We start from the raw sequence: 57671 nt of genomic DNA, 5'->3' as shown, positions 1-57671 counted from the left end.
GGTCTTTTAGATCAGATAAAATCATGTAACAGTGTTTACCGTTTCCGTTTCCCAATACGCAGGGGCAATGGTTTTGAAGTGATAGATGCATGGCGGGTTGAACACTCACAGCACCAATCGCCAACAAAAGGCGGTATACGTTACAGTGAAATGGTTAATGAAGATGAAGTAATGGCATTGGCCGCCCTCATGACCTATAAATGTGCTATTGTTAACGTTCCTTTTGGAGGTGCTAAGGGTGGCATTAAAATTAACCCTAAAAACTATACAGTTCAGGAACTTGAAAATATTACACGCCGTTATACCGTAGAGCTGATAAAGAAAAACTTTATAGGCCCCAGCATTGACGTTCCTGCTCCTGATTATGGATCGGGCGAACGCGAAATGAGTTGGATAGCCGATACTTATGCTACCATGAACCCGGGCCAATTGGATGCAATGGGGGCGGTAACCGGTAAACCTATTGCTTTACACGGTATTGCCGGTCGGCGGGAAGCCACAGGCAGGGGAGTAGCTATTGCCACCCGCGAATGTGTGAGCATTGGCGAGGATATGCAGAAAATTGGATTAACACCCGGCATATCAGGCAAAAAAGTTATTGTGCAGGGTTTAGGTAACGTTGGTTATTATTCGGCTAAGTTCCTTTCAGAATTTGGCGCTTTAATAGTTGGCTTATGCGAATTTGAAGGCGCAATTTATAATGCCGATGGTTTGGATATTGAAGCAGTATTTCAACACCGTAAAGCAACCGGATCAATTTTAGGTTACGCAGGTGCAAAACAAGAATTTAAAAACACGCTGGAAGGTTTAGAACAACCTTGCGATATTTTAGTTCCGGCAGCGTTAGAGAACCAGATAACTGTTGCCAACATAAAAAATATAAAAGCTAAAATTATAGTAGAGGGTGCAAATGGTCCAACCAGTCCCGAGGCAGAAGCCATATTTCATCAAATGGGTGGTATTGTTGTTCCGGATATGTATGCAAATGCAGGTGGTGTAACCGTATCATACTTTGAGTGGCTTAAAAATTTATCACACGTAGCTTTTGGCCGCATTAACAGGCGCTTTGAAGAAAATTCAAATCTTAACCTGGTAAATATGGTTGAAGGTATTACAGGTTTAGCCTTAACACCGTTACAACGCGCCACTATAGTTAAAGGAGCATCTGAACTTGAATTGGTAAATTCAGGATTAGAGGATACCATGATCCGTTCTTATCATGAGATAAGAGAGATATATAAAAGCATTAATAAAATAGATGGCATGCGTACAGCCGCATTAGTAGGCGTTATTAATAAGATTGCTGTCTCTTATCAAAATTTAGGAATCTGGCCTTAATCAGGCTGAATCACAGGTTAAACTTATTAGTTTTATTGTTTAAGGCCGGCGTTAGTCGGCCTTAATTGTTTATATGCTTTTTAGCATTATGTGATTTATTAATTTAAAGCAAGCAAATGCATTTAAATAGCGTATTTTTAACATTACCTAAATTATTTTTTAATGCTGATTAAAACCAATTATTAGCCATTGTACTAAGATAATATCTGTTTTATACAAGGATATTAATTTTAGGATAAGTATAATAATGAGCGCGGTCATTAATAAAAAACACATACGATATAATTTATTTAAATAGCCATTTTTTTACCTTTAATCACTAAATGTGAGCGGATTGTATAAAATATTATTGGTTTTATTTTTGCTGGAAAGCGTAGGAGCCTTTGCGCAGGCCCCGCCCAATATTGGCTTTGAAAAGGGCACGTTTGAAGGGTGGGTATGTTCTACAGGGACAATTAATATTAATGGGGAAGTTTTAGTTGGAGGAAACCAGCAAGTTTATAACAGACATACCATAGTTAGTGGCGGAACGTATGATAAATACGGTAATTTTCCTACACTTTGCCCAAACGGCAGCAAATTTTCTGTTAGGTTAGGTAATGATAGAACCGGAGCAGAGGCCGAGCGTATAAGTTACCAATTTGTTGTACCACCAGGGCCAACATATAGCCTTGTTCTTAACTATGCAGTTGTTTTGCAAAACCCGGGCCATGAAAGCTATCAGCAACCTAAGTTTGCCGCCAGGATTTATGATTATACAGATTCAAAATACATTGTATGCCCATATTTTGACTTTGTGGCATCAAACGAATTGCCCGGATTTAAAATATCTAATGTAGTACCGGATGTAGATTCAACAAGGAATTCCGGACCATCCACTATTTCTTATAAAGAATGGTCTGCAACAACAATTAATTTAGCCGGTTATGGAGGAAAAACAGTAGTTCTTGAATTTACAACTAATGATTGTACAAGAGGGGGACATTTTGGCTACGCTTATATTGATATAAATGAAGAAGGGGCACCGGCCATAACCGGCAGCACCTATTGCGCCGGGCAGCCTGCTATTACTTTGCATGCACCTAACGGGTTTTATGGTTATAAATGGTTTAAAGACAACGACTTTACACAATCTGTTGGTGATGGTGAAACGCTGACACTTAATCCGGCACCGCCAAATCTAACTAAATACGCGGTTGCTATTGCTCCTTATCCCGGTTTGGGTTGCCCCGATACTTTGTATACTGTAGTTAATAAAATAGAAGAAAACTTTACTTTAAAATTAGTGGATACCGTATATGGCTGCCTGGGCCCGGGGGCTGATCTTACCGCGGCATATGTAACCGCCGGGACAAGCAGTAATACCACTTTTAAATACTATACTAACCCGGTTACCTTAGATTATGTATATAACCCTAAATCTGTTGAGACAGGCACTTATTATATACATGGAATAAATGCCGAAGGTTGTGAAAATATCCTCCCCGTGCATGTTGTGCTTAAAGATGCTCCCGTCGTCAGGATTTCAGATCCGTTACCTGTTCAATACCCGCAAACGGTTGATCTATCAAGGGTTTATAAACCTATAAGCGGCCAAACGTATAGCTATTATGCTGATGCTGCAGCAACTATTCCTGTAACTAATTATAAAAATATAGCGGCAAGCGGCAAGTATTATATTAAAGCAGCAAATAATTTAGGTTGTACAACTATTACTTCTACCGCTGTATTAATAAATCCACCGGCAGCTTATAAAATATCGGCGCCAAATATTTTTACACCCAATAACGACGGAGTAAATGATTATTTTTCTGTTCAGATAGATGGCTTTGTATCATTTGGAAATGTTAAAATATTTAACCGTTACGGGCAGGTGGTATTTACAGCCAATTCAACTTATGACTTATGGGATGGAAATTATAAGGGACAGGCTCTGCCACCCGGAGCATACTACTGGGTATTTGAAGGTACAGACCAATACTATCATATTAAAGTTACCAAAGCAGCTTCAATTGCTATTGCGCGATAATTGTTAAGAAGGATTCTAAATAATATATATCTGTTGTAATAAACATTATTACCTGTACGTTTTGTACTTTTGTAACCTTGAATTACAGGAAATAAACCACAATGAAAAAATCTTCCATATTTGGTCTTATTGTTATAGCTATAGCTATTGCAGTTATTATAAGTGTATATTCTACTTCGAGCACCTACGGTTCATTTAAAGATGCTAAAAGTGCAGATACCGAATTGCACATTGTGGGTCATTTAAATAAGCAAAAACAACTATTTTACGATGCGACAAAGGATGCCAATTATTTTTCTTTCTATATGAAAGATAATAAAGGCGAAGAATGCAAAGTTGTATTTACCGGCAGTAAACCACAAGATTTTGAACGCTCAGAGCAAATAGTTTTAACCGGGCAAATGCGCGGTGATGAATTTCATGCATCAAAAATATTAATGAAGTGTCCGTCTAAATACACTCAAGATAAGGTAGAAATTACAGAGGCCAAAGCAAAACAGGCCAGCATATAATATAAATTATTTTAATGGATACATTTAAAGGCGAACACCTTTTACCGGGTCACCTGGGTCAGTTCTTCACTATTCTATCATTTGGCTCGGCCTTATTTGCAGCAATAAGCTATTATTTCGCAACAACTAACCCATTAGACACTTCCTGGAAACGGTTGGGGCGTATAGGTTTTTTCATTAATACGGCTTCTGTCATTGGGATTGTAGTTTCATTATTTTACATAATTTTTAGCCACCTTTTTGAATATTATTATGCCTGGGAGCATTCATCAAGGGCATTACCTGTACATTTTATCATCTCAAGTTTTTGGGATGGACAAGAGGGTAGTTTCTTGCTTTGGAACTTTTGGCAGGCTGTTATTGGCAATATATTAATATGGAAAGCCAAATCATGGGAAAAGCCGGTGATGGCAGTAGTGGCATTATCGCAAGCCATATTAGCTACCATGTTAATAGGAGTGGATATATTGGGCCAACGTATAGGTAGTTCTCCATTTATTTTGCTGCGCGAGGCTATTAATCTTAAAGAATCGGCACCAATATTTGCTAGTAACCCGGCGCTTTATCATAACTATTTAAGCTATATTAAAGACGGTAACGGCATGAATCCGTTATTGCAGAACTATTGGATGGTTATACACCCCCCAACTTTGTTTTTGGGTTTTGCATCAATGGTTGTTCCGTTTGCTTATGCAATTGCCGGCCTTTGGCAAAAACGCTATACCGAATGGGTAAAACCTGCTATATCTTATTCGCTCTTCGCGATGATGGTTTTGGGAACAGGTATTATCATGGGCGCGTTTTGGGCCTATGAATCTTTATCGTTCGGTGGTTTCTGGGCATGGGACCCGGTAGAAAATGCCTCTATAATTCCATGGTTAATATTGGTTGGTGCTGTACACGTAATGATTGTATACAAAAATACGGGTCATTCCTATTTTACCGCTACAATTTTAGTGTTAACCAGCTTTGTGCTGGTACTGTATGCATCCTTCCTTACCCGGAGCGGTGTTTTAGGCGACACGTCTGTACACGCATTTACAGATGCCGGTATGTTTTGGCACCTGGTTGCCGATGTGGTTATATTTTTAGTATTAGCTATTGTTATGTTAGCTATCCGCTGGAAAGAACTGCCGCGCACTAAAAAAGACGAAGAAACTTATTCGCGCGAGTTTTGGATGTTTGTGGGTGCTATATTTTTATGCTTATCATGTTTTCACCTGGTGGTAGTATCATCTATACCTGTTTGGAACCTGATGTTTGGCACCAAAGTAGCACCGCCGTCTGACCCGGTAAAGCATTACAATATTGTACAAGCCTCATTTGCTGTAGTAGTTACCTTATTAACAGGTGTAACCCAGTTCATGAAATATAAGAAAACAGATATTACCAAATTCTTTATTACCTCTGCAGTTTATTTGATACTCGCGGGGGTAATTACCGGGGTTATAATATATGTAACCGGAGTTTATAAACTGCAGTTTGTTTTTATACTGATAATGGTAGGCGCCATTTACTCTATATTGGCTAACGCGAAAGTATTTATAGAGGCATTAAAAGGCAAAGTAAAACTGGCCGGTTCGGCAGTGGCGCATATTGGTTTTGGATTGATAATGGTAGGCGCGCTAATATCAGCAGGAACCAGTATAGTAATATCAGAAAATACAACCGGCGAACAATTTTCTGAAGATTTTGTCAAAACCAAAAACAATCCTAAAGAAAATATCATCCTATATAAAAACACGCCCGTGCAAATGGGTAAATACATGGTAAGTTATGTTGGCGACTCCATAGCCCCGCCAAACCATTACTTTAAGGTAAATTACAAGGCTGTAGACGCTAATGGTAAGGTTACAGAGGAGTTTATGCTAAAACCCAATGCCCAGGCTAATATGAAGATGGGATTGATCTCATCGCCGGATACAAAGCATTATTTATTTAGTGATCTGTATACGCATGTTAATATGTCTAACGCGATTACTATTGGCGAAGGCACCGGGGAAGCAGGGCATGATGAAGCTGATGATGATAAGAAGTACGAAGCTCCTTTAGTTTATGAAGTATCTCCCGGTGACACCATACGCTTTAGGGAAGGGTATATGATACTGGAAAGTATTGCTAAAAAGGATCATATATCAGATATTACTTTAACAGATAAAGATATTGCTATAGGTGCTAAACTGCATGTGGTATCGCACGATAAAGCATACGAGGCCGAACCTGTTTATATGATAAGAAGCAATAATGCCTTTGATTTTGCCCGTAAGGTTGAGGATGCCGGTTTAAAGCTTCGTTTCACCAAAGTTATTCCTCAAAAAAATAAAATAGAAGTTACCGTTTACCAGCAGCCCGAAAGTGCTAAAAAATGGATAGTAATGCGCGCCATTAAATTCCCGGATATTAACTTCCTGTGGTCTGGTACCATTATTATGGTGATAGGTATATTGCTGTCTATATTTAGAAGGAACAAGGAGCTGAAGTCGGAGTAATATTAACTAACCTCGCGTCATTGCGAGGAACGAAGCAATCTCTACATAGGACATTCAATAAAGAAAGTCTTTGATTTTCGTTCCAGACAGACATTTTAGTGTTTGATTTGCAAGTGAAGAGATTGCTTCGTTCCTCGCAATGACGCGCGTATTTGAATGAACTATGCGCATCACAATCATCGGTTCGGGCAATATAGCCACTCATTTGGCAGCCGCGTTTAAAAATGCCGGGCATCGCATTGTGCAGGTTTATAGCCGTAATATGCAAAACGCAGCATTGCTTGCTTATCATATAAAGGCTGAACCGATTGATGATATCACCAATGTAGATCCGGAAACCGATCTGTTTGTTATTGCCATTAAAGATGATACCATTGGCTTGATAGCAGAACAATTGGCACCTTATCGAAAATTAATGGTGCATACATCAGGCGCTACAGATCTATATACTTTGCTGGCTTTTTCTGATAACGTTGGCGTTTTTTACCCACTGCAAACTTTTAGTAAAACCAAAGAGGTTGATTTTAGGAACGTCCCTTTATGTATTGAAGCTGCCGATGAAAATATCGCCGCAGAACTAACGGCGCTGGCACAAACCATAAGTAATAAAGTTTACCTGATTGATTCCGCTAAGCGCAAAATTTTGCACCTGGCAGCAGTATTCGCCTGCAATTTCCCTAATTACCTGTATACCATCGCGCAGCAAATTTTAGCGCAACACCAACTGGATTTTGAATTACTGAGACCGTTAATATTGGAAACTGCCGAAAAAGTACAAGTTGGCCTGCCCGCAGCCATGCAAACCGGCCCTGCTATTCGTAATGACGAAGTTACCATGAATAATCACCTGCAATTGCTAAAAGATACACCTCATTTACAGGAACTTTACACTTTATTAAGTCAGGATATTATCAAATTGGATAAAGGCCCGCACGGGGATAAGTAATTTTGTTACTTTTGCCGAAATGAATATTTTTAAAGTAAAGATAAACTTTGAAGAAGCGGGGCATGATACCGTTGAACTGCCTATTGCCGAAGGAGAGTCTGTGTTGGATGTATGCCTGGAAAATGGCATTGAGCTTCAACATAATTGTGGCGGCGTGTGCGGTTGCAGTACCTGCCATATATATGTAAATAAAGGAATGGATAATGTCCAGGAAATTTCTGATAAAGAAGAAGATTTTATAGATAGGGCAGTCAATCCGCGTATTAATTCAAGATTAGGCTGCCAATGTGTTATAATTGAAGGCGATATTGAAGTTACTTTGCCAAATCAGTCGCAGTTTTTGGGGCATTAATAAGTTATAAGTATTAACATAATAAAATGACAGACGATAAATTTGCCTTGCCGATACATTGGAACGACCATGAAGATATTGCCATGTCGCTTTATGAAAAGTTTGGCGATGATTTTAATGAATCAAAAATATACCGCATCCGATTTACCGATCTTTTAGAATGGGTACTTTCACTGCCAAATTTTGAAGGCACACGCGAACAATCAACTGAGGGCCACCTGGAACAAATTCAATCTGCCTGGGTTTATGAATGGCGGGATAATCAGTAATCGGTGTAATCATTTATAAAATCAGTGTAATCAAATAATGGAATCATTTTTAACCAAGCTAAAAGATATTACCACCTTTATTTTTGATGTTGATGGAGTATTAACAGATGGTTCTGTATTTGTTACGGAGACCGGCGAACAAACACGTGCTTTTAATATTAAGGATGGTTATGCTTTGCAGCTGGCTGTAAAATGCGGTTATAATGTTTGTGCAATTTCAGGCAGTCGCTCAAAAACTGCTATATATCGTTTAAACAGCCTGGGTATTACTGATGTGTTTATAGGCGCTCATATAAAAGTCAATAAGTTTAAAGATTACCTGGAGGCAAAGCATATCTTGCCTAATAATGTGCTGTACATGGGCGATGATATACCTGATCTGGGCGTAATGAAATTAGCCGGATTACCGGTTTGCCCCGCCGACGCTGCCGAAGAAGTGAAAGCGCTTAGTTTATATGTTTCGCCTTACGGCGGAGGTAAAGGCTGCGCCCGCGATGTGATAGAGAAAGTACTAAAAGTACAGGATAAGTGGATGAGTGAAGAATCTTATAGCTGGTAAATCTACTATCTAATCATAACACCAACAAAGGTGCGGTTAACGAAATAATATTTGGTCTTTGTGATCTCTGTGTCTCCTTTGAGGTCTTAGCGGTTAAATTTTTACCACGAAGTCCACAAAGAAGTCACAAAGTAACGCAGAGAGTTAAGTCACCAGGACTTTAATCCGAAAATCTGTTACAAAGCTATTTTCATCCCTTTAGAATAATCCTAAGAACTTCTTTCTTTTCGGCTTCGCATATTTTTTATGCGAACGGATAAGTGTCCGCTTGTAGTTAGCCAGTTTTGCACTGTCGCGGGCTGTTAGGCTTTCGTATAGTATCGTATCGGTATTTAATTTGGAGTACTGTACTATCTTAGGCCTGTATTTTGGAAAGGTTACCCAAAAAGGTTGATATGGAGTAACGGTTAGGTATTCTACCTTTTTATGGAATAGGCCCACCAGCGCAAACGTAACCGCGAGCAAAAAAATTGTAAGTCCGCCAAAAAATACCCGACGGGGAAGACTTATGTTGTTGCCAGAGGCGGCAGCTTGAATTGTTGTTGAATCTGACTTCGGCTGGTGCTGTAGCAATGCCGCTTGCAATTGCTCACCATGAGCAAACCTTTTTTTCGGGTCTTTTTCCAGGCATTTATAAATTACCTGCAGCACTTGCGCGGGCACCTGCATCTCCTGTTCTTTTTTAGTAACCGACCAAGAATTCGGCAAATTTTTGCGCCTAAGTGCCTTCAGATCAGGTACTGCAGACTCCATGTGAGCAATCATCACCGCATTGCGCGATGTTTCGCCGTTATCTGCCAGCGGAAAGGGTACTTGCCCCGCCAGCAATTCATATAAAATTACGCCGTAGCTATAAATATCTGTTTGAAAAAGCATGGCCCCGGTGTTCTGTTCGGGAGCCATAAATTCAATGGCACCTGCATGGCGCATGCTGGTGCGCCGTTGCTCGTCAGACATGATGGCCATCCCAAAGTCAAGCAGCACATAGTTGCCCGAATGGATATTATATTTTACATTATTGCTTTTAACATCGCCATGTTTAACCCCAAGCTTATGGCAATGCGACAGTGCATTAGCCAATTGGTCGGCAACCTTGAGGGTCTCATTGATGGTGAATATTTTTTCATGCGGCGGTTTCAACAATTCTTCCAGATCGGGGCCGTCAATATATTCCATCTCGATAAAAGGGAAAGAACCGCTTTCAGTAAGGCCAGAATTTAATATCTTGACCACGTTGGGGTTGGGCACCTCATTCACCTTTTTTAGTTTGGTAACCTCATTTTCAAAAGCTTTGAGGTTCTTATCGCTTTTATCTTCGGTAAAAATGGGGGTTGGCAATATTTTTACGGCACTTATAATGGGGCCCATGCGGCGGCCTTTATAAACCGAGCCCTGCCCACCGGTGCGCAAGGCACCCATATTCTCTAAACCTTCTGTAATGGTGAAAACTTTGCTCATGGTTATTTAACAAGCTATAAAGCTATAGTTACGCAATAACAACCAGCTTACCATTATGTTAGGGACTAAAATTATATAATCGCCGCAATCTTAAAGTTAACCAGCTGATGCCTTCGCTCATTTTGAAAGGAACAAAAAACTAACTTTTTCGCTTGCTTTTAACTGCTTTTTTAATTTTTTTTCAAATGATGCCTCGTATTAAGAACTCATATTTGGGAAATCGTGAATGGCCAAAGTCTCCTGAAAATTGTTTTAGCTATTCTCTTAAGCTCCAATAGTGCCTGTCTTAACTTCTCCGGCTCGTTTGTAATTAATAAAGATAACTCCGCTTGGTGTAACAGCACTTTCTGTTACTGTAAATGCTGCCGGAATGGTGCCATTGTCAAATATTTTCTTCCCCTGACCAAGAGTTACCGGGTAAATTTTGAGCCAGAGTTCATCCACCAGATCATGCTTCAGTAGTAGCTGAACAAGCTCGCCGCTGCCCCAAACTTTGATGTCGGATCCTTCCGAATTTTTGAGCTTTTCGATATCTGCCACACTTTCGAGGAACACTGTGTTTTTCCAATCTGACTTTTTCATGGTGTTGGATAGGACATATTTTGTGACATCATTGATGCCTGGCCAATGGTCCGCATGTTTCGGCCAGAAGTCGGCAAAAATCTCAAATGTTTTTCTGCCCAGGAGAATATCTGCAGGTTCCATCTGTTTTTGCATGGCCTTACCAGAAACTTCGTCATCATACGGTGCGCTCCAACCGCCATATTTGAAACCGCCTGATGTGTCTTCCTCAGGTCCGCCGGGTGCTTGCATTACTCCATCTAATGAAATAAATTCTAACACAATTATTTTTCTCATGTGTATGTCGTCAGTGATTATAGTGCTGACGCCGCACTGCTGTTAATCTAACACCTCACACTTAAAGCCATGCTGCTTTACAAGTATCATCACGTTTAACGCCTCTATATTGTCTCCGTCCACTCTAAGCACCTTATCACAATCTTCAAGGTCGAAATTGATTTTAAACAATGGGAATGCTTCAGACAAAACACAAAGCAGCATTTTGCTTTGTGCCTTTTTCTGAACATTTGTTTTAAATACTTCAACCATTTATTAACAATTATTGTTTACGCTGCTTGTATTTTTTGGTCGTTATACTTACTTATTCTTTAATGTTAATAGTAGTTCGTCCAACTGTTGTAAGCCCATAGTAAATCCTCCCTGGAAGCCCATTTCAATCATCTTTTCCATACGGGCAAGGGATTCATTGTAAATAGTAATACTGACTTTTGTCGTTCCGTTTTGTTCGCTGAAGGTAAAATCCCAATCAGAGCCTGGCAATTCAGGGTTTTCATCTTTGTCAGCAAAAGCATTCCACATTTTGAAATTGGTAATTGGACTAATTGAAGTATATTTCTGAATTGACCAATGCTCTTGTCCTTCCGGGCTTACCATTGCATAAAATCTTCGGCCGCCAACTTCAAAATTCATAATCTTTGTTTTTGCCAGCCAGGGTTTAGGTGCCCACCATTGGTCAAGAATTTCTTGTTTGGTAAAAGCGTCCCATACCAGCGGCAGGCCGGCAGCAAATTCTCTGTTTACGAATACCGTTTTGGTTGTTTTGTCAACGGTAAAATCAAATAGCAAATTGTTTTTCATTTTTTCTGTTTTTTAATTGTTGATAATAAATCGTCGAGTTGGTTGAAACGGGTCTCCCAAATTTTGCGGAACTGCTCAATCCATTTGTCAATTTCTTTCATTTTGTCTATTTCAAGTAGGTAATAAATTTCTCTGCCTTTGTGTTCTTGTTTAATCAGTTCGCACTCTGTCAAAATGCGTAGATGTTTAGAAACCGCTTGCCGGGTTGTATCGAAATGTTCGGCAAGGGCATTAGGAGTCATAGCCTGCAATGCAATTAAGGTTATGATTGCCCTCCTTGTCGGGTCTGCAATTGCCTGGAAAATATCTCTTCTCATTTGTTCTGACGGTTAATTTAAGAAACCAATCGGTTGCAAATATATGTGCAACTTTTCGGTTTCGCAATTTTTTTCTTGATTTTTTTTAAAATTTGAGTTTTCGCCCTGTTTCACCATCTTAATGAAACCATTATCTTTATTGCGCAACTACTAAAAGTAAAAATGAATAAATTTCCGCCCATAATATTAGCCTCTAAATCGCCACGCAGGCAAGAACTGTTAAAACTAATGGATCTTGATTTCCGCATTGTGCTGAAAGAGGTGGATGAATCATACCCCGATAATTTAATGCCCGAGGAGATCGCCGTTTACATCGCCCAAAAAAAGGCTGCTGCATTTGATGAAATTGTTGGCAATGAAGTGGTACTTACTGCAGATACCATTGTAAGTATTGACGGCCATATTTTAGGTAAGCCCGAAACGGAAGAGCACGCTATCGAAATGCTTCAACTGCTATCGGGCAAAGTACACCAGGTTATTACCGGGGTTTGTTTGTTTTATAAACATCAGTACCATAGTTTTTATGATGTGTCTGATGTTACCTTCCGTACGCTTACAGCCGATGAGATCACCAACTATGTAACCAAATATAAGCCTATGGATAAAGCAGGCTCGTATGGCATACAGGAGTGGGTAGGGGTAACCGGTATTGTTAAGATAAATGGTTCTTATACCAATGTGGTTGGTTTACCTACAGAGAAGTTGCACCAGGCGTTGGTAAGATTATAAAACAAAAAACTTCGCGTCATTGCGAGAAACGAAGCAATCTCTAAGCACGCTAATCAATCAGACAAGGGCCTTTCTTAAAGACAACATTATCGATCATAGTCTCAAAACAACATCTTTCTATTGACTTGCAAATGCAGAGATTGCTTCGTTTCTCGCAATGACGCGCGCGAGGAATGCATTACTTCACCTTCAAACTATTATTCCCTCTGTTAATATCAGGCAAAGCATTATCCGGATCAATGGTTACAGATTCTGCTTCGGTAGTAGTTGCTATAGTAAATGTGGTAGCTTTATTTTGTATCCAGGTTTCAACCGGTAAATACATGCGCTGTTTGCTGCCGTTTTTTAGTTTTACTTCAACAGTAAAAGGCATGGCCATTGGTTCCTTGTTGGCTACAATTACCTGGATGCCGTTTTTAGCGTCGCCATTCACATATTTTGCGCTTATCAGGGCAAGGTCGAGCTTGTAATTGTTATAGTACCAGCCCTTCCAGAACCATGACAGGTCCTCACCAGCGCCATTCTCCATCGATCTGAAGAAATCATTTGGCTGCGGATGTTTATAGGCCCATTTATGGATATAGTTTTTAAACGCATAATCAAACCTGTCTTTACCTAAAATTTGCTCACGTAATAATATCAGTCCAAACGCGGCTTTAAAGTAAACGATAGTATGGCGGTATTTTTCAGGCGTGGCATCAGCTGCTGTCATTATGGTAACCGCATCAGGGTCAAGTATGGTAGGGATGATCTCATCGGCCGGGTTACCGCCTTTGGGCGCATATTCGCCATCGCGTTTGGGAGCAAACTCCCCATGATTTACTATGTCAGAAGCATATACATCAATAAATGTATTAAAACCTTCATCCATCCAGCCATACCGGCGCTCATCCGACCCAACTATCATCGGGAACCAATTATGGCCTATCTCATGCGCGGTTATCCAGAATAGCTCTTTTCCGCTATCGTCAATACCATCAAAAATAATTCCCGGATATTCCATACCACCGGCAATACCGGCTTCATTAATAGCAACAGGGTAAGGGTAGGTAAACCATTTTTCTGAGAAATATTCTATTGAATGTTTTAAATGCTCTGTGGCCCTGTCCCATTTGTCTTTACCGGCACTTTCAACAGGATAAACAGACATAGCCATTGATTTTTTACCGCCCGGCAGGTTAACCCTTGCAGCGTCCCAGATATAGGCCTTAGATGCGCCAAAAGCAACATCGCGCGTGTTAAACATTTTAAAATGCCAGGTAAGCGTTCCTTTATGAACCGGACGGGAAGATGGATCGTTTACTTCTGCCTGTGTTCTTATCATAATAGTTTTATCACTATTACGTGCCTGTGCCAACCGGCTGATCTGTTTAGCTGTTAATACTTCGGTCGGGTTAACCAACTCGCCCGATCCGGCTACTATCACGTCCCAGGGCACAGTTACACTATAATCAATATCGCCGTATTCGAAGTAAAACTCGCCCGCACCCAAAAATGGCAGCGTATCCCAGCCCTGCGAATCATCATAAACACACATCCGGGGGAACCATTGTGCAATTTCATAGATCTTTCCGTTTTTGGTTGTGGCATAATCTGTTCGGCCACCAAAGTCGCCCGGTATGGTATAATGATATTTAATCAACACATTTATCTTTCCGCCATGAGCTGTTAATGCTTTTGGCAGCCGTATTTGCATGCGGGTATCGTTAATTATATAATTGGCTTTCTCGGTTTTGCCATTTTGCACCAGGTAAACCGATTCGATCTGGTAGCCGTTGGTATGTTGATTAGCCCGTGGCTGAAAGCCGGTTACAAAATTAGAACGGGCATCTTTTTTATAGGTGTTTTGATCCATTTGCAGCCATAGATATTGCAAAGCATCGGGGCTGTTGTTGGTATACGTGATGTTTTCATCAGCGCTTAAAACTTTGGTAATGGTATCAATGCTGGCTTGTAGCTTATAATCAACCCGGTTTTGCCAGTATTTTGAACCCGGCTCGCCATTAACAGAATGGAACTCATTCCCTTTTTCTGTATAAAATGATGGCGAAAATAAGTTAGAAGGAACGTAATTTGAACTTATGGTATCGTTACCGGTATTGCGAGGTTTTCTTTGCGCCCGTGAGGCAATAGCTAAAAACAGGGCAAGGCCCAGGAGGGTAAATTTTAATTTCATGTGTATCAGTTAAGGATAGCAATATACAAAAAAAGTATAATTGGCGTTCTCTAAATAGTAATAGCCCAGGGCAATCGCTTTTAAAATTGCAGGCAGGCATAGCTCCAAAATATAAGTACCGGTTTTGGCTAAAGCCCGTCTATAATTATAATCTTAGCCCGTTGGCTGAAGCCAACGGCAATGAAAGACTATTTTGCTATCATTGCCGTTACATTTATGTGACGGGCCGGTAAAAGAATTAGCACCGGCTTTAGCCCAAAAATCGCCATTATGGGTAAATGATCTGTTTGGTACAGTCAATTTTAAAAGCGATTGCCCTGGTAATAGCCCATGAAAAGCGAGCATACCTAACCTGACCTACCTGACCCTACCTGACCCCACTTGTAAACTTTTTTTAGGACGGGTCAGGACGATACATAAAAAAAAGTGTTTCACATCAGGTGTTTCATCCTATTTTTTCAAAAATCGATAAAACAGCATAAAATTCTTATTATAAGCTATTTATACTATTTTACCTAAAGCTTTTGTACTGTTTCAAAGTGTTTCACTCATTTTGTCAAAATGTTATATATCAATAGGTTAACCTAAAAGAGTGTTTCATGTGTTTCATTATTTTTGTGAAACACCACATTCACCTTTTTTAATGTAATAACTGTTGACGTTTGTTGATAAAGGATCAATAATGTCACCCGGGAAGGGTTGGGCTTATCCCAGCATCTCTGCCAATACACCTTCTTTTAAAGAATTAGTAGACATGCACACATTATCAATACCCAATTTTTGCATAACAAACCGGGTAATTAATGAGGCCACTACGATCATGTCAATACGTATGGGGATGATGCCTTTTGTATGTACACGTTCCTGATGTGATAAGGTAATAAGTTTATCAATAACAGCTATAAGATCTGTTTTTTGAAAAGTATAATTTTTTATTTTTTTAAGATCGAAAGGATTTCCTTTTTGTAATTCTATAACTTCAGCAAAGGTTTCAAATGCACCCGACGAGCCAATAAGTACACTTACCGGATATTTTGATGCTGCGGCGAATAAATTTACCAGTTGTTCTTCCAAATAATGGTTCAAAGCGGCAATTGATTCTGCAGGGATAGGGTCAATTTGATGAAATTTATCCATAAGCCGAGCGGCACCAATCTCGAAACTTTGTTTCCAAAGAATACTCTGCTCATTGCCTAAGATAAACTCTACACTGCCACCACCGATATCCATTATTAACGAAGTTTGATTGGACAGGCCGCCGGCTAATTTTACGCCTTTATAAATATATTCAGCTTCCTGTTCGCCATCAATTGTTTCTATGCAGATGCCGGTCTTTGCTTCTACCTCATCAATAAATTGCTTGCCGTTTGATGCGCCGCGCAAAGCTGAGGTGGCTATTGCCCTAACTTCTTTTACTCCCTGATCTGCGATATCCTGATGAAATTTCTGCATGGTATTAATGCCACGCTCATAAGCTGCCGGTTGGATGATGCCTTTATTAATACCACCTTCGCCCAATTTTACAGATTCATGCTTATGAACTATTTCCCGGTACTGAGATGCTGTACCCCCGGCAATTAATAAATGAAAAGTGTTGGTGCCGAGGTCCATTACGCCAACACGTTGGTTTTTAGAAATTATACGGGGTGGTTTTTTATCATCCATATGGTTAACCAAGCTGAAGTAATAAAGATAAAAATAGGATTAAAGTTTTACCGCAATCAAATAAAAAGTATTTAAAAGCAAAAAGCTCAAAATCATAACGATCCTGAGCTTTATAAACCTTTCGGTTTTAACCTTTTACCTCTTATTCAAAATATTCTTTCATCCGTTCAAAGAAACTTTTTTCGTTTTTACCCGGATTGGGTTTAAAGTTTGGCGAATTTTGTAATTTTTCTAATAAGGCACGTTCTTCGTTGCTTAACGCCTTTGGTGTCCAAATATTGATATGTATCAATTGGTCGCCACGGTGGTATGAGTTTACTTCCGGTACACCCTTACCTTTAAGGCGCAATATTTTACCGCCCTGTGTTCCCGGATCTATTTTGATCTTAGCTTTACCATCAATGGTTGGTATTTCAATACTGGTGCCTAAAGCTGCATCAATAAAGGTGATATGCAAATCATAGATAACATTGCTGCCATCGCGTTTTAAAGTTTCGTGAGGTATCTCTTCAATAAGTATAATCAGATCTCCCGGCACACCGCCCCTTGGAGCCGCGTTGCCTTTACCGCTCATGCTTAATTGCATACCTTCGCTAACACCTGCAGGTACGTTAATGCTAATGGTTTCTTCGCCGCGCACAACGCCATCGCCATGGCAAACTGTACATTTCGAGGTAATTATAGAGCCTTCGCCATTACAGGTAGGGCAGGTGCTGGTAGTTTGCATTTGCCCCAATATGGTATTGGTCACCCGCCTCACTGCTCCCTGGCCGCCACAAGTTTTACAAGTTTGAAAAGATGATTTATCTTTTGCACCGGTGCCATCGCAGGTTTTACAATGTATTTGTTTATTTACTTTTATTTTCTTTTCGGTACCGTTGGCAATTTCTTCGAGCGTTAATCTTACTTTAATACGCAGGTTACTGCCCCGGGCAACACGACGGCCGCCACTTTGCCTGCCGCCACCACCGCCAAAAAATCCTTCGAACGGGCTGCCGCCGCCAAAAATATCACCAAACTGGCTAAATATGTCTTCCATATTCATACCGCCGCCGCCATAGCCGCCACCATTGGCAGATTGCGCGTTTGCTGCATGGCCAAACTGGTTATAACGCTGGCGCTTTTCGGTATTACTTAAAACTTCGTACGCTTCGGCTGCTTCTTTAAATTTTTCTTCGGCTTCTTTATCACCCTCGTTTTTATCCGGGTGATATTTAATAGCCATTTTACGATAAGCTTTCTTTATCTCATCCGCATCGGCACCTTTTGCAACGCCCAGTACATCGTAATAATCTCTTTTAGACATATGTATTTTAATGAATAAATTAGTGAGAGAGTGAATGGGTTTAATATTCTCTTCGCTCAATTACTAATTGCAATTGTCATTTATATAATAAAGAATGAGTGATAATGATGTAGTTAACATTCACTAATTCACTCATTCTATAATTCAATCCTTATACTTACGCTCCTACAATTACTTTAGCAAAGCGTATAACTTTATCGTTAAGATAATAGCCTTTTTCCATTTCGTCAATAACTTTACCTTTCATGTCATCAGTAGGAGCAGGGATATTGGTAATGGCCTCATGCAGGTCGGCATCAAACGGTTGCCCAATTGATTCCATTGGCTTTAAACCTTTTTGAGTAAGAATATTGTTTAATTTATTTTGAACTAAAATAACGCCTTCTTTAACTGCATTAATGTCAGTAGCGTTTTCCATCGACTTGACAGCACGCTCAAAATCATCTAATACAGGTATTAAGGATACAATCACTTCCTTACCGGCAGTTTGCAATAGCTCTATACGTTCTTTTGTAGTACGGCGCCTAAAGTTATCAAACTCAGCATACAGGCGTAAATATTTATCATTTGCCAATGATAATTCTTCTTTCAAAAGCGTTTCGGCAGGTTGCTCACTTACCGATTCAGTCGGTATTAATTCCTCAGAATTGTTTTCAATATTCTCATTCAAAACTTCAGGTGTTTCTGAAGCGTCAGTCTTTTTTTTCTTCAACATGTCGTTAAAATTCATAGCTAAATAGTGCCAATCAAGTATCTTGCCATTAGTGTAAAACTGACAAGCTGTCGGCGGGATTTATTTTTTGGGTAGGAATGGCAGTACACCGTTGATTTTTTGAATGAATGAATGTCGCTGATTGTCAGTTTTACAATTGTATTCAGCGAAATCGGCACAATCATTAAATCAGCGGTTCAGACATTACGCCAATTGGACATCCTCCAAAACCTTCCCGTTTTCGCACTTAATAATTCGTGAGGGGAAGGTGCGGATAATGTGATAATCATGTGTAGCAATAACCACAGCAGTGCCTGATTGACTGATCTGTTTCAATAACAAAACAATCTCTTCTGAAGTATCCGGGTCAAGGTTACCGGTTGGTTCGTCCGCTAAAATTATTTCGGGATTATTTAATAAAGCCCGGGCAATTACTACGCGTTGCTGCTCGCCGCCTGATAGTTCATGCGGCATTTTTTTTAGTTTAGAACGTAAGCCTACTTTTTCTAATACATCAAGTGTGCGGTCGGCAATTAACTGGGCATCTGTCCAACCGGTTGCGCGCATTACAAATTGCAGGTTTTGCTCAACAGAACGATCTGTTAATAATTGAAAATCCTGGAAAACTATGCCCAGCTTGCGGCGCAGGTAAGGTACATCCTTGTCGGCTATTTTATGCAAATCGTATCCGCAGGCATGGCCCTCGCCAACGGTAACTTGCAAATCGCCATAAATAATTTTAAGTAAGCTGCTTTTTCCTGAGCCGGTTTGGCCAATAAGCCACACAAAATCACCTTTATCTATATGCAGGTTAACGTTTGATAATACCAGATGCTTTTGTTGAAAAACATCAACATTATCCAGCTTGATAATAGAGTTTCCTATCATTTTTCTATAGTTCTAATTTTAAGATCTGCCCAAAGGGGAGGTCCTTAATAATATTCATTATATATTCGGTTTTATGGCTTAATCCCACTTTATCTAATGATTTTTCGGGCCTGTCAACCCTAAAATAGGCCAATAATGTAAATTGGTCATCTCTAAGCTGTACATAATCTGGTATTTTGGCAACGCCTTTAACTTTTATAATATACATGTTTAAAAGGTTAAAGGCGAAAGGTTAAAGGTAAAAAGGTATTACAAGTACCTTTTTACCTTTTGCCTTTTACCTTTCAGCCTCAAATGTATGAAGATTTGCCAAGAAATCCATCGTATCAATACCATCTGCATAATCCCATAATTGCGGTTGCTGGCTCATGCCAAAATTTACCACCTGGCTTTTTATTTTTAACGGTACCGAACTTACTACACATTGAATATTTTCGTTCTCTGTTTTTATTAATTCTTCTGCGGCCTGCAAGTCGTCATAATAACTATAATACAGCACTGCCAGCGGCGAAACAAAGCGCTCATCCTCCTTGACCAATAAAAAACCATTGTCTAAATGCTTGTCGCTGTTTACCAGGTAGATAGATTTATTATAATCATAATTGTTATTGTATTTATGATGATTGATTATTGGATAGTAAAGCTCTATCGCCTCAAAGAAAGTAGCTAAATTATAATCCTTAGGGATCAGAATTTTAGATACGTTACGACATCCCAGCCCATAGTAGTCAAAAATGTCATGGCCCAGGTTATATAACTGCTCTTGGGTTTCATCGCCGGTAATTACAGCTAAACTATTGCGATTTTTGCGGATGATATTTGGTACTTTACCAAAATAATACTCAAAATAGCGTGATGAGTTATTGCTTCCTGTGGCAATTACGGCGTCAAAGTCTGCCAGGCGCTCAACAAAGCTAAATTGATCACTAAAGCGACCATCAATAGCCACCAGTTTTTCTAAAACATGTTTTATTAGCCGTGCATCCTGTACCGACGCTTTGATCAATGCGTGATTACCTGTTATTAATACGCAGAGAACATCATGAAAACCAACCAGCGGAATGTTACCGGCCAATATCAGCCCGATTTTTTTTGAGGATGTATTTTTAGTCAGCTCATAATTACTGAGCCAGGTAGTAAGTTCAGCCTCATTAAGCATTTGGCCTATAGCTTTTACTGCCCTTTCTACACTTGCCGGCGTAAACCAGGCATTATATCTATGCTCGTTATTGATGAGTTCTGCTAATTCTTCATCGGGGGCAGATAATTGTTGCCCAAGTTGAGAAAATGTATTAATAAGTTCTTTTATATTGAATTTTGACATATATATGGTAAGTATTCAAACACTGAAATTCTTTTTTTGTTTATATTTGCACACTTTGTAATTGGCAAAGGTAATTGAGAATATAAGATTATTTAAAAAATATGGCGATTATAATCACCGATGAATGCATAAACTGCGGAGCTTGCGAACCGGAGTGCCCCAATAATGCTATTTATGATGCAGGTGCCGCCTGGCGTTTTTCGGACGGTACGGGCTTAAAGGGTGTTATTGATTTTGGCGATGGTGTTACTTTAAATGCCGAAGAAACACAGGCAGCTTTATCTGATGATATCTATTATATAGTTCCGGATAAATGTACAGAGTGTGTTGGTTTTCATGATGAACCGCAATGTGCCGCGGTTTGCCCTGTTGATTGTTGTGTGGATGACGAAAATGTACGTGAAACCCGCGAAGAGTTGCTGGCCAAGAAGGACTGGTTACACATGAATGAATAAGCGTGAAAATATTTTAATTATATAGGGAATGCATCATCATGTATTCCCTTTTTTGTTGTTGAAACATTTAAAATTGAGTTAACGTACAAGCACGCAAATCTTTTCATAAATGGAATACGGAATTTGCAATTTAGCGGTTATACCTATGCGTGCTGAGCCAAGCGAGCGAAGCGAGATGATATCGCAGGTTTTATTTGGTGAGGCGTTCGAAATTTTAGAGTGGAAGGAGGGTTGGGCGCAAATTATTACCTTAACCGATAAATATAAAGGCTGGGTAAGCCGTTTGCAATTTATTATGCTGGGCCATATGGCTTATCAGCAATTACAAGAAACACCCCCAAGATTAACTTATCGTGCTACAACACAAGCATGGAAAATTAAAAACAATAGTGTATTGTATTTACCCGTTGGAAGCTCCCTTGCTTTTTTAAATGGAACCTCCTGTTATTTTGATAAAGAAAAATTTGAAATAATTGGGCAAATAGGTGAGAATGAAAATATTGATCTGGTTGCCAAAACTTTTTTAAATGTTCCTTATTTATGGGGTGGGCGCACCCATTTTGGTATAGATTGCTCTGGATTTGTGCAAGCAGTATTTAAGCTAAAGGGTGTACAACTAAAACGTGATGCCAGCATGCAGGCACAACAAGGCACGCCGGTAAATTCTTTGTCAGATGCCCATATAGGCGACCTGGCGTTTTTTGGTAATGCCGAAGGTAAAGTAACCCATGTTGGCATGCTGCTTAACAGGGAGCATATAATCCATGCATCAGGAAAGGTTAAGATTGATATTATTGATGAAAAGGGTATTTATTCTGAAGAATTACAGCGCTATACGCATAAGCTGCATAGCATCCGCAGGGTAATTTAATCGAATTTAATATCCCACAGGATTATTTTTTTATCATCACCGGTTGATAGTAATTGGTGGTCATTCCATGCAATTTTATTGACTGATAAGCGGTGTGTATCAAATCCTTTTTCACGACTGATGATCTTATATAATTTAAAGTCATCAGCCCCCCAAAGCTTTATGCTTTTATCCATACTGGCTGTAGCAAAATAGGGCCGAGTAGGGTGAAAGGCTATATGATTAATAGCAAATAAATGTGCAGATATATTTTCTTTCAGTTCAAATGTATTTGTATCCCAAATTTTAACTTGTGCATCGCGCGATCCTGATACCAGATAACTTCCGTCAGGCGAATATTGTAAGGAGAAAACTGCCATTGTATGGCCTTTCAATGTACCTACGAGGGTGTAATCATCCAAATCATATATTTTTATTTCGCTATCGCGGCAACCAAATGCCACCTGCTTTTCATCGGGCGAAATACTTATACAGCGAATGGTATCATTAGAGACTTTAATGGTATGCACTAATTGTAAGGTATCCAAACTCCAAATAGACACTGTGCCATCTTCTGATGCAACCAGCAATTCTTTCTTTGTATTGACAGATTTAATATCAAATATAGGTTTACGATGATGTTTAAGCGACGGGAGTAACTGCTGTTTTATAAAATCAAACACCATCACTTCACCACTACGCAACCCGGTTATCATTAAAGGATAGTCTTCAGGGCAATGGATAGCATAAACCGAAGTAGCCACCGGGAACATTACTTTGATGAAAGAGTTTGTTTTTAAGCTCCATTCAACCACACCTTTGTCATTACCGCCTGTAAATAATATACCCGGTTTTTGTGAAAGTGTAAGTGCGAATATTGGGTTGCTATGTCCGGTAAGTTCCGCTGTTTTTTCTACAGTGATCATTGTTTGAGTACATGGTCTATAGTCGATAGACCATAGAATTAAGCACGATAGGCTATTGACTATCGACTATGAACTTTATTTATGTCTTTCTTCTAAATTCTTAGCTATCTTACCCAGATCAAGGCCTTTTTCTTTAAGCAATACCAACAGGTGAAAAACAAGGTCTGATGCTTCATTGATAAGATCGGTTTCGGTCTCGGCTAAAGCGGCAATAACGGTTTCAACAGCTTCTTCACCAACTTTTTGTGCTATTTTATTTAAACCTTTTATATGCAGTTTATTTACATACGACCCTTCCTGCGGATTTTCATAACGATCAGCAATTATCTGCTCCAACTGCAATATAAAATTATGATTATAGTCGGTTTTAAAACAACTGCGGTCGCCCGTATGACAGGTTGGGCCATCGGCTTTAACTTTTATCAGCAAGGTATCATTATCACAATCTAAATGAATGTTTTTAACATGCAGAAAGTTATTGCTGGTTTCGCCTTTTGTCCATAAACTATTTTTTGAGCGCGAAAAAAAGGTGACGATATTTTCCTGTACTGTTTTATCGTATGCTTCCTGGTTCATGTAACCAAGCATCAGTACTTCCAGCGTTTGTTCGTCCTGTATTACAACCGGAACCAGTCCGTCTGTTTTATTAAAATCTATATTCATTTTTTATATATAATGTCATTCCAACGAGGTAAAAGGAGAAATCTTATACGCCCTGCAACGCGGGACGATATGAAGTATAAGATTTCTCACTATCGTTCGACAATGACAGTGGGTATTGTATTTATCTTATTTCAATATTCCTGTCTCTTAAAATTGCCTTTAAGTCAGGTATTAATATTTCACCGTAATGAAAAACCGACGCTGCCAAAGCCGCATCAACATTGGTTTGTTCAAATACATCAACAAAATGCTGTACAGAACCGGCACCGCCTGAGGCAATTACCGGAATGTTTACGGCATCATTCACCTTTTTCAATAACAAATTATCAAAGCCGCCTTTAGTTCCGTCATGATCCATGGATGTTAGCAATATTTCGCCTGCGCCACGGCTTTCGGCTTCTAATATCCAGCTTAAGGTTTCTTTTTCGGTAGGTATGCGGCCACCATTTAAGTGTACGGTATTAATTCCATCATTTAACCGGGTATCAACCGCTATTACCACAAACTGTACTCCAAAAGCTTTTGCCAATTCGTCAATCAAAGCAGGATTACGTACTGCTGCAGAGTTGATAGATATTTTATCGGCGCCTGCATTTAATAAAGCATCCGCATCAGCAATTTCATTAATGCCACCACCAATTGTAAACGGTATATTGATTTGCCGGGCAACGGATTTTACCAGCTCAACCATTGTTTTACGGCGCTCATGTGTGGCTGTTATATCTAAAAACACCAATTCATCAGCTCCCTGGCGAGAATAGTTCCAGGCCAGTTCAACAGGGTCGCCGGCATCGCGCAGGTCCACAAAGTTCACACCTTTTACAGTACGACCGTCTTTAACGTCAAGGCAGGGGATAATTCTTTTTGCTAACATGGGTTGATAAGCGACCGTCATTGCTTCGTTCCTCGCAATGACGCTTTATTAAATTCTATATAGACATTAATGATTCCAAATTCCAATTCTTAATTTCCTCAATAGAAATATGCCCCTCGTAAATAGCTTTACCTACTACGCATGATTCCACTTTGTAATTGCTTAATTGTTCAATATCAGCCATTGAGCTTACACCGCCAGAAGCAATCAGTTTTATAAAAGGTGAATGATCAAGCAGTTTGGCATAAAGCTCTATACCGGCTCCGCCTAATTTGCCATCCTTGTCAATATCGGTACATAAAAAACGGAAGAAGCCTAAGCCCAAACACCTGTCAACATAGTCCATTAGTTTAATAGGCGAGCTTTCCATCCATCCTGAGTATTTGATAACCTCATCTAATACATCAATAGCTATAACAACGTTGTGTGAGCATTTATCACGACCACAAATAGCTTTGCTCAGTTCATCCAAAAACATGGGATTGGTGATAGCCTGCGTACCTACAATAACACGATGTACACCTGCATCAATCAGCTCTTTAACTTTTTCAATGCTGCGAATACCACCGCCATACTGAACCTGCATATCGGTTTTGCGTATTATATCAAAAAGATATTGCTGGTTGGAGAAATCGTTTTTCGCGCCATTCAGATCTATGATGTGTATCAAATTAGTGCCATGCGATTGGTATTTCTCTATCATTTCTTCTAAAGTAACATCATAATTAGTTACTTGCTGATAATCGCCTTCGCGTAAGCGAACAACTTTCTTATCTAAAATATCAATAGCAGGAATTATATACATGTCTTTATAATTTTGAGAAGTTTGTTAATAATGTTTCGCCAACAAGGCCTGATTTTTCCGGGTGAAATTGAACGCCGTAAAAATTATCCTGCCAAATTGATGCCGAAAATTTAATACTGTAATCTGTTGCAGCTAAAGTATGTACGTTATTATATTCAATAAAGTATGAATGTACAAAGTAAAAATGTGAACCGGCAGGAATATTTTTAAAAAGTGGATTTTCCTTTTCGGGATATACCCGGTTCCACCCGGTATGCGGCACCTTATGATCAGTGCTGGCGGCAAATTTTAAAGTCTTTATCGGAAAAATATCTAACAGGTTAGAATTTCCCTCTTCTGAATAAGATGTAAGCAATTGCATACCCACGCAAATACCTAAAGTGGGCTTTTTAAGTGCCTTTATTGCAGGTACCAAACCAGTATGTTGCAATTTATTCATGGCTGCGCCGGCATGCCCAACTCCGGGAATAATATAACGGTCATACTGCTCCAGATCAGCTTCGGTATTTACCATGCCATAGGCAATCCCCAACCGCTCTAAAGCAGCGGTTAGCGAAAATATGTTGCCGGCACCGTATCTTATTATTCCAATCATTCTGATTCTTGACTCTATAACAAACCTTTAGTTGAAGGTAAAACCATATTGTTTACATCACGTTTTATGGCCATTTTTATTGCTTTAGCAAAAACCTTAAATATAGCTTCGATTTTATGATGTTCATTCTGGCCCTCGGCCTTTATATTTAAATTACACTTTGCCGCGTCGCTAAACGATTTAAAAAAGTGGTAAAACATTTCTGTAGGCATTTCGCCAATTTTTTCGCGTTTAAATTCAGCATCCCAAACCAGCCAGTTCCTGCCGCCAAAATCAATAGCTGCCTGTGCCAGGCAATCATCCATTGGCAAACAAAAGCCATAACGCTCAATGCCCTTTTTATTGCCCAGTGCTGCAGCAAAAACCTCGCCTAAAGCAATTCCGGTATCTTCAATGGTGTGATGCTCATCAATATGCAAATCGCCTTTAGCGGTTATTTCCAGATCGATACTGCCGTGACGCGCAATTTGATCAAGCATGTGATCAAAAAAATGCAAGCCGGTTGATACTTTGGCTTCGCCTGTACCATCCAGGTTTATTTTTACATAAATGTCGGTTTCCTTAGTAGTGCGTTTGCTTTCAAAAACACGTTCGCCCAGTTTTAAAAACTCGTAGATTTTTTTCCATTCGGTAGTTTCAAGGGCTACAGTGTCTTTTATATCGTCATTGTTTTTAAACTCACCGCCACCTAAGTTGGATTGATTATTTAACCATATAGCCTTTGCTCCTAAATTTTTACCTAAAAGCACATCGTTTTTACGGTCGCCAATAGTAAAAGAGTTTTTAAGATCGTATTTATTGGTGTCAAAATACTGTGTCAATAACGCTGTGCCCGGTTTACGGGTAGGAGCGTTATCTGCCGGCCATGTACGGTCTATGTATATAGCCGAAAACTTTACACCTTCATTTTCAAATGTTTTTAGGATGAAATTATGCACCGGCCAAAAAGTATCTTCGGGATAAGAGGCTGTACCTAAACCATCCTGGTTGGTTACCATTACCAGTTCATAATCCAACTCTGTTGCTATTTTCGATAGGTATTCTATAGCGCCGGGATAAAACTCCAGTTTTTCAAATGAATCTATCTGCTCATCAACCGGCTCTGTTATCATGGTGCCGTCGCGGTCAACAAAAAGTATTTTTTGCAAATTGCTCATTTGAAATTTTTTAAAGTTTCAATCAATATTTCATTTTCGGCAGGTGTACCAACGGTAATCCGCAAACTGCCCTCGCATAAGTCAATTTTTGAACGGTTTCGTACAATAATACCCTTTTGTACCAGGAAGTTATAAATTCCCATTGGATCAGTTGTTTTAATCAGTATAAAATTAGCGTCTGACGGGTAAATATCCAGCACAAAATCAAGATCCTTCAAATTAAGCACCAGCTTATCACGCTGTAACAAAGTTTCTTTTATCCAGCCGTTTACCTGGTCAACATTAGCTAAAGCTTTTAATGCCAATTGTTGTGATGATTCATTAATGTTATAGGGAGGCTTAACCTTATTCATTACTTCGATGATCTCTTCACTTGCAAAGGCCATACCTACGCGCAGGCCGGCAAGTCCCCATGCTTTTGATAGCGTTTGCAGTACAACCAAATTAGCATATTCTGTTAACTCCTGTATAAACGTTTTTTGCCTGCTGAAATTGATATAAGCCTCATCAACCACAACAATTCCATCAAAGTTATTCAATAAGGTTTCTACATCATCCCGGTTAATGGAGTTGCCCGTAGGATTGTTGGGTGAACAGATAAAAATGAGCTTAGTGTTTTTGTCTATAGCTTCGGCTATTCCTTCCAAATTCAATTGAAAATCCTCTGTTAACAATACCTTTTTGGTTTGGATATCATTAATATTTGCCGATACCTCATACATGCCATAAGTTGGCGGTACCAATATCACATTATCCACGCCCGGGTTACAAAAGCTTCTGAACAGGATATCAATAGCTTCATCGCTGCCATTACCTAAAAATATATTACGCACCGGTACGCCCTTAATTTCGCTTAAGCGTTTTTTAACGTCGTATTGCAATGGGTCAGGATAGCGGTTATACGGCTCATCCAACGGCGAACCGAAAGCATTCTCATTCGCATCCAAATACACGCTGGCCTCACCCTGAAACTCATCGCGAGCGGAAGAGTAGGGGGTTAGGTTTTTGATGTTTTCTCTAAGTATGTTGTTTATATTAAACATGGTCTTATCATTTTTCCCGCCGTCATTGCGAGGTACGAAGCAATCTCTGCACATGCAAATCGGCTATTCAATTCATCACCTATCTCATTAGAGATTGCTTCGTTCCTCGCAATGACGCGTGGGTTATTGTATCCTTATTTCATTCTTACACTCACCGCATTTTTATGCGCGTGCAAGCCTTCCAACTCAGCCAAAATTTCTACTGATGGCCCTATGTTTTTAATTCCTTCAGACGTAATAAGTTGGAACGTTATTTTCTTTACAAACGAATCAACAGATACCCCCGAATACGCTCTGGAATAAGAGCTTGTAGGCAATGTATGGTTGGTTCCTGAAGCATAATCACCGGCACTCTCCGGCGTTAAATTACCCAGGAACACAGAACCTGCGTTAATAATTTTACCCGTGATCTGTTGCCAGTTATCAGTTGCCAAAATCAAATGTTCAGGCGCATATTCGTTGCTAAACCGCATTGCCTCATCCAACGTGTTCGTTATTATGATATAAGAGTTTGCCAGTGCTTGTTTAACAATCTCTGCACGGGGCAAAACAGCAGTTTGCTTTTCAACCTCTGCCAGTGTTTCTTTCGCTATTTGTGCCGATGTGGCAACCAATATAGACTGGCTGTCAATACCATGCTCTGCCTGCGCTAACAGGTCGGCAGCGATGTATTCGGGCCTGGCGGTATCATCAGCAATTACTAATACTTCCGACGGACCTGCCGGCATATCAATAGCGGTTGTAGTAGTTGATTGAATGATAGTTTTAGCTTTAGTTACAAACTGGTTCCCGGGGCCAAATATTTTATCAACCTTAGTAATGCTTTCAGTGCCATAAGCCATAGCCGCGATAGCTTGCGAGCCACCTGCCATAAATATTTTGTCAATACCTAAAAGCAAAGCAACATACGCGATGAACGCATTCACTTTCCCGTTTTTTTGCGGAGGTGAGCAAACCACAATTTCATGGCACTCCGCAATGCGCGCAGGTATACCCAGCATTAAAAATGTGCTTGGCAATACGGCTGTTCCACCTGGGATATATAAGCCCACTTTTTCTACCGGCCTTAATTCGCGCCAGCAGGTTACTCCGGGCATGGTTTCTACCTTGTCCTCGGCTTTTAACTGCGTTTGGTGGAATTTATAGATATTATTATAAGCAATATCTAAAGCGGCTTTTTGTTCAGGCGATACTGTAGAAGCGATCTCTTCCAACTCTGCTTTATCCAAATAAAGCTTGCTTAAAGTAACCTTATCAAACTTTTCGGCATAATCATACAAAGCGCGGTCGCCGTTTTGCTGAACGTTGGTTAAAACTTCTTCAACAATGGCGCGTATCTCGTTAGCCGGGTCAACATTACGCTGAACCAGTTTGGTGATATCGTCTTTACTTAAGTCTGAATAATTATATGTCTTCATTCCAGTTGGCAGTTTTCAGTTTGCAATTGGCAATCTGCAAAATTACTGCAAACTGTCCACTGCAAACCGCCTACTATAAAATAATCTTCTCAATCGGCATCACTACAATACCTTGTGCGCCCGCTTGTTTCAATTGACTTATCCTGTCCCAGAAATCACGTTCGGGTATTACGGTGTGCACCGCTACCCAGCCTTCTTCTGCCAACGGCAAAACTGATGGACTTTTTACGCCAGGTAATAGAGCCAATATATCCGGCAGGTTATTTTTCGGCACATTTAATACCACGTACTTCGTTTCTTTAGCGCGTAATACCGATTGTATGCGTTGCATCAACTCTTGTACCAAATCGCTGTTTTCACTGCCTTTGGAGCCTATTAATAGCGCTTCGGATGCCATTACGTCAGCAAATGGTTTTAGGCCATTACTTTTTAACGTGCCGCCGGTTGATACCAAATCGCAAATAGCATCGCTTAACCCTAAGCCAGGAGATATTTCTACCGAGCCGGAAATGGTGCGTATATCAGCCTGTATGTTTTGTTTTTGCAGGAATTTACCCAATATAACAGGGTAGGTGGTGGCTATTGATTTTCCGTTTAGGTCCTTTAGTTCTTTAACATCGCTGTTATTGGTAATGGCGATCTTTAATGAGCATTTACCAAATCCTAAACGTTGAAGGTAACTTACAGCAACTTCGGTTTCTTCTATTACGTTTTCGCCTACAATACCCAGGTCGGCAATGCCATCCTGTACATATTCCGGGATATCATCATCGCGCAAAAAAAGAATTTCAAGCGGGAAGTTAGAGACAGGAGATATAAGCGAGCTTTTGTAATTTTCGAAATTTAAGCCGCAATTTTTTAATAATTCAACAGATTTTTCGTTGAGCCGACCCGATTTCTGGATCGCTATTTTGAGTGTTTTCAAAAGATTGAATTTAAGGAACTATAATAAAAAAGAATACAAACGGAGGTTGTTATTTCGCGTAGAAACATACATTTATCTGATCACCACATGGTGGTGATGGTGCAGATGAAGATGATGTAGCTTGTAACCGTTCATTATTTTATATAGTAAAACTATAGATTAGCAGCGCAAATATATACAGATGTTTTTTAAATCAAACTGTTTGAATCAGAATTTTTAGAATTTTAGGATTTTCAGAATTTCTGAAGCTGAATTAACTGATTAATTGAATTATTGAAAATTGGTATTCTGTAAATTCTAAAATTCTTTAATTCTGATTCAGACTATCATATTCATAAATACCACCCTCATCACCAAAATCCTTGATCTTTTTTAGTGATTTCACCTTTTCAATATCCTTTATATTGATCAGCTCCGGATTTTCAAGCGCGGTGAACCAGATGAGGTAATAATGCTTGATCTGATAAAACTTGGCGATATCTTTTTTAAAGAATTTATGTGGCACCAGGTATGATGACATGCCCGAGAAGAAGTAAACTGCCTCGTGCGCATCGGTATAAATGGTAACGCCAGGCTTAAACATACTTTTATCAATATGCTTTAGATATGCCGCAAATGGCGATTCGAGCCAGTCGTCAGAAGTATAACCAGGAACACCATATTTGTCGGCCACCTGGTCGCTGTAACGATCTTTATCAATCAGGAATTCCTTGGTTATAAAGCCCAGCATCAGGATAATAAATACCGCGGCCACAATTCTGCGGGTAGTTGTACTGGTTATCTTTTTTAACAGCAATAGTCCCCAGCTGGTATAACCCCAAAGGGCGGGTATAAATAAAGGCGCTAATAAACGATGGTTAATACGCTCGTAACGGGAAAATGTAGAAGACACAACGATAAACAGGCCATATACCAAAGCAAAGGTAATAGCCAGGTTTTCGAAACTATTCAAATGCCTGCGGAAGTAGTTATAGGCTAAAGCGGCAATAAAACCTCCAAGCATTATAATGGCAATAGGCGTAGCTAAATAGTATTGATTGGGGGTAAAGCCCATCCAGTCGCACATAACCGTGCCAAAATAATACAGGTTTTTACCAAATGAAGTAATAGAAGGCTCCCGCGGACCGGTTGTTGTGCCCGACATAAAGGCATTGAACAATAAATTGCTCACCAATAACGATATACAAACAAAGCCGTATATAATAATATGTACAATCTTCTTTTTAAGTGGTAGTACTCTGTCGAGCAGTAACAGTAAACCGCCGGTACCCACAATGGTTACCGCGGCATATCGGGTTACACAGGCAATGGCCGCTATTAATGCTGCAACAACGAGCGCTTTAACAGTATGTTTTAAAAGATACTGCCTGAAGGCTACCAGGAAAAACAAGGTTTCGAGGATAAACAAAGTTTCGGACCACAGGTAGGAATAAACCTGCAACAAAGCCGGGCTTAATATAATAGCTACCAGCATCAGCCATTTATAAACACGCGATGTGGGTACAAAACGGTGCATAATCCATCCGCTGGTATATATTAGGGTTGCAAACATAAGACCATCTAAAATGGTCCCGAAAATAACTGGATCAATACGGGTGATGAATATGATGCTTCCCAAAAAAACAGGATAGAACACCGGAAAATCAACTATCGGGATGTGGTTAAATGTTTGCAGCGTACCATTCGTATTTAAGCTCCGGGCAGCGCTGATGTACATGATAGAATCGGGCGAAATACCTATACCACTATACTTGCAAAATAGCTGTACAGCAACAAAGCCAATTAAAGCGGCAATAAAAGTATCGTAGTTTTTTAAGTAACGGCTTAACTGCATGTGTTTTACTTGGGTTGTAGTGGTAAAAGTTGTACGAGGGGAAAATGTTTTAAGTTTTGTAAAATTTCTATCAACATACGTCATTGCGAGGAACGAAGCAATCTCTACGTAGGCAGGTCAATTCCGTAAGCTCATTGCTTAGCTCTGTATAGCATAGAGATTGCTTCGTGCCTCGCAATGACGCGTGTTTTTGTTTATGACACGCGTTTATAACTTGATTTATTTTAAGCAATTTGATCCAACACCGTACTTATCGGTTGGTCGCTGTCAATTAGTATCCCTTTTACGCCGGCGGCGGTACCTGCCTCAACATCGCGTTCCCGATCGCCTATGAAATAGGATAGGGCAGGGTCAATGTTATATTTGGCTATACCTTGTAATAACAGCCCCGGTTTTGGTTTGCGGCAATCACAATCGCCGGTAAACAGGGGATGGTGCGGGCAGTAAAAAAAGTCGGTTATTTCCACACCATGTTCTTTATAAACCTGTTTCAGGTGGTTATGCATTTTGGCCAGTTCATCTTCGGTGTACCAACCTTTAGCAATACCACCCTGGTTGGTGGCCACCAGCAGCATATAGCCTTTGTTCTGCAAAGTTTTCAGGGCCTCAAAATTGTCGAGTACGTGAAAATCCTCCAAACGGCGTACGTAATCGCCCATTTCCTGGTTCAGTACTCCATCACGATCTAAAAAAACGGCTTTATTTTTTGCAGGCATCTGTTTCAAATTTTGTGCGAAGTTAGCAATTCTAAAATTGATGGTAAATGGTGGGTTATCTTATGAGCTTCAGTCTGGGGACCGTAAAAAAAACTTAAAGTGTTCATGTTCACGCACATGAACGCTTATGGACATTCATGAACACTTGATATTCAATTATTTGTATTTTTTACCGTGGTGACAAAACCTTGTCAGTAGGGTGGGCAGAGCATATTTTATAAGGTTTCTCTCTACCGCTCAAGGGTGGGTTTCTTTCCGCAATCGCCCGGCTCCAGCCGAGCGATTGCGGGAGTTGTCATTTCTCTCTATCGTTCGAAATGACAATGGTTTTTATATAAATCACACAAAATTAAATTCTGTTATAGCTGTAATTACTGCTTGTATAACTGAATATTGCTTCGTTTGTGCAACTTTATATCGATTCTAAATAAGTAAACTAAAGGTTTAATTTTTGATATCATAATAATTGGTATTTAATGTTATTGATTTGTTAAATAAATATTGCTTTTATCATCGATTTTTTACAAATTCTCAAAAATAACCGATGATTTTATAATTTATGTTGGATTTAGTAACTTCGTAGTTACACCCTAATTATAAAACGGTTTAATTTACAATGAATCAAACTGAGAGCCACCAGGGCCTTTACAGGCCAGAATTTGAACACGACTCCTGCGGGACTGGATTTATAACCAATATTAATGGTCATAAAAGTAACCAGATCATTGACGATGCGCTTACCATGTTGGAAAATATGGAACATCGCGGTGCCTGTGGATGCGACCCTGAAACTGGCGATGGAGCCGGAATACTGATACAACTACCTCATGAGTTTTTGATGGAAGAATGCTCAAACCTGGAGATCAGCCTGCCTGAACCCGGTGAGTATGGAGTTGGGATGATATTTTTTCCGAAGGATTCTGCACAAAAGAAAGCCTGCAGGAATGTAATTACCAACGCTATTGAAAAATTAGGTTTGCATAAGTTAGGTTATCGCAAGTTAACTGTTGATTCAATGGCTGTTGGCGAAACCGCCCGCCAGGCCGAACCTGATGTGGAACAGATATTTATTGCAAGGCCCAATCACATCACCAATGCTGATGATTTTGAGCGTAAACTGTTTATATTAAGGAGGTACATTAATAAAACTATCACCGAAACTATTCCCGGTGCCGGTGAGCATTTTTACTTTACCTCGCTTTCTTGCAAAACTATTGTTTACAAAGGGCAGGTAACTACCTATCAGCTGCGTAAATACTATGCCGATCTGACTGATCCGCGTATTGCATCAGGCTTTGCCATGATCCACTCGCGTTTCTCCACCAATACTTTCCCATCATGGAAACTGGCCCAGCCTTTCCGTTTGATCGCTCATAACGGCGAGATCAATACACTGACTGGTAACTTGAACTGGTTTTACGCTGGTTTAAAATCATACGCTTCTGCATATTTCAGCGCTGAAGAGATGGAGATGATCATGCCGGTAATTGATAATAATCAGTCTGATTCTGCCTGTTTGGATAATATTATCGAGATCCTGCTGCATTCAGGCCGCTCATTACCGCATGTAATGATGATGCTGATACCTGAAGCATGGGATGGCAACGAGCAAATGGACCCGATTAAAAAGGCGTTCTATGAGTATCATGCTACGCTAATGGAGCCTTGGGATGGCCCGGCTGCTATCAGCTTTACCGATGGTAAACTGGTAGGCGCTTTGCTTGACCGTAATGGACTGCGCCCGCTGCGTTATGTGATCACCAATGATGGTCGTGTAATTGCTGCTTCAGAGGCGGGCACTTTGGCTATTGACGAAAGCACTGTAGTACGTAAAGGACGTTTACAACCTGGTAAAATGCTGCTGATTGATACCGAAAAAGGCAGGATCATTACCGATGACGAAATAAAAAAAGAGATCAGCGGACAACAACCTTATGGCCGCTGGTTAGAGAACTATAAAATAAACCTGAGCGAACTGGCCGAGCCGCGTTTGGCGTTTGCCAGTCTTTCAGAACCGTCTGTATTCCGTTACCAGCAGGTATTTGGTTACAGCCGCGAGGATATTGATACCATCATTAAGCCAATGGCGGTTGATGGTAAAGAGCCCGTAGGTTCAATGGGTACTGATGTGCCGTTGGCTATACTATCTGATAAGCCACAGCACTTATCAAGCTATTTTAAGCAATTCTTTGCGCAGGTTACCAATCCGCCTATTGATCCTATCCGGGAGCGTTTGGTAATGAGTTTGGCTACCTTTATAGGTAACAATGGCAACCTGCTTGACGAGGATAAAATGCATTGCCATTGCGTGGTGATGAAACATCCAATATTAAAAAATCATCAGTTAGAAAAACTGAGAAGTATTGATACCGGTCTGTTCCACGCCAAAACGCTGCAAACTTATTTTAATGCCGATGGCTTGCCTGGTTCATTAGAAAAAGGTATTGCCAGGCTTTGTCGTTATGCCGAGGATGCTGTTGATGATGGCTTTGAGGTTTTGATCCTGTCAGATCGTGCTATTGACTCTGAGCATGCGCCTATACCATCATTATTGGCGGTATCAGCCGTACATCACCACCTGATCAAAAAAGGTCGCCGTGGCGCTGTGGGTTTGGTTGTTGAAACAGGGGATGCCTGGGAAGTACACCATTTTGCCTCTTTACTGGCATTTGGCGCTACTGCTATCAATCCTTACCTGGCGCTTTCAACCATTGAAACGGTTAAAAACAACGGCAGTTTGGAAACCGATCTGGATATCAAAACCCTGCATAAAAATTATGTAAAATCTGTAAACGATGGTTTGCTGAAGATATTCTCAAAAATGGGTATCTCCACCTTACAGTCATACCACGGATCGCAGGTTTTTGAAATATTAGGATTAAACTCAACTGTAGTTGATCGTTATTTCTGCGGCGCTGTTACCCGTATAGGTGGTTTAGGCCTGGATGAAATTGCCCGCGAAGCCCTTTGCAAACACCGCATTGGTTTTGGCGCGAAAGCTGCTGATAACCTATTGCCCGAAGGCGGTATTTACCAGTGGAAACGCCGTGGCGAAGCTCACCTGTTTAACCCAACTACGGTACACTTATTACAACACGCAACCCGTAGCAATGATTACGCGGTGTATAAAAACTATGCTAAAGTAATAAACGAGCAAACCGAAAAGCATTTCACCATACGTGGCCTGCTTGACTTTGCTCATCACCGTGAGGCCATTACCATTGATGAGGTTGAACCGGCCGAAAACATTATGAAGCGCTTTGCAACGGGCGCCATGTCATTCGGTTCTATATCGCACGAGGCACACAGTACTATGGCTATCGCCATGAACCGCATCGGTGGCAAAAGCAATACTGGCGAAGGTGGTGAGGACGAAATGCGTTACGAAAAATTGCCCAACGGCGATTCTATGCGTTCTGCCATCAAACAGATAGCATCAGCGCGGTTTGGGGTGACTTCTAACTACCTGACCAATGCCGATGAGCTGCAGATAAAAATGGCACAGGGTGCAAAACCCGGTGAAGGGGGGCAGCTGCCAGGTCATAAAGTTGACGACTGGATTGCCCGTACACGCCACGCCACACCAGGTGTAGGCTTAATATCGCCGCCGCCGCACCACGATATTTATTCTATCGAGGATTTGGCGCAATTGATATTTGACTTGAAAAATGCTAACCGTGCCGCGCGCATCAATGTGAAACTGGTTTCAAAAGCCGGTGTTGGTACCATTGCAGCAGGTGTTGCCAAAGCACACGCCGATGTGATCCTGATTGCAGGTTACGATGGTGGTACAGGTGCATCGCCAATAAGCTCTGTAAAACATGCAGGTTTACCATGGGAGCTTGGTTTAACCGAGGCTCACCAAACACTGGTACGCAACAAACTGCGCAGCCGTGTGGTATTGCAAACTGATGGTCAGCTAAAAACCGGTAGGGATTTGGCTATTGCTGCCCTGATGGGTGCCGAGGAATGGGGTGTTGCTACCGCAGCTCTTGTTGCCGGTGGTTGTATCATGATGCGCAAGTGTCACCTGAATACCTGCCCGGTGGGTGTGGCTACACAGGATCCTGAATTAAGGAAGCTATTCTCAGGAAAACCTGAGCATGTGGTTAACCTGTTCCGCTTTATGGCCGAGGAACTGCGTGAGATCATGGCTGAGCTTGGTTTCCGTACCATTAATGAAATGGTTGGTCGTGTTCAGTTCCTGAAAGTAAAAGACAATCTGGATAATTGGAAAGCTAAAAAGATTGATCTTTCGGGCATATTACACCCGGTTACCAATACTAAGGGCATGACCCTGTATAACAGCGAAAGTCAGGATCATGGCATGGCCGATATACTGGACTGGAAGCTTTTAGAAACTGCTAAGATCGCGATCGAAGATAAAACACCGGTATTCGCGTCATTTGATGTGATCAACGTTAACCGTACTGTTGGTACGCTGTTATCAAACGAGATCTCGAAAAAATACGGATCAGCAGGATTGCCTGACAATACCATCAACTATAAATTCAAAGGATCGGCCGGACAAAGCTTTGGCGCCTTTGCTACCAAGGGTATCTCCTTTGAGCTGGAAGGCGAAGCTAATGACTATGTAGGTAAAGGCCTTTCAGGTGCGCAGTTAGCTATCTATCCATCTGCAAAAGCAACATTTACACCTGAAGATAATATCATCATTGGTAATGTTGCCCTGTACGGCGCTACATCAGGCGAGCTGTTTATCGGCGGTATGGCCGGCGAGCGTTTCGCTGTACGTAACTCGGGTGCAACTACCGTTGTTGAAGGTATAGGCGATCATGGTTGTGAGTATATGACCGGCGGTCGTGCGCTGATCCTTGGCCAAACAGGTCGCAACTTCGCGGCAGGTATGAGCGGTGGTTTAGCCTGGGTCTATAACCCGGAGGGCACTTTTGCCGAAAACTGCAATACCGAAATGGTTGATCTTGATCCGCTATCGGTACAGGATGAAGAGGTGATACTTGGCTTACTGCGTAAGCACGTAAGCCTTACCGGCAGCAAACTTGCCCAGCAAATACTTAAAAATTGGACCGAAGCATCAACCCAATTTATAAAAGTGTATCCAAAAGAGTATAAAAAAGCAATAGAGAAATTACAATATCAAACAATAGGCTAAATTTCAATGGGAAAACCAACAGGATTTCAGGAGTTTAACAGGGAATTACCAACTAAGGTTCCCGCTGCTGAACGCGTAAAGAACTATAATGAGTTTGTTAATTTATATACTGATGAGAAGCTGAACCAGCAATCGGCCAGGTGTATGAATTGCGGTATCCCTTTTTGCCATTCGGGATGCCCGCTGGGTAATATCATCCCGGAGTTTAACGATGCGGTGTATCGTAAAAACTGGGAAGAAGCCTACCATATTTTATCGTCAACCAATAATTTCCCTGAGTTTACAGGTCGTATTTGTCCTGCACCCTGCGAATCGGCATGTGTGTTAGGTATCAACAAACCAGCAGTAGCTATTGAGGAAATTGAAAAACATATTATTGAAATAGCTTATCAAAAAAACTTGGTAAAGCAAACCGCTCCGTTAATTAAAAGTGGTAAAAAAGTGGCTGTAGTAGGCTCTGGTCCGGCGGGTTTAGCTGCCGCGGCCCAGTTGGTTAAAGCCGGCCATGCGGTTACTGTTTACGAACGTGATGATAACCCAGGAGGTTTATTACGTTACGGTATTCCCGATTTTAAATTGGAAAAATGGGTGGTAGAACGCCGTGTTGAAGTGATGGAAAAAGATGGCGTTGTATTTAAATGCAATACCGAGGTAGGTGTTGATATAGCAGCGGACGAACTGGTGCGCAGCAATGATGCTGTGGTACTGGCTGGTGGTTCAACCATTCCACGTAACCTGAATATTCCGGGTCGCGATTTGAAAGGTATTTATTTCGCGATGGATTTCCTGAAACAGCAAAACAAAAGGGTAAGCAATATTGATGTTAAAGCCGAAGATATTATAGCTGCCGGTAAAGACGTAGTAGTGATAGGGGGTGGTGATACCGGATCTGACTGTGTGGGTACATCAAACCGCCAGGGTGCAAGCTCGGTTAAACAATTTGAGGTGATGTTTCAGCCGCCGGCACAGCGCACACAGCACATGCCATGGCCAACATACCCTATGATTCTGAAAACAACCAGCTCACATGAAGAAGGGGTGGATCGTTTCTGGGGTATTGACACCAAAGAATTTTTAGGCGATGCAAACGGTAACCTACGCGCATTGAAAGTGGTTGATGTAACCTGGGAGCAGGATATCATGGGCCGTCCGATAAAGTTGAACGTAGTAGAAGGTTCAGAGCGCGAGATCCCTTGTCAGCGGGTGTTCCTGGCTATGGGTTTTTTAAATCCACAGTATGAAGGCATGCTGCAGCAATTGAGTGTTGAGCTTGACGACCGTAAAAATGTTAAGGCTAAAGAAGGTGTTTACCGTACCAACGTAAGTAAAGTGTTTACTGCTGGCGATATGCGCCGCGGACAATCACTGGTAGTATGGGCCATATCCGAAGGCCGCGAAGCTGCCCGTAAGGTTGATGAGTTTTTAATGGGCCATTCTGTACTGGAAAGCAAGGATGCTGTTAACCAGTTTGAACAAGTGTTTTAGGAAATGTTTTAATTATAAATCCAAATCCCAAGCCGGGTTCTTGAAAAAGACCCGGCTTTTTTTGTTTGTATATATTTTAAGCAGGGTTGAAAAACATATTATTTATAACAGTTGTTATTGCAGTATGGAAAACAGAACCGAAGCCAAAAACACAAAAAAAGTAATTATTGTAGTGATACTAGCGCTTGTTTTATTTGGAGCCTATGGCTATTATGACATCGTTTTAAAAAAGAAGATAAACGGTACAACATTGATAGATAACCCTACTGATGGTGCGATAACTGTTTTATTAGACAGTAAAAAATACGAAGTGACGGCCCATCAGTATGTTGAAGTAAAGGATATTACTTTGGGATATCATACCTTATCGTGCGAACAATCTGGTATAAAAAATGAAAAATTTAATATAGACCCGGTAGCGTATGGTGTAATTAACCCTACCCGGTCAAAATATGTTATTTATAATATGATCTATACGCAAAAAGATCTCAGTTCGCAATTTAAGCCTTATAAAGTAGAGGGCCGGGAGATCTTCTCCCTGGCCGGTGCTCCTGAGGTTTTAACAGATCTGTTTATCCCCGACAGAACATCAGGGAAAGGTAATATTGACGATAAAGAACCGGATACCCAAAGCTATAATAGCTTTAACCAGGACTATTCCGTGCTTTCTAAAATATTCAGATTAAGCGATTTCTTTGAGTATTATGATAAGGCAAATAAAGGATCGAAATAACAATACTCTTTTGTACCGTTTACAAACTTGGCTGCATACCGGTTGTAATGCCTATCCTGTTCCAGGCGTTGATGCTTATAATTGCCATAATTACCTGTGCCAGGTAATGTTCATCTAAAATGGCTGCGGCAGCTTCGTAAGTTTTGTCAGATACATGGTTTTGTATCAGGGTAACTTCTTCGGTTAGTGCCAGTATGGCCCGTTCTTCTTCGGTAAAGAAAGGCGTATCGCGCCAGGCGTTAAGGGCGTAGATGCGTTGCTCGGTTTCGCCGGCCTTGCGGGCATCCTTAGTGTGCATATCAATACAAAAGGCACAACCATTTATTTGCGATGCGCGTATTTTTATCAATTCCCGGTGTTTTTTGCTTAAACCGGTGCTGTTAAGATAGTGGTCAAAACCTAACATAACTTTATATGCTTCCGGTTCTAAATTGGGGATGACGATTCTTGGTTTCATTTTCTTGTTGTTTTTTGATACCCAAAGGTAGGAACAAAACATGCCCCGAAAAATGAATCAAGATTAAGAAATTCAGGATAGGCTACGCTTTCTTTGCTCGTATCTTGCTCATAAACTGCGGCGTAAAGCCAAGGTACGATGCCAGCATATATTGTGGTATTCGTTGTATAAAATCAGGAAACCGGGCGCTGAAGTTCCGGTAGCGCTCTTCGTCGCTAAAGTTATAAATGTATTCTATACGTTTTTGGGCAGCTGTAAATGCCCGTTGTTGTACAATTCTAAAATAACGCTCCAACCTGGGTATCTTTTCAAAAAGCTCCTCAAGGTTGTTTTTATGGATGCTGATGATCTCTGAGTTTTCAACCGCCTGTATATAGTAGCTTGATGGTTTTTCGCTTTCCAGGCTGTAATAATCGCTCATCCACCAGTTTTCAATGGCAAACTGGGTTATCTGCTCATTCAACTTTTTGTTAAGGAAGTATAGACGCAGGCAGCCCTTGCTTACAAAATAAATTTCCTTGCAAATATGATCGGGTTCAAGTAGATAGTTTCTTTTCTTAACAAATTTTACCACCACCTCTGAATGAATGAGCTTGATATCAGCTTCATTAAGCGTAATAAATTTTTGGATATGGTCTGTTAGGTTGGCAAGCATAATTATTAATTCGAAGGTAATAAGAATTACTGCATCCTGGATAGGAGACGCAATTATGCGTCTCTACAGTCAATTTTTTATGTAGAGACGCATTACATGCGTTTATTATGATATTAGAATCTGTTACTTTTCTACATATTCCTTCAACGAGCGGCCAACAATATCCGTCCATCCTTGTACAAAGTTTTCTCTTGCAAAATCCTTTATTGGTGGGAAAGTTTCCAGACCAGTATGTGTAAGCACTAATCTGGTTTTACCGCCCTGAGGAAAAAGCTCCCAGGTAACTTCAGAATCGCCTTCATAGCCCTCATACCGCCAGGTGTGAGATAGCTTTTTGCCTTCAATAACTTCGGTAACCCTGCACAGATGAACGAAGGTTATGCCTTCGTTTGAGGCACTAAAGCTAAATTCAAAGCCAACTACCGGTTTAAAATCTGGTAAGTCAAAATACCATTCTTTCATTTTTTTATGATCTGTAAGGGCTTGCCATACTTTATCAGCCGGAGCGTTATAGATACGGTCAATTACAAATGGTTGTGTACTCATAATTTTTTCTTTTTAAGTTTAATATTATCGGTTGCTTCTTGTTCTTTATTCAGAAAATCGCCCAACGCGTCTAGTTTTTGGGTCCAGAACCTGCGGTATTGTTCGGCCCAATCAGTCACTTCCTGCAGCTGACTAAGATTGGCCTGGCAAAATCGTTCCCGGCCCTGCTGTTTAACTACCAGTAAACCGCATTCCGTGAGTATTTTTATATGTTTTGATACCGCCGGCCGGCTCATATCAAAGTTATCGGCTACAGAATTTAGGTTCATGCTGTTGTGAGCAATCAGGTTGATGATCTCGCGTCGGGTAGGGTCGGCTATGGCCCTAAAAACATCTCTATACATAGTTTGATGGTTATGTGAAACCAATTGGTTACAAATATAAATGAAACCTTTTGGTTACGCAATGAAGAAGTGAAAATAAATGCTAATGATTGGTAATGATATTATTACAACCTTTTGATAAACCAGAATGCTTAATTTCCGTTAGATAGATAAAGCACTATCAATAACGTTTAAATGAAACAAATAATAAGGCTGCTTTTGGGTTTAGTTACCTTGGTTTTGGTACAATCGTGCGAGAGTAATAAACGCGCCAATAATTATAATAATGCCCTGGTTGATGATAAGGGGCTGTCATTTTTTGCCAGTGGAACTGAAACTAGCCTTGCGGCTATTAAAGCCTCGGGTTTGGCTATATCAAACTCCAGGAATCAGCGGGTTATACAGTTTGCCAAAATGATGATAGATGATCATACCCAGCTTGCAACTGATCTGGAAAAACTGCAAGCTGCTAATTTTGTAATATCCGAAGATTCTATCAGCGCCGTTCACCAGCAAATGCTAGTAGACCTGGAAAAGAAACGTGCCGCGGCATTTGATAAAGCTTATATGCAAGAAATAATCAGTGAGCATGAGCAACAGGTTGCTTTGTTTAATTCAGCCAGTCGTGAAAAAGACCCTGATATTTCGGGCCTCGCACAAAAAACACTGCCTGCATTAAAAGCGCATCTAGATTCGGCTAAGGCTATTAGCCTTACTTTAAGGTAACTACAAAAGTTATGTCATTTCGATACGAGGTACGAGGAGAAATCCTATACGTTGTTTAGTCGCGTGTACAAGATTTCTCCTCGTACCTCGTATCGAAATGACATTTTTTTTAAAAATTAAAAAACTGTTGTCATTTCGACCGCAGGGAGAAATCTTATACGTTATTCCTGTAACGACCAGTTGGGCATAAGAATAGTTCAATTAAAATAATTTCAACTGCTGCTGAGCGGGTGGTTTAGCCCTGCCCATAACAGTACGACCGCCATATTTCCAGGAAGCTTCACGTTCGTGGGCTATTACCTGGTCGAAATTTGCATTGGGGGTAAAATCCTTTTCGGCGTTCTCTGCTATTTTTGATAAGCGCTTAATGGCTTCGTTTTTTTCGGATTGACCTATTTTGGCTTTATAAACTGCGTTTTGTAGGGTACTAATGGTTTCGTCATAAACTTTGGTGGGTACCGGAAAAGGGTGCCCATCCTTGCCGCCATGAGCAAAAGAAAACCTCGCAGGGTCTTTAAACCGTGATGGTGTTCCGTGGATCACCTCGCTTACCAGTGCAAGCGATTGCAAAGTGCGCGGACCTAATCCCTGCAGTAATAAAAGTTCTTCAAAGTCGGCAGGCTGCTTTTCATGGGCCAGCCATAGTACAGCACCCAGGCGTTTCAGGTCAACATCTTTGGCAGTAACGTAATGATGCCCGGGCATTACCAGTTTATTGATCTCGCGCAGCATATGGTCCGGATTTTCGGCGGCTATTTGCATTACACCGTTCCTGGAGCTATCGGCCTGTTTATCGGTCATATTAAGGATCATGCCATGGTTTTGCCCATAAATGGAGGTATGCGGTTCGTTAACAAAAGAGCTGAGCTGTTCTGAATGCCAGTGATAGCGCCTTGCTGTACTGCTGATATCGCTCATGCCTTGTTGTACTACTGCCCATTTGCCGTTATCACTCAGGATAAAACTGTGGGTGTAAAGTTGAAAACCATCTTGTATAGCGGTATTATCAACCTTGGCGCTCAGTTTACTGCATTTTACAAGATAATTGCCGTCGAGGCCGGTACTTTCGCTGATCTTTAATAGCTCGGCTGGAGTTTGTTTGGAGTATTTACCTTTACCACCGCAAATATAAATACCCAGCTCGCGGCTGTGCGGATTAATGGCCCGTTTTAATGCGCCCATCACAGAGGTGGTAATGCCCGACGAATGCCAGTCCATCCCCATCACTGCGCCCAGGCTCTGAAACCAGAAAGGGTCGCTCAAACGACGAAGCACTTCATCCTTACCATAATCTATTATGATATTTTCAATCACGGCAAGCCCAAGCTTGGCCATACGCTCGGCAAGCCATTGCGGCACATAGCCGTAATGTAAAGGCATATCGGCACTTCCGGATCGTTTCATGCTAACAAAATTAGCAAAAATAATCATTGATGGGTATAATTACGCTGATTATGCTGATTTTTTCTGAACGTTGATTTAGAAGGGCCCCTATCCACGCGTCATTGCGAGGAGGAACGACGTGGCAATCCCCGATATACAGAGCCGCTCTGTATATCGGGGGTTGCCACGCTGCGCAATGACGCGCGGAGAGGTATTTAGTCCGCTTCAGCTTCCTGCAGGTACATTTCGTCAATGTCGGCGGCGTATTTCTTTTCAATAACCTTGCGCTTGGCCTTCATGGTAGGGGTTATCTCCCCGTCGTCCATACTAAAAGGATTGCGTTTTACCTTGAACGCTTTAATGCGCTCAAACTTGGCCAGCTCATTGCTTAGCCTACGCAGGTCCTGGCCAATCCAGTCAACCAGTTCCTTATCCTCCACAAACACATCAGGTTGTTCAAAAAATGAATCCTTGAGGCCAAAAGTTTCCTGCATGGTTTCGCGCGATGGTACAATAATGGCAGTAATATATTCGCGCTTATCGCCGACTAAAAATATCTGTTCAATTTTAGGACTTTTCAGGTAGGTGTTTTCAACCGGGGTAGGATATATGTTTTTGCCGTAGGCATTTACCAGCATGTTTTTAAGGCGGTCGGTTATCTGCAGGTTACCGCGGTAAAACCTGCCGATATCGCCGGTGTGGAACCAGCCATCCTTATCAATCACCGTTGCGGTTTCCTCTGGTTTGTTCCAATAACCTTTCATTACACAATGTCCGCGCACAATGATCTCACCTTCTTCTGATGTCAGGTCTTCCTTAAAATTATCGTGTGTTTGTATGGTGTAAATATGTTGCGTATCTACATTTTGGATAGCCACCTCAATACCCGGAATAATGCGGCCAACGGTGCCATATATTACCCGGTGATACTCCGTAACCGCCATTACCGGCGATGTTTCGGTAAGGCCAAAACCTTCCAGTATCACAATGCCCAGATCGCCAAAAAACTCACCGATGTTTCTTGGCAAGGCGCCGCCGCCCGATACCATGAATTTCAGTCGACCGCCTGTTTTTTCCTTTATTTTGCTGAACACAAGTTTTTCAGCAATCTTTTGCTGATTCTTTAAGATAATGCCAGGCTTTTTGCCTGCTTCTTTAACCAGGCGGTATTTTTTGCCGATTTCCAACGCCCACAAAAATATCTTTGATTTTACGCCTCCGGCTGATGTGCCGTTTTTGATGGCTTTATCATGTATACGCTCCAGCAAACGCGGTACGCAGCAAAGTACGGTAGGCCTAACTTCGCCCATATTTTTGGCCAGTAGCTCTAAACTTTGAGCAAAGGCTATGGTACAGCCTTTTGACAAACAAATATGATAAGTGGCTGTACGCTCAAACACATGCGAGAGCGGCAGGAATGATAGGAACAGATCAGTTTTTTCGATATAAGGGATCTGTATCAAACTATTGATTACGTTTTGGGTAAGGTTATGATGCGTTAACATCACACCTTTTGGAATGCCTGTGGTACCCGAGGTATAAATAAGACAGGAAATATCTGATGTTAAAATAGCTTCGCGGGCAGCGTTTATAGCGTGGCGATATTGCTCAACCAGGCCTAAACCTTCCTGTATCAATTCATCAAAACCAATTACGCCTGTATTAAGGCTTAGATTGTCGCTGTATTTTTCAAAATCATCAAATGCGGGGATAATCCGAACCAGTTCTTCGCAGTTATTGGCTATTTTAAGCACCTTGCGAAACAGGAAGGGATTGCCCACCAAAATGGTTTTAGCGCCCGAGTCATTCAGGATATATTCTATCTCGCTTTCGGTAAGAGTAGGGTATATGGAAGTATTGATAGCGCCTATTTGCTGCAGGGCCTGGTCATAATATACATAATCAGGACCGTTCTCAATTAGCAGGGAAAGTCGGTCGCCCTTTTGGATGCCCATACGCAGGAACCAGGCCGATATGGCATCTATTTTTTCGAGGGCTTGTTTATAGGTTATCTCAACCCAGGTATCCTTTACCTTATGCATTAAAAAAGTATGGCTATCTGGATGGATGTTGGCTACAACATTGCGAATAAAGCCCGGAACGGTTGACGGTTCAATTGCCTGGTTCATTAAATATCAATAGATTTATGAGCATCAAACTTATGTTTTTTATGGGTAAAACTAAAATGAAATGGTACAACCACCACATTTGGTGGTGCCATTTTAGCGAAAACCCGGGCCAAGCGCTGAGACTTGCGCTAGATTGGGCAGATTTGTGTTATTAGTTGTATCTTTTTAAATTCATACAAAATCAAATACTACCACATTGCACAGGTACATAATTTAAAAATGACATTTACTAAAAATAATTTCCCCGAAATAACATCCAGGCATTCCCACGTTCTCACTTCGTTCATCAAAGGATTTGGGTGGCTGATGTCTGTATTTGTACCCATTGCTTTGATAGGAATGACGATACTCATTTTTAATTCAAGACATATTTCAATCAGTTTAAAAATAGGAATGCTTGTACTGTCCTTACTGCTGGTGTGGTTTTTTGGATGGCTGATGGTAACGATGCGAAAAAAAACGAAAAGTAATGTTACCAAAATAACGATAGATAAAAATGGCATTAATTATTACAACGACATAGAACTGATTAAAACATTAAATTACGATGATTTGAAAATCCGTCCGCAGAATGAAAAATATGATGTATTTTTGAGCGAGCTCGGAGAGGACGGTCCTTTCATACTAAACTTTTATGTTTTGGATTCTGAATCTGATAGGCTCCTGAGAAAAGACCCTGTTTTTGATTCGGAGGCTGTTATCACCAATAGTAACCAGCTTACCCGCCATTTCGTAACAGGTATATTATACTTTAGACCCGATTTAAAAATTGAACCTGGTGTATTAAATTTGTACCAATTGGAGTGGGTTAAAAATGAAATACCGTACTAGCAATTTTCCTTAAAGAGCTTTTCGCCCCCGACTGCTTTAAACCTGGTTGTTGCAGATCGTATTTGGGCTTTTGTTTTTACATTTGTTATTTGAAACAAGTCTTTAAGTGGGGGTTTCGCTAAAAGCGGTTCTTCGTCAGTTTTGGTGAAGTGATACAAGTGGTTCTTATTTGCGGTGATCCAAAATCACATACAGTTGCGATTTATACAAAATTTTCCAGTTTATTCCTTGGGATGTCTTAGTTTCACCAAAACTGACGAAGAACCCATATCCCCAAATTCGGTTAGATATTGATCTGGTGCCCCACGATATCAAAAACATTTAAGGGTGTTGCTTTAATAGTCGACCTGTCATACGCAGCTTTATTCATCCTCCAAACCATACTACCAACAGGCGAATTGATAGGATCTGATAATGTTTTTTCAAGGCTGTACCCCAATTTTCTGGGGATATTTAAACTCCTGATATTTTGCGGGGCGCAATGAATCTCGATACGGGCCAGTGCCTCGATCTCAAAGCCCACTTTGGTTAGGGCGCAAACCACTTCCTGTGCATAGCCCTTATTTAAATGTTTCGCACTGATCCAATAGCCAATTTCCCGCTCGGCAGGGCCAAGCCGGTTGTGTAAGCCTGTGGAGCCAATGAGTTCAGTTTCGTTTTTATCGAATATTCCAAACGTATAATCCTCACCCAGGTCAAACTGCCCTCTGAATTTGCGCAGTAAGTCAATTTTGGCATCCAGACTTGTTGGTTCTTTATTTGCCCAGGGCATCCAGGGTTTTAAATGATCAAGACTAATGGTAATGGCATCAAGCAGCAGGGCAGCATCGGTAGGCTCATAACAGCGAATTAGGAGTCGTTCGGTTTCTATTTTATATACTCTTGAAATATTCATTAATATTTGTTAGTAATACTAAAATTACCAAACTGTAAAAATACGAAGTATTGGAATGATAAGATAAGGCCAACCAGGGATATATGTAAAGCAGGCTGATTGAAGCAAAGTCTGGTGGGTATTGTTTAGACTTACGAAGTTTTCAAAACTTCGTAAGTCTTTCATCGCAAGCCAAAAAGTCCTGTTAATCCTTCAATCGTAAAAATGCAGGTTCAGACAAACTTACCAAACTGTAATAACTTGCCCTGTTAAAGCGCCAAATACACTTTTGTAATAGGCGTTTGCAACTGTGCCCATAGCAACCGGTATATGGCCCGGAAAATAAGGGAAATAGTGTGGCGCGTCTTCTACAACACCGGCGCTAATTGCGTTAATACGTACACCGTTTTCCAACTCAATGGCGGCAGCTTTGGCAAAAGCGTTGATGCCACCATTTACTGTGCTAAGATTTGCACCAAGAACAATAGGGTCATCAGATAAAATTCCAGATGTAAGCGTAAACGAGCCCTTAGGATTAATATAATGCTGCCCGATCAGCACAAGATTAACCTGCCCTAAAAGTTTGCTTTGCAGGCCGGTATCAAAATCTTTGGCTGTCATGGTTGCTAAAGGCCCGAAATGAGCGCTTCCGGTTACACTTACCAAGGCATCAAATGGCCCAATCTTTTTGTAAAAAGCTTCGATCGATTCGGTAGAAGTAATATCAACCTGTACATCGCCGCTTTTTGAGCCGGCCGTGACAATCTCATTACCTTCAACGCTGAGGGCTTTGGTAACCTTTTTACCTATGGTACCGCTGGCACCTACAATAATTATTTTCATATATGTAATATTGTTATATTCAGTTCACAAGTTGGTTATAAAAATAATGTGAATAGTGATGTTTGTGTCAAAAAACACTTAGATGCCGGATCTTATGTATAAAAAATTTCTCTGAGTTCATTTTTTTATAATTTGTTTATATGTGGGTAAACGGGGATATTTGCGCCATTAAACCCTGTCACATGAAGGCTATTGCCAAGTATCTCTCCATTTTTTTATTTAGCGTTATTATTATAAGTAAAGCATCGGCACAAAACATGAGTGCAGTAAACAATATGCTTAACAGGCAATTCATGAATCAGCAAATGCAAATGAGTATGTTAAGCTTAAACAATAATCAATACAATCGCTCATTTACATTTGTTGTAACAATGGCAGATAGTACTCAGAAAATTGTAGATTCAAAAATATATTCCGATGCTTCCTTACATAAAGCTTATTTGCTTTTTGTAGATAAAAGTTACCCGAGATCGGATACTAACAGGAGGAAAAAAATATTTGCAAACCAAACCCTTCGTATTTCACGTGATCTTTTTGGAGGTAAAAAAGTTGAAGGAATAGCAAATGACACTTGCTGGATGTTTAAAACAATATCCGGTCCCATAAGTGCATATTCCTTTTTAAGTGATGGATATTTGCCATTTGTTGCGCTACAATTCAACGATGGCCCCATTGAAAAATTTAATGAGGAACATTTGAAAAAAGTGGTGAGTACGAATATCGACGCGCTTGAAAGTGCCCGAAAGAAAGATTATCTCAAAGCAATCCAAAAATATAATCGTAATTTAAAAAAGATGGCTCAAAGATAAATCCCCGTTTCCGGGGATCCATTTTTATAGTTTATTAATAGCGTCCTGCTCCTTTAGCGCTTGAATGTTATTGCTGTCGCTAAAATTACTGGTCTGATTGGCAAAATCTTCGAGGATGCTGGCAATGTTATCCAGGTTATCAGATACACGCTGGTGCATATCGGGGAGGTCTTTTTCCAACCTTTTATCACCCAGTTCCATATTGTCAACTTCTATTTTGGCAAGCTTGGTAATAATAGCCTGCTGACTGTTTTTCAAATCTTCCAGTTCATGGACAATTTTCTCCATCAGTCCAAACTTCTTTAACTTATCCATAGTGTTTGTTTTTAATTTACAGTATATCTCATTAACCTCTAAAAGGAAAAATTGTTTAAATATTTGGATTTATCACTTATAACTAATACTTTAGTTTAAAACTAAAACGTTAGTTCATATGAAAGAGTTTACATTGTCTTTTTTACTCGTTTGCGGTATATTATTAAACTTAAAGGCCCAGCAATCATCAACAGGTAATGATTCTTTGTTGCTTGATTATTATCAGAATCAGCGTTTTGCTGAGGCCGCGGATTATTTGAAAAAAACATACCCGGAGCCGGTAACCAATATCAAAGTACTCAGCAAACTGGCCTACACATCGCAAATGGCAGGTAAGCTGCCTGATGCAGAAGGATACTATCAGCGTATGTATGATATTGATTCAACTAATAATGCGGTTTTGTTTAGCCTTGGGGGCATAAACCTGCGCCGGGGAAATAACTTAAAAGCCGAGTTGTATTATAAAATACTGAGCCGAAAGGATACTACTAATTTTTTAGTATTTAAACAATTGAGTAAAATATGCCTGGATAAGGGCGATTTGCCGGGGATGCTGGTGAATCTTCAAAAAGCCAATAAAATTAACCCCGCTGAACCAGATGTGGCGGCTGATCTGAGTGATATGTATGTAACGTTTAAACAATATGACACGGCCGAAAAAGTACTGAATGAAGCCATTAATCAAGATCCCGATAATATTAATTTATTGCAAAGTCTGTTAAAGCTTACCTATTCACAAAAAAAATTTGAGGCCGTTAAAAGCACTTGTTTAAAACTTATTCAGCTTGGCAGTGGTAACGGTTTTGTTTTAACCAAACTTGGTGCTGCGTATTACAATCTGAAGGATTATACCTGTAGTGTAGAAACTTTTGCCGGAATAGGACCTATGGAACAGTCAGAAACGAGTTTTTATATTGCTGCGTTAGCTTACAAAGCACTTAAAGATCAGCCTAAGGCCATTGAAAACCTTGGCAAAGCTATTGATGCAGGTATTTCAACCAATATAAGTGATTATTATGCCGAAATGGCCGATAGTTATGAGATCAGAAAAAAATATCAAAAAGCAATTTTAGCCTATCAAAAAGGCTTACAGTTTACGGAAAAACCAATCATTTACTATCTGTTGGCTACCATTTATGATTCGGATATAAAGAACAAAAAGCTTGCTGTAAAGTATTATAAAAAATACATGGCAAGTAAACCTCCTGTTAAGGAGGAGAAATATCTTGCTTATTCCAGATCGAGGGTAACTGAACTTGCCAATTCGAATTAACGTTGCATCAACCTGGCTACGTATTTACCGATGATATCAAACTCCAGGTTTACAACCGAGCCTTCGCGCACATTATGCAGGTTAGTATGCTCAAAAGTGTAGGGGATAATGGCCACCGAAAAGCTATTGGCTTTGGAGTTTACCACAGTTAGGCTGATACCGTTAATACAGATAGAACCTTTTTCAACGGTTACATTGCCGGTAGCGGTATCGTACTCAAAAGTATATTCCCAGCTGCCGTCAAGTTCTTTAAAGGCGGTGCAAATGGCAGTTTGATCAACATGGCCCTGTACAATATGACCATCCAAACGGGCGTTCATTTGCATACAGCGCTCCAGGTTCACGGGTTCGCCAACTTGAAGGTGTGCCAGGTTGGTTTTATTCAGGGTCTCCTCAATAGCAGTAACTACATGCAGGCCATCGGCCAGCGCTACTACGGTTAAACAAACGCCATTGTGTGATACCGATTGATCAATCTTGAGCTCATGTGATATAGCCGATTCAATGGTGATATTTAAATTGCCCTGATCTTGTTGCAGATCGGTCACTTTACCTAATGTTTCTATAATTCCTGTAAACATATGTTCCTGGCCTCCGCCAGAAGGCGGAGAAGTTTTTTGATTGGTGACAAAGCTAAATATAATGTGGTTGTTTTTTGTCAGGATAAAATGGAAATACTACTGTTGATTTTACATTGTTATCCTGAGGAACGAAGGATCTATTAATGCACTATGAAAGTTGGATAATAGATGCTTCACTCCGTTCAGCATGATAAAATATAAAAAGGAAAAATCCTGTCAGTCCTTTAATCTGATTAATCAAGGTTCAGACAAATCACTTAAAACTGCTAAACAGATCCTCTCTTTTATTCCGCAGATCTTTACCACCTTCAATTACCGATTTCAGGTTGGTTAAAAAGAATGTCCACCCGGTTTGGCATTGTACATACAAATTTTTTGCAGGATCGCTTTCTTCGGGGATGTTTTCCTGGGTGAGTTCAACTATGGTTAAGCCATATTTATTCTGTATATCAATGGTAACTATGCTGCCGCCGGTAAAAGTGAATTTGAGCAGATCAGCGCCATTATTTTCCAGCACCTGTCCGTACTCCACCGTTTCATCGCTATAGCCATACCAGTACCAGGAATAGGTGTCTTCTTTCTTTATAAATTCATGCGATTCACGTTCGCGACCAGCTATGGCACAAAAAACGGCTTTGCGTAAAAACCAGTTTTCGAGCCCGGCGGGAGTGGCCCACGCTTCGTAAATACTACGTACATCTGTATCAAAATCAGCAATTAGTTTAAATGTTGTCCACCTGGTGTCAGTCATGTTTTGTTAAAAGTATTTTAGGTTGTCATAAAAATAACAATAATACATTGTGCTTTTATTAACTTGCTTTTAAATATTAATCTATGAGTAAACAAAGTGCCGGCATCCTGTTATATCGCAGGGTTAGTGATGTGCTGCAGGTTTTTCTGGTACACCCCGGCGGCCCGTTTTACAAGAATAAGGACAATGGCAGCTGGACGATCCCCAAGGGTGAGGTTTTGGATAGCGAAGACCTGCTGGTAGCTGCCAAACGGGAGTTTGAAGAAGAAACAGGACAGGCCATTACCGGCAAATTCAGACAATTAAACACCATAAAGCAAAAAGGCGGAAAAATAGTGCATGGCTGGGCTGTTGAGGGTGATATTGATCACACTACGATCAAAAGCAATCATTTTGAAATAGAATGGCCGCCACGTTCCGGCAAACAACAATCATTCCCGGAAGTGGACAGGGCAGAATGGTTTGATGCCGATACTGCCAAAATAAAGATCAACCCGGCGCAGGTAGGATTTATTGAGGTGCTGATGGCGGCAAGGTAGACCCACCTCGACGGGCGCGGTGTTCGTCGCCTCTTTCGGCTGTGACACTTTTCTATACAGGTGTCATTGCGAGGTACGAAGCAATCCCCGATTTACAGGGTGGCTCTGTATAACATAGAGATTGCTTCGTACCTCGCAATGACACGTGTAGATAAAAGATTGCAAGTTCCCTCTTTCCGCCGCAGGCGAAGAGAGGGTGGCAAAGCGCAGGCCGGGTGAGTCTACCGAGGGTTTGTAAAACTAATTTCACCTTTTACCGTTCTGCTTTTAGCTTTCAGGGCAATTACATAACTTAGTACGATGAAGTTTTTTAAATACATACCCGCCGCGTTTTTATTGATCTCCATAGTGTCATGCAAACCCAAGCCAAAGCAGACCTCGGTACCTGTAGCTGGCTTTGTGGATGCTTTTGAAGATGCTACTATAGCGCAGGCCCGTACCGGGTTTACCGATGCTTTAAAGAAAGAGGGTTTTAGCGAGGATAAAAAAACAGTGCAGATCGAATACCGTAATGCACAGGGCAATATCCCTACGCTTACACAAATCGTGAATTATTTTGTATCTGAAAAAGTTGATCTGCTGGCTACCAGTACTACATTGGCAACGGTAACTGCATTACAAAACACCAAAACCATACCTGTATTTGCTATGGTATCACCAGTTCCGGAGCGTATGAAGGTGCTTGATGCACATGGTAAGGCGCCGGCTAATCTTTTCGGCGCGCTGGAGGATCTGAACTATATCGATACTTCATTTGCCATTATCCCTAAACTGCTTAAACCAAAAGGTGCTAAGCTGGTGATCGGGATGATCTATAATCAATCAGAACCACAATCAACCGATGCGTTGAACAAGATCAAATCATTGGCCGAAAAGCAAAATATAACTATTGTTGCCTTACCGGTTAATACATCAGCTGATGCACAATTGGTTACACAATCGCTGTTGAGCAAAAATATCGATGCCTTTTTTGCCAATCCTGACAATACGGTTTTTGCTTCGTTCGAAACTATATTGAAAAGTTGCAACCAGAAGAACGTTCCGATATTTACCAGCGAAGCCGGTTTGGTACAGCGTGGCGCGGTTGCTGCTTTTGGGGCTGATATTTACCAATGGGGATACCAGGCTGGCAAGCAGGCCGCCTACTTCCTGAAGAATCATAAAACCGATGGTTTAGCGCCGCAAATGGTGAAGATCAGGAAACGGGTATATAACCCGGCTGCTGCCAAAAAATATAATATTACTGTCCCGTCAAATTTCGAGGCTGTTAAATAATGGATTTTTACCTTACCGCTTTATTACAGGGACTTTGCTTTTCGGCGCTGGCATTGGGTATTTATATATCTATGAAGATATTTAACATACCCGATATCACCACCGATGGCAGTTATACGCTGGGCGGGGTGGTTACGGGTGTTTTGCTTACTCATCATCAATCGCCCTATATTATTTTACCTGCGGTTATCATCGCGGGAGGAATTGCAGGGGCCTTGACTGGACTTATACATACCAAGCTAAAGATAAATGCTCTGTTGGCCGGTATCCTGGTCATGACAGCACTTTATTCCGTTAACCTAACCATCATGGGGCGATCAAATTTGCCGCTGATCAGTGTATCATCCTTGTTTTCTTTATTGAATTTAGTTAAAGATCCCAATCAGAATGCTTTCTGGATTTTATCGGTATTTGTTATTGTAATCACTTTTTTAATAGGTTACCTGCTAAAAACAGATTTTGGTTTAGCTATGCGGGCAACGGGCAACAGCGAATCCATGATCAGGGCGCTGGGTGTAAATACCGACCGGATGAAAATTACCGGACTGGCGCTAGCCAACGCGCTTACAGCACTCAGCGGATATTTGATTGTACAGTTTCAGGGTTTTGCGGATATCAGTATGGGGATAGGCATCGTTATCGTAGGCTTGGGCTCGGTTATCATTGCCGAAACGCTGATTAATTGGTTCCGGATTACCAAAGTTTGGCTCAGCCTGGTATTGGTGCTTACCGGTGCTGTAATATTTCAATTGGTTTTGGCCTTTACTTTAGCTATTGGGGTTGATGCTAATCTGCTTAAACTGATTACTGCCGGTTTTGTACTGCTCATAGTGAGTTTACCCCGTTTATCATTCCTGAAAGCGTCATGATAGTTATTAAAGATGTTCATAAAGTTTTTAATAGGGGTAAGGCTAACCAGGTAAACGCGGTTAATGGCATCAAGCTGAATATAACTGATGACGAATTCCTGGTGATCGTAGGTTCAAACGGTTCGGGTAAAACCACACTTTTGAACCTGGTGGCAGGCAGTGAGTTTCCAGATATAGGGAGTATCAGCATTGATAGTAATGATGTAAGCAAGTTAACAGATTATAAAAGAAGCCAGTGGATTGCCCGGGTTTTCCAGAACCCAATAAGCGGCACCGCATCTGATCTGAGCATTTTGGATAATTTTAGACTGGCAGCTATCCGTACTAAAGCCAAGGGATTATCTATCGGTATCAATGATCAGTTTAAACAGCAGGTAAAGGAAAAAATAGCCACGCTGGGTATGGGGTTGGAGAATAAGATAGAGCAGCCAATGGGTACACTATCAGGCGGGCAACGCCAGGCTTTAACTTTATTAATGAGTGTGATGGATAGCTGCAAGGTACTGCTGCTTGACGAACCCACTGCAGCGCTCGACCCGCGATCAGCTGATGTGGTGATGCGTACAGCCGACAAACTGATCACAGATTTTAAACTGACTGCAATATTGATCACCCATAACCTGAAGGATGCCTACAATTATGGCACACGTATTATACAAATGAGCGAGGGCCTGGTATTGCGTGATCTGAGTAACAGCCAAAAGTCAGATTTAAAGCAAAGCGACCTTTTTGACTGGTTTGGATAAAAAGTGGCAGAGTAATTGTATAGCTATGCTACTATGAAGAATACTAATTTTGAACAAATACTCGACGCTTATCAGTTAGTAAGCGGCGCCAAGATAAAAGGAAAAAAACAAGACGAGATTTTTGAACTAGGCATATATGATGCTTTAAAAAGAGGTTACACACTGTACCCCTTAGAGCACGGGATAAAGTACGATGATTTCAGTGTGATTGTATCCGAAAAAGAACTAAAGACCAATTTTCTGATTGAAGGATCAAAAGCTGCGATTGCTGCTTAATTAATATTAAAATTAGGAGACGTATGTAATGCGTCTCTACGGTCTGTCTTTTTACATAGAGATGCATCACATGCGTCTCTCATAATGCCCTCGTATACAACACATTTTGCAATCTCATGCAATAAGTGTAAATTTGGAAAAAAAATAAATGATGCTGTTTCACAATTCATTCTGCTCAAAAAATATTATGTGGCCTAAGGGAGCACTGCAGAAGGGTTATGCATCAATGATACTCTTCTCTAGCCCGGTTTAGCAAGCACTATTACACCGGCAGAATTTTACATCATTATTTATTCAATTTAAAGTTTGCGTTAGGCAGGCTTAATACATTACAAAATTTATGGACACTTATTATACTATCGAAGAAAAGTATTTGCAGGCCGTTGATGAATTATCATTTGGAGAAACCCCTAAGGGATTGAACTTACTGAACGAGATTATCAGTAACGATCCTTTATATGCCAGGGCACATTACCAGTTAGGCATCATATATTATTACGAAATAAAAGATTATCAAACAGCAGGCTATCATTTTAAAACCTGTATGGAGTTGGAACCATCATTCCCGGATAATTACACCCACTATCTTGATTTGCTGGTGTTTTTGAATATGGAAAAACAGGTAGCTACCATCTCTATAAAAGCGTTGAACACACCTGGAGCCGATGCTGCAGGTATATATGACCTTTTAGGACTGTTTTATGAAAAGAACAAGCAGTGGACAAAAGCATTGGAAGCCTATCAAAAAGCGTTTATGGAAGTAACTGAAAACGAAGAAAAGGTAAACATTGAACAAAGCCTGAAAAGGGTGCGCTCAAAAATGCAGCAAACCCAGGCTTATACTTATCATATTACGGAGTAACTTTATAATCCATCATAAAAAACGCGTCATTGCGAGGAGGTACGAAGTAATCCCTGATTAGCAGAGTCACTCTGTATAGCATAGAGATTGCTTCGTCCCTCGCAATGACGCACTTTATTAAAACAACAAAAGCGGGTATACCCGCTTTTGTTGTTTTAGCCTTTAGCCTTTAGCCTTTAGCCTTTAGCCTTTAGCCTTTAGCCTTTAGCCTTTAGCCTTTAGCCTTTAGCCTTTAGCCTTTAGCCTTTAGCCTTTAGCCTTTAGCCT

Annotated in this window: 58 protein-coding genes (1 of these 58 running past the window's edge); 24 read left to right on the top strand and 34 right to left on the bottom strand. The window is 40.7% G+C overall.

Annotated elements, in window-relative coordinates; translation table 11 throughout:
- The 8 genes from JWR23_RS03180 to JWR23_RS03145 all read left to right on the top strand — a co-directional run.
- Positions 1-1338: the 3' portion of a Glu/Leu/Phe/Val dehydrogenase gene (locus tag JWR23_RS03180; protein ID WP_299512888.1), read on the top strand. The gene continues 99 nt to the left of window position 1, outside the view; only the last 1338 of its 1437 coding nucleotides appear in the window; its start codon lies off the left edge, out of view; the stop codon is at positions 1336-1338.
- 325 nt (positions 1339-1663) lie between these two features.
- Positions 1664-3367 (top strand): gliding motility-associated C-terminal domain-containing protein, encoded by a 1704-nt coding sequence (locus JWR23_RS03175; RefSeq protein ID WP_299512887.1) that lies wholly within the window; start codon positions 1664-1666, stop codon positions 3365-3367.
- Between the two features lie 101 nt (positions 3368-3468).
- Positions 3469-3879, top strand: a complete 411-nt coding sequence (locus tag JWR23_RS03170; protein WP_299512885.1) for a cytochrome c maturation protein CcmE — start codon at positions 3469-3471, stop codon at positions 3877-3879.
- 14 nt (positions 3880-3893) lie between these two features.
- A complete protein-coding gene (ccsA, locus tag JWR23_RS03165; protein ID WP_299512883.1) occupies positions 3894-6368 on the top strand; it encodes a cytochrome c biogenesis protein CcsA in 2475 nt (824 codons plus the stop codon).
- Positions 6369-6531: 163 nt separating this feature from the next.
- A complete protein-coding gene (locus JWR23_RS03160; RefSeq protein ID WP_299512881.1) occupies positions 6532-7314 on the top strand; it encodes a Rossmann-like and DUF2520 domain-containing protein in 783 nt (260 codons plus the stop codon).
- Positions 7315-7333: 19 nt separating this feature from the next.
- Entirely contained in the window at positions 7334-7666 is a 333-nt protein-coding gene (locus JWR23_RS03155; RefSeq protein ID WP_299512878.1) for a 2Fe-2S iron-sulfur cluster-binding protein, read from the top strand.
- Positions 7667-7692: 26 nt separating this feature from the next.
- Positions 7693-7935: a Fe-S cluster assembly protein IscX gene (gene iscX, locus JWR23_RS03150; protein ID WP_299512875.1), complete on the top strand. Its 243-nt coding sequence runs from the start codon at positions 7693-7695 to the stop codon at positions 7933-7935.
- A 37-nt stretch (positions 7936-7972) separates the two neighbouring features.
- Positions 7973-8494: an HAD family hydrolase gene (locus JWR23_RS03145; protein ID WP_299512874.1), complete on the top strand. Its 522-nt coding sequence runs from the start codon at positions 7973-7975 to the stop codon at positions 8492-8494.
- Positions 8495-8692: 198 nt separating this feature from the next.
- On the opposite strand, the gene JWR23_RS03140 is transcribed toward JWR23_RS03145, so the two are convergent.
- From JWR23_RS03140 to JWR23_RS03120, 5 genes are all read right to left on the bottom strand, one after another.
- Positions 8693-9952, bottom strand: coding sequence for a serine/threonine-protein kinase (locus JWR23_RS03140; protein WP_299512871.1), 1260 nt, complete (start codon positions 9950-9952; stop codon positions 8693-8695).
- A 264-nt stretch (positions 9953-10216) separates the two neighbouring features.
- On the bottom strand, positions 10217-10810 hold the full coding sequence (locus JWR23_RS03135) for a dihydrofolate reductase family protein (RefSeq protein WP_299512869.1): 594 nt from the start codon (positions 10808-10810) through the stop codon (positions 10217-10219).
- A gap of 42 nt (positions 10811-10852) precedes the next feature.
- The gene (locus tag JWR23_RS03130) at positions 10853-11062 is read right to left on the bottom strand and encodes a hypothetical protein (RefSeq protein ID WP_299512868.1); all 210 of its coding nucleotides are present in this window, start codon (positions 11060-11062) and stop codon (positions 10853-10855) included.
- A 48-nt stretch (positions 11063-11110) separates the two neighbouring features.
- Positions 11111-11611, bottom strand: a complete 501-nt coding sequence (locus JWR23_RS03125; RefSeq protein WP_299512865.1) for an SRPBCC domain-containing protein — start codon at positions 11609-11611, stop codon at positions 11111-11113.
- The gene (locus tag JWR23_RS03120) at positions 11608-11928 is read right to left on the bottom strand and encodes a helix-turn-helix transcriptional regulator (RefSeq protein ID WP_299512861.1); all 321 of its coding nucleotides are present in this window, start codon (positions 11926-11928) and stop codon (positions 11608-11610) included. Before JWR23_RS03120 ends, JWR23_RS03125 begins: the two co-directional genes overlap by 4 nt.
- 162 nt (positions 11929-12090) lie before the next feature.
- On the opposite strand from JWR23_RS03120, the gene JWR23_RS03115 reads away from it, so the two are divergent.
- On the top strand, positions 12091-12657 hold the full coding sequence (locus JWR23_RS03115; RefSeq protein ID WP_299512858.1) for a Maf family nucleotide pyrophosphatase: 567 nt from the start codon (positions 12091-12093) through the stop codon (positions 12655-12657).
- A gap of 178 nt (positions 12658-12835) precedes the next feature.
- Here the strand turns inward: JWR23_RS03115 and JWR23_RS03110 are convergent, their stop codons facing one another.
- The 7 genes from JWR23_RS03110 to JWR23_RS03080 all read right to left on the bottom strand — a co-directional run bounded on the left by JWR23_RS03110 (position 12836) and on the right by JWR23_RS03080 (position 20728).
- Positions 12836-14833 (bottom strand): M1 family metallopeptidase, encoded by a 1998-nt coding sequence (locus JWR23_RS03110; protein WP_299512855.1) that lies wholly within the window; start codon positions 14831-14833, stop codon positions 12836-12838.
- A gap of 705 nt (positions 14834-15538) precedes the next feature.
- Entirely contained in the window at positions 15539-16498 is a 960-nt protein-coding gene (locus JWR23_RS03105) for an exopolyphosphatase (RefSeq protein WP_299512852.1), read from the bottom strand.
- Between the two features lie 142 nt (positions 16499-16640).
- On the bottom strand, positions 16641-17804 hold the full coding sequence (gene dnaJ, locus JWR23_RS03100; protein WP_299512849.1) for a molecular chaperone DnaJ: 1164 nt from the start codon (positions 17802-17804) through the stop codon (positions 16641-16643).
- 157 nt (positions 17805-17961) lie between these two features.
- A complete protein-coding gene (locus tag JWR23_RS03095) occupies positions 17962-18519 on the bottom strand; it encodes a nucleotide exchange factor GrpE (RefSeq protein ID WP_299513019.1) in 558 nt (185 codons plus the stop codon).
- A 201-nt stretch (positions 18520-18720) separates the two neighbouring features.
- On the bottom strand, positions 18721-19404 hold the full coding sequence (locus JWR23_RS03090) for a cell division ATP-binding protein FtsE (protein ID WP_299512846.1): 684 nt from the start codon (positions 19402-19404) through the stop codon (positions 18721-18723).
- Between the two features lie 4 nt (positions 19405-19408).
- On the bottom strand, positions 19409-19612 hold the full coding sequence (locus JWR23_RS03085) for a fructose-6-phosphate aldolase (protein WP_299512844.1): 204 nt from the start codon (positions 19610-19612) through the stop codon (positions 19409-19411).
- Positions 19613-19681: 69 nt separating this feature from the next.
- On the bottom strand, positions 19682-20728 hold the full coding sequence (locus JWR23_RS03080) for an acyl-CoA reductase (protein ID WP_299512841.1): 1047 nt from the start codon (positions 20726-20728) through the stop codon (positions 19682-19684).
- 101 nt (positions 20729-20829) lie between these two features.
- Here JWR23_RS03080 and JWR23_RS03075 point away from each other — a divergent pair, with 101 nt between their 5' ends.
- Positions 20830-21183: a 4Fe-4S dicluster domain-containing protein gene (locus JWR23_RS03075; protein WP_230548106.1), complete on the top strand. Its 354-nt coding sequence runs from the start codon at positions 20830-20832 to the stop codon at positions 21181-21183.
- Positions 21184-21292: 109 nt separating this feature from the next.
- Positions 21293-22054 carry an NlpC/P60 family protein gene (locus JWR23_RS03070; protein WP_299512838.1) on the top strand — a complete coding sequence of 254 codons (762 nt, stop codon included), beginning with the start codon at positions 21293-21295 and terminating at the stop codon, positions 22052-22054.
- On the opposite strand, the gene JWR23_RS03065 is transcribed toward JWR23_RS03070, so the two are convergent.
- The 11 genes from JWR23_RS03065 to JWR23_RS03015 form a co-directional block, all read right to left on the bottom strand.
- Positions 22051-22959, bottom strand: a complete 909-nt coding sequence (locus JWR23_RS03065; RefSeq protein WP_299512835.1) for a WD40 repeat domain-containing protein — start codon at positions 22957-22959, stop codon at positions 22051-22053. The genes JWR23_RS03070 and JWR23_RS03065 overlap by 4 nt on opposite strands.
- Before the next feature lie 75 nt (positions 22960-23034).
- A complete protein-coding gene (gene hisIE / locus JWR23_RS03060) occupies positions 23035-23622 on the bottom strand; it encodes a bifunctional phosphoribosyl-AMP cyclohydrolase/phosphoribosyl-ATP diphosphatase HisIE (RefSeq protein WP_299512832.1) in 588 nt (195 codons plus the stop codon).
- A 121-nt stretch (positions 23623-23743) separates the two neighbouring features.
- Positions 23744-24496, bottom strand: a complete 753-nt coding sequence (gene hisF, locus JWR23_RS03055) for an imidazole glycerol phosphate synthase subunit HisF (protein WP_299512830.1) — start codon at positions 24494-24496, stop codon at positions 23744-23746.
- 55 nt (positions 24497-24551) lie between these two features.
- Positions 24552-25301 (bottom strand): 1-(5-phosphoribosyl)-5-[(5-phosphoribosylamino)methylideneamino] imidazole-4-carboxamide isomerase, encoded by a 750-nt coding sequence (locus JWR23_RS03050; protein ID WP_299512828.1) that lies wholly within the window; start codon positions 25299-25301, stop codon positions 24552-24554.
- Positions 25302-25305: 4 nt separating this feature from the next.
- The gene (gene hisH / locus JWR23_RS03045) at positions 25306-25896 is read right to left on the bottom strand and encodes an imidazole glycerol phosphate synthase subunit HisH (RefSeq protein WP_299512825.1); all 591 of its coding nucleotides are present in this window, start codon (positions 25894-25896) and stop codon (positions 25306-25308) included.
- Positions 25897-25910: 14 nt separating this feature from the next.
- Positions 25911-27053, bottom strand: a complete 1143-nt coding sequence (hisB, locus tag JWR23_RS03040) for a bifunctional histidinol-phosphatase/imidazoleglycerol-phosphate dehydratase HisB (protein ID WP_299512823.1) — start codon at positions 27051-27053, stop codon at positions 25911-25913.
- Positions 27050-28096 carry a histidinol-phosphate transaminase gene (hisC, locus tag JWR23_RS03035; RefSeq protein WP_299512820.1) on the bottom strand — a complete coding sequence of 349 codons (1047 nt, stop codon included), beginning with the start codon at positions 28094-28096 and terminating at the stop codon, positions 27050-27052. Before hisC ends, hisB begins: the two co-directional genes overlap by 4 nt.
- Positions 28097-28230: 134 nt before the next feature.
- Entirely contained in the window at positions 28231-29514 is a 1284-nt protein-coding gene (hisD, locus tag JWR23_RS03030; RefSeq protein ID WP_299512817.1) for a histidinol dehydrogenase, read from the bottom strand.
- A 73-nt stretch (positions 29515-29587) separates the two neighbouring features.
- The gene (gene hisG, locus JWR23_RS03025) at positions 29588-30439 is read right to left on the bottom strand and encodes an ATP phosphoribosyltransferase (protein WP_299512814.1); all 852 of its coding nucleotides are present in this window, start codon (positions 30437-30439) and stop codon (positions 29588-29590) included.
- 307 nt (positions 30440-30746) lie between these two features.
- Positions 30747-32273, bottom strand: a complete 1527-nt coding sequence (locus JWR23_RS03020) for a hypothetical protein (protein WP_299512812.1) — start codon at positions 32271-32273, stop codon at positions 30747-30749.
- Between the two features lie 224 nt (positions 32274-32497).
- The gene (locus tag JWR23_RS03015; RefSeq protein WP_299512809.1) at positions 32498-32989 is read right to left on the bottom strand and encodes an HAD family hydrolase; all 492 of its coding nucleotides are present in this window, start codon (positions 32987-32989) and stop codon (positions 32498-32500) included.
- Between the two features lie 616 nt (positions 32990-33605).
- On the opposite strand from JWR23_RS03015, the gene gltB reads away from it, so the two are divergent.
- The 3 genes from gltB (at position 33606) to JWR23_RS03000 (ending at position 40341) form a co-directional block, all read left to right on the top strand.
- On the top strand, positions 33606-38123 hold the full coding sequence (gene gltB, locus JWR23_RS03010) for a glutamate synthase large subunit (RefSeq protein WP_299512806.1): 4518 nt from the start codon (positions 33606-33608) through the stop codon (positions 38121-38123).
- 6 nt (positions 38124-38129) lie between these two features.
- Complete coding sequence (locus JWR23_RS03005) at positions 38130-39608, top strand: glutamate synthase subunit beta (RefSeq protein ID WP_299512804.1); 1479 nt, start codon at positions 38130-38132, stop codon at positions 39606-39608.
- 124 nt (positions 39609-39732) lie between these two features.
- Entirely contained in the window at positions 39733-40341 is a 609-nt protein-coding gene (locus JWR23_RS03000) for a hypothetical protein (protein ID WP_299512802.1), read from the top strand.
- Between the two features lie 19 nt (positions 40342-40360).
- Here the strand turns inward: JWR23_RS03000 and JWR23_RS02995 are convergent, their stop codons facing one another.
- The 4 genes from JWR23_RS02995 to JWR23_RS02980 all read right to left on the bottom strand — a co-directional run bounded on the left by JWR23_RS02995 (position 40361) and on the right by JWR23_RS02980 (position 42343).
- Positions 40361-40798: a carboxymuconolactone decarboxylase family protein gene (locus JWR23_RS02995; protein WP_299512799.1), complete on the bottom strand. Its 438-nt coding sequence runs from the start codon at positions 40796-40798 to the stop codon at positions 40361-40363.
- 82 nt (positions 40799-40880) lie between these two features.
- Positions 40881-41453, bottom strand: a complete 573-nt coding sequence (locus JWR23_RS02990; RefSeq protein WP_299512796.1) for a Crp/Fnr family transcriptional regulator — start codon at positions 41451-41453, stop codon at positions 40881-40883.
- A gap of 123 nt (positions 41454-41576) precedes the next feature.
- Positions 41577-41999, bottom strand: a complete 423-nt coding sequence (locus JWR23_RS02985) for an SRPBCC domain-containing protein (RefSeq protein ID WP_299512793.1) — start codon at positions 41997-41999, stop codon at positions 41577-41579.
- The gene (locus tag JWR23_RS02980; protein WP_299512790.1) at positions 41996-42343 is read right to left on the bottom strand and encodes a helix-turn-helix transcriptional regulator; all 348 of its coding nucleotides are present in this window, start codon (positions 42341-42343) and stop codon (positions 41996-41998) included. Before JWR23_RS02980 ends, JWR23_RS02985 begins: the two co-directional genes overlap by 4 nt.
- Before the next feature lie 174 nt (positions 42344-42517).
- On the opposite strand from JWR23_RS02980, the gene JWR23_RS02975 reads away from it, so the two are divergent.
- Entirely contained in the window at positions 42518-43048 is a 531-nt protein-coding gene (locus JWR23_RS02975) for a DUF4142 domain-containing protein (protein WP_299512788.1), read from the top strand.
- 201 nt (positions 43049-43249) lie between these two features.
- On the opposite strand, the gene JWR23_RS02970 is transcribed toward JWR23_RS02975, so the two are convergent.
- Entirely contained in the window at positions 43250-44452 is a 1203-nt protein-coding gene (locus JWR23_RS02970) for a DUF763 domain-containing protein (RefSeq protein ID WP_299512786.1), read from the bottom strand.
- A 194-nt stretch (positions 44453-44646) separates the two neighbouring features.
- Complete coding sequence (locus JWR23_RS02965; RefSeq protein WP_299512784.1) at positions 44647-46560, bottom strand: long-chain fatty acid--CoA ligase; 1914 nt, start codon at positions 46558-46560, stop codon at positions 44647-44649.
- A 219-nt stretch (positions 46561-46779) separates the two neighbouring features.
- On the opposite strand from JWR23_RS02965, the gene JWR23_RS02960 reads away from it, so the two are divergent.
- Positions 46780-47391 (top strand): hypothetical protein, encoded by a 612-nt coding sequence (locus tag JWR23_RS02960; protein ID WP_299512781.1) that lies wholly within the window; start codon positions 46780-46782, stop codon positions 47389-47391.
- A 283-nt stretch (positions 47392-47674) separates the two neighbouring features.
- Here the strand turns inward: JWR23_RS02960 and JWR23_RS02955 are convergent, their stop codons facing one another.
- Positions 47675-48286, bottom strand: coding sequence for a GNAT family N-acetyltransferase (locus tag JWR23_RS02955; protein ID WP_299512778.1), 612 nt, complete (start codon positions 48284-48286; stop codon positions 47675-47677).
- Positions 48287-48508: 222 nt separating this feature from the next.
- The gene (locus tag JWR23_RS02950; RefSeq protein ID WP_299512775.1) at positions 48509-49108 is read right to left on the bottom strand and encodes a short chain dehydrogenase; all 600 of its coding nucleotides are present in this window, start codon (positions 49106-49108) and stop codon (positions 48509-48511) included.
- A 182-nt stretch (positions 49109-49290) separates the two neighbouring features.
- Between JWR23_RS02950 and JWR23_RS02945 the strand changes: the two genes are divergently transcribed.
- On the top strand, positions 49291-49917 hold the full coding sequence (locus JWR23_RS02945) for a hypothetical protein (protein ID WP_299512772.1): 627 nt from the start codon (positions 49291-49293) through the stop codon (positions 49915-49917).
- Between the two features lie 24 nt (positions 49918-49941).
- Here JWR23_RS02945 and JWR23_RS02940 read toward each other — a convergent pair whose 3' ends face one another.
- Positions 49942-50232, bottom strand: a complete 291-nt coding sequence (locus tag JWR23_RS02940; protein ID WP_299512769.1) for a hypothetical protein — start codon at positions 50230-50232, stop codon at positions 49942-49944.
- A gap of 118 nt (positions 50233-50350) precedes the next feature.
- Here JWR23_RS02940 and JWR23_RS02935 point away from each other — a divergent pair, with 118 nt between their 5' ends.
- On the top strand, positions 50351-51505 hold the full coding sequence (locus JWR23_RS02935) for a tetratricopeptide repeat protein (RefSeq protein WP_299512766.1): 1155 nt from the start codon (positions 50351-50353) through the stop codon (positions 51503-51505).
- Here the strand turns inward: JWR23_RS02935 and JWR23_RS02930 are convergent.
- The gene (locus JWR23_RS02930; RefSeq protein WP_299512763.1) at positions 51502-52086 is read right to left on the bottom strand and encodes a riboflavin synthase; all 585 of its coding nucleotides are present in this window, start codon (positions 52084-52086) and stop codon (positions 51502-51504) included. The two genes, JWR23_RS02935 and JWR23_RS02930, sit on opposite strands and share 4 nt — an antisense overlap.
- A 253-nt stretch (positions 52087-52339) precedes the next feature.
- Complete coding sequence (locus tag JWR23_RS02925) at positions 52340-52837, bottom strand: SRPBCC domain-containing protein (RefSeq protein ID WP_299512761.1); 498 nt, start codon at positions 52835-52837, stop codon at positions 52340-52342.
- Positions 52838-52920: 83 nt separating this feature from the next.
- On the opposite strand from JWR23_RS02925, the gene JWR23_RS02920 reads away from it, so the two are divergent.
- From JWR23_RS02920 to JWR23_RS02895, 6 genes are all read left to right on the top strand, one after another.
- Positions 52921-53376, top strand: a complete 456-nt coding sequence (locus JWR23_RS02920; protein ID WP_299512758.1) for an NUDIX domain-containing protein — start codon at positions 52921-52923, stop codon at positions 53374-53376.
- Between the two features lie 300 nt (positions 53377-53676).
- Positions 53677-54651 carry an ABC transporter substrate-binding protein gene (locus JWR23_RS02915; protein WP_299512756.1) on the top strand — a complete coding sequence of 325 codons (975 nt, stop codon included), beginning with the start codon at positions 53677-53679 and terminating at the stop codon, positions 54649-54651.
- Positions 54651-55520, top strand: coding sequence for an ABC transporter permease (locus JWR23_RS02910; RefSeq protein ID WP_299512753.1), 870 nt, complete (start codon positions 54651-54653; stop codon positions 55518-55520). Before JWR23_RS02915 ends, JWR23_RS02910 begins: the two co-directional genes overlap by 1 nt.
- Positions 55517-56266, top strand: a complete 750-nt coding sequence (locus JWR23_RS02905; RefSeq protein WP_299512750.1) for an ABC transporter ATP-binding protein — start codon at positions 55517-55519, stop codon at positions 56264-56266. The genes JWR23_RS02910 and JWR23_RS02905 overlap by 4 nt, the downstream gene beginning before the upstream one ends.
- Positions 56267-56299: 33 nt before the next feature.
- Positions 56300-56542 (top strand): hypothetical protein, encoded by a 243-nt coding sequence (locus JWR23_RS02900; RefSeq protein WP_299512748.1) that lies wholly within the window; start codon positions 56300-56302, stop codon positions 56540-56542.
- A gap of 340 nt (positions 56543-56882) precedes the next feature.
- The gene (locus JWR23_RS02895; RefSeq protein ID WP_299512745.1) at positions 56883-57404 is read left to right on the top strand and encodes a hypothetical protein; all 522 of its coding nucleotides are present in this window, start codon (positions 56883-56885) and stop codon (positions 57402-57404) included.
- The last annotated feature ends 267 nt before the right edge of the window (positions 57405-57671 follow it).

Source organism: Mucilaginibacter sp., assembly GCF_028288205.1.
In the GTDB taxonomy this organism is placed as follows: domain Bacteria; phylum Bacteroidota; class Bacteroidia; order Sphingobacteriales; family Sphingobacteriaceae; genus Mucilaginibacter.
Note: the sequence above shows the minus strand (reverse complement) of the source record. Positions and strands in the feature narration are given on the sequence as shown.

Bases quoted from the DNA above. Each gene is read 5' to 3' on its own strand.
- JWR23_RS03170 (WP_299512885.1), top strand. From the start codon at position 3,469: ATGAAAAAATCTTCCATATTTGGTCTTATTGTTATAGCTATAGCTATT.
- ccsA (WP_299512883.1), top strand. From the start codon at position 3,894: ATGGATACATTTAAAGGCGAACACCTTTTACCGGGTCACCTGGGTCAG.
- JWR23_RS03160 (WP_299512881.1), top strand. From the start codon at position 6,532: ATGCGCATCACAATCATCGGTTCGGGCAATATAGCCACTCATTTGGCA.
- JWR23_RS03155 (WP_299512878.1), top strand. From the start codon at position 7,334: ATGAATATTTTTAAAGTAAAGATAAACTTTGAAGAAGCGGGGCATGAT.
- iscX (WP_299512875.1), top strand. From the start codon at position 7,693: ATGACAGACGATAAATTTGCCTTGCCGATACATTGGAACGACCATGAA.
- JWR23_RS03145 (WP_299512874.1), top strand. From the start codon at position 7,973: ATGGAATCATTTTTAACCAAGCTAAAAGATATTACCACCTTTATTTTT.
- JWR23_RS03140 (WP_299512871.1), bottom strand. From the start codon at position 9,952: ATGAGCAAAGTTTTCACCATTACAGAAGGTTTAGAGAATATGGGTGCC.
- JWR23_RS03135 (WP_299512869.1), bottom strand. From the start codon at position 10,810: ATGAGAAAAATAATTGTGTTAGAATTTATTTCATTAGATGGAGTAATG.
- JWR23_RS03130 (WP_299512868.1), bottom strand. From the start codon at position 11,062: ATGGTTGAAGTATTTAAAACAAATGTTCAGAAAAAGGCACAAAGCAAA.
- JWR23_RS03125 (WP_299512865.1), bottom strand. From the start codon at position 11,611: ATGAAAAACAATTTGCTATTTGATTTTACCGTTGACAAAACAACCAAA.
- JWR23_RS03120 (WP_299512861.1), bottom strand. From the start codon at position 11,928: ATGAGAAGAGATATTTTCCAGGCAATTGCAGACCCGACAAGGAGGGCA.
- JWR23_RS03115 (WP_299512858.1), top strand. From the start codon at position 12,091: ATGAATAAATTTCCGCCCATAATATTAGCCTCTAAATCGCCACGCAGG.
- JWR23_RS03110 (WP_299512855.1), bottom strand. From the start codon at position 14,833: ATGAAATTAAAATTTACCCTCCTGGGCCTTGCCCTGTTTTTAGCTATT.
- JWR23_RS03105 (WP_299512852.1), bottom strand. From the start codon at position 16,498: ATGGATGATAAAAAACCACCCCGTATAATTTCTAAAAACCAACGTGTT.
- dnaJ (WP_299512849.1), bottom strand. From the start codon at position 17,804: ATGTCTAAAAGAGATTATTACGATGTACTGGGCGTTGCAAAAGGTGCC.
- JWR23_RS03095 (WP_299513019.1), bottom strand. From the start codon at position 18,519: ATGTTGAAGAAAAAAAAGACTGACGCTTCAGAAACACCTGAAGTTTTG.
- JWR23_RS03090 (WP_299512846.1), bottom strand. From the start codon at position 19,404: ATGATAGGAAACTCTATTATCAAGCTGGATAATGTTGATGTTTTTCAA.
- JWR23_RS03085 (WP_299512844.1), bottom strand. From the start codon at position 19,612: ATGTATATTATAAAAGTTAAAGGCGTTGCCAAAATACCAGATTATGTA.
- JWR23_RS03080 (WP_299512841.1), bottom strand. From the start codon at position 20,728: ATGTCAAAATTCAATATAAAAGAACTTATTAATACATTTTCTCAACTT.
- JWR23_RS03075 (WP_230548106.1), top strand. From the start codon at position 20,830: ATGGCGATTATAATCACCGATGAATGCATAAACTGCGGAGCTTGCGAA.
- JWR23_RS03070 (WP_299512838.1), top strand. From the start codon at position 21,293: ATGGAATACGGAATTTGCAATTTAGCGGTTATACCTATGCGTGCTGAG.
- JWR23_RS03065 (WP_299512835.1), bottom strand. From the start codon at position 22,959: ATGATCACTGTAGAAAAAACAGCGGAACTTACCGGACATAGCAACCCA.
- hisIE (WP_299512832.1), bottom strand. From the start codon at position 23,622: ATGAATATAGATTTTAATAAAACAGACGGACTGGTTCCGGTTGTAATA.
- hisF (WP_299512830.1), bottom strand. From the start codon at position 24,496: ATGTTAGCAAAAAGAATTATCCCCTGCCTTGACGTTAAAGACGGTCGT.
- JWR23_RS03050 (WP_299512828.1), bottom strand. From the start codon at position 25,301: ATGTATATAATTCCTGCTATTGATATTTTAGATAAGAAAGTTGTTCGC.
- hisH (WP_299512825.1), bottom strand. From the start codon at position 25,896: ATGATTGGAATAATAAGATACGGTGCCGGCAACATATTTTCGCTAACC.
- hisB (WP_299512823.1), bottom strand. From the start codon at position 27,053: ATGAGCAATTTGCAAAAAATACTTTTTGTTGACCGCGACGGCACCATG.
- hisC (WP_299512820.1), bottom strand. From the start codon at position 28,096: ATGTTTAATATAAACAACATACTTAGAGAAAACATCAAAAACCTAACC.
- hisD (WP_299512817.1), bottom strand. From the start codon at position 29,514: ATGAAGACATATAATTATTCAGACTTAAGTAAAGACGATATCACCAAA.
- JWR23_RS03020 (WP_299512812.1), bottom strand. From the start codon at position 32,273: ATGCAGTTAAGCCGTTACTTAAAAAACTACGATACTTTTATTGCCGCT.
- JWR23_RS03015 (WP_299512809.1), bottom strand. From the start codon at position 32,989: ATGCCTGCAAAAAATAAAGCCGTTTTTTTAGATCGTGATGGAGTACTG.
- gltB (WP_299512806.1), top strand. From the start codon at position 33,606: ATGAATCAAACTGAGAGCCACCAGGGCCTTTACAGGCCAGAATTTGAA.
- JWR23_RS03005 (WP_299512804.1), top strand. From the start codon at position 38,130: ATGGGAAAACCAACAGGATTTCAGGAGTTTAACAGGGAATTACCAACT.
- JWR23_RS03000 (WP_299512802.1), top strand. From the start codon at position 39,733: ATGGAAAACAGAACCGAAGCCAAAAACACAAAAAAAGTAATTATTGTA.
- JWR23_RS02995 (WP_299512799.1), bottom strand. From the start codon at position 40,798: ATGAAACCAAGAATCGTCATCCCCAATTTAGAACCGGAAGCATATAAA.
- JWR23_RS02990 (WP_299512796.1), bottom strand. From the start codon at position 41,453: ATGCTTGCCAACCTAACAGACCATATCCAAAAATTTATTACGCTTAAT.
- JWR23_RS02985 (WP_299512793.1), bottom strand. From the start codon at position 41,999: ATGAGTACACAACCATTTGTAATTGACCGTATCTATAACGCTCCGGCT.
- JWR23_RS02980 (WP_299512790.1), bottom strand. From the start codon at position 42,343: ATGTATAGAGATGTTTTTAGGGCCATAGCCGACCCTACCCGACGCGAG.
- JWR23_RS02975 (WP_299512788.1), top strand. From the start codon at position 42,518: ATGAAACAAATAATAAGGCTGCTTTTGGGTTTAGTTACCTTGGTTTTG.
- JWR23_RS02970 (WP_299512786.1), bottom strand. From the start codon at position 44,452: ATGAAACGATCCGGAAGTGCCGATATGCCTTTACATTACGGCTATGTG.
- JWR23_RS02965 (WP_299512784.1), bottom strand. From the start codon at position 46,560: ATGAACCAGGCAATTGAACCGTCAACCGTTCCGGGCTTTATTCGCAAT.
- JWR23_RS02960 (WP_299512781.1), top strand. From the start codon at position 46,780: ATGACATTTACTAAAAATAATTTCCCCGAAATAACATCCAGGCATTCC.
- JWR23_RS02955 (WP_299512778.1), bottom strand. From the start codon at position 48,286: ATGAATATTTCAAGAGTATATAAAATAGAAACCGAACGACTCCTAATT.
- JWR23_RS02950 (WP_299512775.1), bottom strand. From the start codon at position 49,108: ATGAAAATAATTATTGTAGGTGCCAGCGGTACCATAGGTAAAAAGGTT.
- JWR23_RS02945 (WP_299512772.1), top strand. From the start codon at position 49,291: ATGAAGGCTATTGCCAAGTATCTCTCCATTTTTTTATTTAGCGTTATT.
- JWR23_RS02940 (WP_299512769.1), bottom strand. From the start codon at position 50,232: ATGGATAAGTTAAAGAAGTTTGGACTGATGGAGAAAATTGTCCATGAA.
- JWR23_RS02935 (WP_299512766.1), top strand. From the start codon at position 50,351: ATGAAAGAGTTTACATTGTCTTTTTTACTCGTTTGCGGTATATTATTA.
- JWR23_RS02930 (WP_299512763.1), bottom strand. From the start codon at position 52,086: ATGTTTACAGGAATTATAGAAACATTAGGTAAAGTGACCGATCTGCAA.
- JWR23_RS02925 (WP_299512761.1), bottom strand. From the start codon at position 52,837: ATGACTGACACCAGGTGGACAACATTTAAACTAATTGCTGATTTTGAT.
- JWR23_RS02920 (WP_299512758.1), top strand. From the start codon at position 52,921: ATGAGTAAACAAAGTGCCGGCATCCTGTTATATCGCAGGGTTAGTGAT.
- JWR23_RS02915 (WP_299512756.1), top strand. From the start codon at position 53,677: ATGAAGTTTTTTAAATACATACCCGCCGCGTTTTTATTGATCTCCATA.
- JWR23_RS02910 (WP_299512753.1), top strand. From the start codon at position 54,651: ATGGATTTTTACCTTACCGCTTTATTACAGGGACTTTGCTTTTCGGCG.
- JWR23_RS02905 (WP_299512750.1), top strand. From the start codon at position 55,517: ATGATAGTTATTAAAGATGTTCATAAAGTTTTTAATAGGGGTAAGGCT.
- JWR23_RS02900 (WP_299512748.1), top strand. From the start codon at position 56,300: ATGAAGAATACTAATTTTGAACAAATACTCGACGCTTATCAGTTAGTA.
- JWR23_RS02895 (WP_299512745.1), top strand. From the start codon at position 56,883: ATGGACACTTATTATACTATCGAAGAAAAGTATTTGCAGGCCGTTGAT.